57 protein-coding genes and 1 riboswitch (1 of these 58 cut by a window edge) are annotated in these 55,634 nt (G+C 57.5%); of the genes, 30 read left to right on the top strand and 27 right to left on the bottom strand.

Annotated elements, in window-relative coordinates; translation table 11 throughout:
• The first annotated feature begins 395 nt into the window (after positions 1 to 395).
• Positions 396 to 797, top strand: coding sequence for a cupin domain-containing protein (locus tag ACVINW_RS07290; RefSeq protein ID WP_456750670.1), 402 nt, complete (start codon positions 396 to 398; stop codon positions 795 to 797).
• A gap of 58 nt (positions 798 to 855) precedes the next feature.
• Positions 856 to 1,962 (top strand): flavin reductase family protein, encoded by a 1,107-nt coding sequence (locus ACVINW_RS07285; RefSeq protein ID WP_456750669.1) that lies wholly within the window; start codon positions 856 to 858, stop codon positions 1,960 to 1,962.
• 73 nt (positions 1,963 to 2,035) lie between these two features.
• On the opposite strand, the gene gcvA is transcribed toward ACVINW_RS07285, so the two are convergent.
• The 4 genes from gcvA to ACVINW_RS07265 all read right to left on the bottom strand — a co-directional run bounded on the left by gcvA (position 2,036) and on the right by ACVINW_RS07265 (position 6,303).
• Positions 2,036 to 3,049, bottom strand: a complete 1,014-nt coding sequence (gene gcvA / locus ACVINW_RS07280; RefSeq protein ID WP_456750668.1) for a transcriptional regulator GcvA — start codon at positions 3,047 to 3,049, stop codon at positions 2,036 to 2,038.
• A 225-nt stretch (positions 3,050 to 3,274) separates the two neighbouring features.
• On the bottom strand, positions 3,275 to 3,610 hold the full coding sequence (locus ACVINW_RS07275; RefSeq protein WP_456750667.1) for a carboxymuconolactone decarboxylase family protein: 336 nt from the start codon (positions 3,608 to 3,610) through the stop codon (positions 3,275 to 3,277).
• A gap of 17 nt (positions 3,611 to 3,627) precedes the next feature.
• A complete protein-coding gene (gene glyA, locus ACVINW_RS07270; RefSeq protein WP_456750666.1) occupies positions 3,628 to 4,914 on the bottom strand; it encodes a serine hydroxymethyltransferase in 1,287 nt (428 codons plus the stop codon).
• Between the two features lie 15 nt (positions 4,915 to 4,929).
• Positions 4,930 to 6,303: an L-serine ammonia-lyase gene (locus tag ACVINW_RS07265; protein ID WP_456756329.1), complete on the bottom strand. Its 1,374-nt coding sequence runs from the start codon at positions 6,301 to 6,303 to the stop codon at positions 4,930 to 4,932.
• 189 nt (positions 6,304 to 6,492) lie between these two features.
• Positions 6,493 to 6,579: riboswitch (glycine riboswitch) on the bottom strand.
• A gap of 689 nt (positions 6,580 to 7,268) precedes the next feature.
• On the opposite strand from ACVINW_RS07265, the gene ACVINW_RS07260 reads away from it, so the two are divergent.
• The 5 genes from ACVINW_RS07260 to ACVINW_RS07240 are packed head-to-tail and all read left to right on the top strand — an operon-like array spanning position 7,269 to position 11,855.
• Positions 7,269 to 8,003, top strand: a complete 735-nt coding sequence (locus ACVINW_RS07260; protein WP_456756328.1) for an ABC transporter ATP-binding protein — start codon at positions 7,269 to 7,271, stop codon at positions 8,001 to 8,003.
• Positions 8,000 to 8,713, top strand: a complete 714-nt coding sequence (locus ACVINW_RS07255; RefSeq protein ID WP_456750665.1) for an ABC transporter ATP-binding protein — start codon at positions 8,000 to 8,002, stop codon at positions 8,711 to 8,713. The genes ACVINW_RS07260 and ACVINW_RS07255 overlap by 4 nt, the downstream gene beginning before the upstream one ends.
• A gap of 13 nt (positions 8,714 to 8,726) precedes the next feature.
• The gene (locus ACVINW_RS07250) at positions 8,727 to 9,605 is read left to right on the top strand and encodes a branched-chain amino acid ABC transporter permease (protein ID WP_456750664.1); all 879 of its coding nucleotides are present in this window, start codon (positions 8,727 to 8,729) and stop codon (positions 9,603 to 9,605) included.
• Positions 9,606 to 9,607: 2 nt separating this feature from the next.
• A complete protein-coding gene (locus ACVINW_RS07245; protein ID WP_456750663.1) occupies positions 9,608 to 10,618 on the top strand; it encodes a branched-chain amino acid ABC transporter permease in 1,011 nt (336 codons plus the stop codon).
• A 16-nt stretch (positions 10,619 to 10,634) separates the two neighbouring features.
• Positions 10,635 to 11,855 (top strand): ABC transporter substrate-binding protein, encoded by a 1,221-nt coding sequence (locus ACVINW_RS07240; protein ID WP_456750662.1) that lies wholly within the window; start codon positions 10,635 to 10,637, stop codon positions 11,853 to 11,855.
• Between the two features lie 3 nt (positions 11,856 to 11,858).
• On the opposite strand, the gene ACVINW_RS07235 is transcribed toward ACVINW_RS07240, so the two are convergent.
• Positions 11,859 to 12,809 (bottom strand): GlxA family transcriptional regulator, encoded by a 951-nt coding sequence (locus tag ACVINW_RS07235; RefSeq protein ID WP_456750661.1) that lies wholly within the window; start codon positions 12,807 to 12,809, stop codon positions 11,859 to 11,861.
• 95 nt (positions 12,810 to 12,904) lie between these two features.
• On the opposite strand from ACVINW_RS07235, the gene ACVINW_RS07230 reads away from it, so the two are divergent.
• The 4 genes from ACVINW_RS07230 (at position 12,905) to ACVINW_RS07215 (ending at position 15,877) form a co-directional block, all read left to right on the top strand.
• The gene (locus ACVINW_RS07230; protein WP_456750660.1) at positions 12,905 to 13,363 is read left to right on the top strand and encodes a tautomerase family protein; all 459 of its coding nucleotides are present in this window, start codon (positions 12,905 to 12,907) and stop codon (positions 13,361 to 13,363) included.
• 2 nt (positions 13,364 to 13,365) lie between these two features.
• Positions 13,366 to 14,517 (top strand): DSD1 family PLP-dependent enzyme, encoded by a 1,152-nt coding sequence (locus tag ACVINW_RS07225; protein WP_456750659.1) that lies wholly within the window; start codon positions 13,366 to 13,368, stop codon positions 14,515 to 14,517.
• 73 nt (positions 14,518 to 14,590) lie between these two features.
• Positions 14,591 to 14,899, top strand: a complete 309-nt coding sequence (locus ACVINW_RS07220; RefSeq protein WP_456750658.1) for a DUF1330 domain-containing protein — start codon at positions 14,591 to 14,593, stop codon at positions 14,897 to 14,899.
• Between the two features lie 21 nt (positions 14,900 to 14,920).
• On the top strand, positions 14,921 to 15,877 hold the full coding sequence (locus tag ACVINW_RS07215; protein ID WP_456750657.1) for a glutathione S-transferase C-terminal domain-containing protein: 957 nt from the start codon (positions 14,921 to 14,923) through the stop codon (positions 15,875 to 15,877).
• An 82-nt stretch (positions 15,878 to 15,959) separates the two neighbouring features.
• Here the strand turns inward: ACVINW_RS07215 and ACVINW_RS07210 are convergent, their stop codons facing one another.
• Complete coding sequence (locus ACVINW_RS07210) at positions 15,960 to 16,817, bottom strand: LysR family transcriptional regulator (protein WP_456750656.1); 858 nt, start codon at positions 16,815 to 16,817, stop codon at positions 15,960 to 15,962.
• Between the two features lie 132 nt (positions 16,818 to 16,949).
• On the opposite strand from ACVINW_RS07210, the gene ACVINW_RS07205 reads away from it, so the two are divergent.
• Both ACVINW_RS07205 and ACVINW_RS07200 read left to right on the top strand, forming a co-directional pair.
• The gene (locus tag ACVINW_RS07205) at positions 16,950 to 18,491 is read left to right on the top strand and encodes an amidase (protein ID WP_456750655.1); all 1,542 of its coding nucleotides are present in this window, start codon (positions 16,950 to 16,952) and stop codon (positions 18,489 to 18,491) included.
• Positions 18,492 to 18,813: 322 nt separating this feature from the next.
• Positions 18,814 to 19,656, top strand: a complete 843-nt coding sequence (locus ACVINW_RS07200) for an IclR family transcriptional regulator (RefSeq protein WP_456750654.1) — start codon at positions 18,814 to 18,816, stop codon at positions 19,654 to 19,656.
• 231 nt (positions 19,657 to 19,887) lie between these two features.
• Here the strand turns inward: ACVINW_RS07200 and ACVINW_RS07195 are convergent, their stop codons facing one another.
• From ACVINW_RS07195 to ACVINW_RS07180, 4 genes are all read right to left on the bottom strand, one after another.
• The gene (locus ACVINW_RS07195; RefSeq protein WP_456750653.1) at positions 19,888 to 20,556 is read right to left on the bottom strand and encodes a metallophosphoesterase family protein; all 669 of its coding nucleotides are present in this window, start codon (positions 20,554 to 20,556) and stop codon (positions 19,888 to 19,890) included.
• Between the two features lie 70 nt (positions 20,557 to 20,626).
• Positions 20,627 to 21,214 (bottom strand): hypothetical protein, encoded by a 588-nt coding sequence (locus ACVINW_RS07190; protein ID WP_456750652.1) that lies wholly within the window; start codon positions 21,212 to 21,214, stop codon positions 20,627 to 20,629.
• 14 nt (positions 21,215 to 21,228) lie between these two features.
• Entirely contained in the window at positions 21,229 to 21,642 is a 414-nt protein-coding gene (locus ACVINW_RS07185; RefSeq protein ID WP_456750651.1) for a superinfection immunity protein, read from the bottom strand.
• A 1-nt stretch (position 21,643) separates the two neighbouring features.
• On the bottom strand, positions 21,644 to 22,216 hold the full coding sequence (locus tag ACVINW_RS07180; protein WP_456750650.1) for a DUF4339 domain-containing protein: 573 nt from the start codon (positions 22,214 to 22,216) through the stop codon (positions 21,644 to 21,646).
• A gap of 136 nt (positions 22,217 to 22,352) precedes the next feature.
• On the opposite strand from ACVINW_RS07180, the gene ACVINW_RS07175 reads away from it, so the two are divergent.
• Entirely contained in the window at positions 22,353 to 22,583 is a 231-nt protein-coding gene (locus tag ACVINW_RS07175) for a helix-turn-helix domain-containing protein (RefSeq protein ID WP_456750649.1), read from the top strand.
• A 285-nt stretch (positions 22,584 to 22,868) separates the two neighbouring features.
• Here ACVINW_RS07175 and ACVINW_RS07170 read toward each other — a convergent pair whose 3' ends face one another.
• Positions 22,869 to 23,951, bottom strand: coding sequence for a hypothetical protein (locus ACVINW_RS07170; protein ID WP_456750648.1), 1,083 nt, complete (start codon positions 23,949 to 23,951; stop codon positions 22,869 to 22,871).
• A 429-nt stretch (positions 23,952 to 24,380) separates the two neighbouring features.
• On the opposite strand from ACVINW_RS07170, the gene ACVINW_RS07165 reads away from it, so the two are divergent.
• From ACVINW_RS07165 to ACVINW_RS07155, 3 genes are read left to right on the top strand one after another with little or no spacing between them, the layout of a single operon-like run.
• Positions 24,381 to 25,064: a vWA domain-containing protein gene (locus ACVINW_RS07165; protein WP_456750647.1), complete on the top strand. Its 684-nt coding sequence runs from the start codon at positions 24,381 to 24,383 to the stop codon at positions 25,062 to 25,064.
• Positions 25,061 to 25,861 carry a PP2C family serine/threonine-protein phosphatase gene (locus ACVINW_RS07160; RefSeq protein WP_456750646.1) on the top strand — a complete coding sequence of 267 codons (801 nt, stop codon included), beginning with the start codon at positions 25,061 to 25,063 and terminating at the stop codon, positions 25,859 to 25,861. Before ACVINW_RS07165 ends, ACVINW_RS07160 begins: the two co-directional genes overlap by 4 nt.
• Positions 25,836 to 28,640: a protein kinase domain-containing protein gene (locus tag ACVINW_RS07155; protein ID WP_456750645.1), complete on the top strand. Its 2,805-nt coding sequence runs from the start codon at positions 25,836 to 25,838 to the stop codon at positions 28,638 to 28,640. The genes ACVINW_RS07160 and ACVINW_RS07155 overlap by 26 nt, the downstream gene beginning before the upstream one ends.
• Before the next feature lie 469 nt (positions 28,641 to 29,109).
• On the opposite strand, the gene ACVINW_RS07150 is transcribed toward ACVINW_RS07155, so the two are convergent.
• On the bottom strand, positions 29,110 to 30,015 hold the full coding sequence (locus ACVINW_RS07150; RefSeq protein ID WP_456750644.1) for a LysR substrate-binding domain-containing protein: 906 nt from the start codon (positions 30,013 to 30,015) through the stop codon (positions 29,110 to 29,112).
• Positions 30,016 to 30,140: 125 nt separating this feature from the next.
• On the opposite strand from ACVINW_RS07150, the gene ACVINW_RS07145 reads away from it, so the two are divergent.
• From ACVINW_RS07145 to ACVINW_RS07135, 3 genes are read left to right on the top strand one after another with little or no spacing between them, the layout of a single operon-like run.
• Positions 30,141 to 30,584 (top strand): nuclear transport factor 2 family protein, encoded by a 444-nt coding sequence (locus ACVINW_RS07145; RefSeq protein ID WP_456750643.1) that lies wholly within the window; start codon positions 30,141 to 30,143, stop codon positions 30,582 to 30,584.
• A gap of 31 nt (positions 30,585 to 30,615) precedes the next feature.
• The gene (locus ACVINW_RS07140) at positions 30,616 to 30,975 is read left to right on the top strand and encodes a DUF4865 family protein (RefSeq protein WP_456750642.1); all 360 of its coding nucleotides are present in this window, start codon (positions 30,616 to 30,618) and stop codon (positions 30,973 to 30,975) included.
• Entirely contained in the window at positions 30,972 to 31,193 is a 222-nt protein-coding gene (locus ACVINW_RS07135; RefSeq protein WP_456756327.1) for a DUF4865 family protein, read from the top strand. Before ACVINW_RS07140 ends, ACVINW_RS07135 begins: the two co-directional genes overlap by 4 nt.
• A 367-nt stretch (positions 31,194 to 31,560) precedes the next feature.
• Here ACVINW_RS07135 and ACVINW_RS07130 read toward each other — a convergent pair whose 3' ends face one another.
• Positions 31,561 to 31,800 (bottom strand): hypothetical protein, encoded by a 240-nt coding sequence (locus ACVINW_RS07130; RefSeq protein WP_456750641.1) that lies wholly within the window; start codon positions 31,798 to 31,800, stop codon positions 31,561 to 31,563.
• Positions 31,801 to 32,359: 559 nt separating this feature from the next.
• Here ACVINW_RS07130 and ACVINW_RS07125 point away from each other — a divergent pair.
• The 6 genes from ACVINW_RS07125 (at position 32,360) to ACVINW_RS07100 (ending at position 38,515) form a co-directional block, all read left to right on the top strand.
• Positions 32,360 to 32,983, top strand: a complete 624-nt coding sequence (locus tag ACVINW_RS07125; RefSeq protein WP_456750640.1) for a hypothetical protein — start codon at positions 32,360 to 32,362, stop codon at positions 32,981 to 32,983.
• A 107-nt stretch (positions 32,984 to 33,090) separates the two neighbouring features.
• Positions 33,091 to 33,414 (top strand): hypothetical protein, encoded by a 324-nt coding sequence (locus tag ACVINW_RS07120; RefSeq protein WP_456750639.1) that lies wholly within the window; start codon positions 33,091 to 33,093, stop codon positions 33,412 to 33,414.
• Positions 33,411 to 34,022 (top strand): hypothetical protein, encoded by a 612-nt coding sequence (locus ACVINW_RS07115; protein WP_456750638.1) that lies wholly within the window; start codon positions 33,411 to 33,413, stop codon positions 34,020 to 34,022. The genes ACVINW_RS07120 and ACVINW_RS07115 overlap by 4 nt, the downstream gene beginning before the upstream one ends.
• Positions 34,023 to 34,101: 79 nt before the next feature.
• On the top strand, positions 34,102 to 36,252 hold the full coding sequence (locus ACVINW_RS07110) for a DNA polymerase III subunit (protein ID WP_456750637.1): 2,151 nt from the start codon (positions 34,102 to 34,104) through the stop codon (positions 36,250 to 36,252).
• 158 nt (positions 36,253 to 36,410) lie between these two features.
• Positions 36,411 to 37,406, top strand: a complete 996-nt coding sequence (locus tag ACVINW_RS07105) for a hypothetical protein (RefSeq protein ID WP_456750636.1) — start codon at positions 36,411 to 36,413, stop codon at positions 37,404 to 37,406.
• Between the two features lie 50 nt (positions 37,407 to 37,456).
• On the top strand, positions 37,457 to 38,515 hold the full coding sequence (locus ACVINW_RS07100; RefSeq protein ID WP_456750635.1) for a hypothetical protein: 1,059 nt from the start codon (positions 37,457 to 37,459) through the stop codon (positions 38,513 to 38,515).
• Between the two features lie 1,476 nt (positions 38,516 to 39,991).
• Here ACVINW_RS07100 and ACVINW_RS07095 read toward each other — a convergent pair.
• The 4 genes from ACVINW_RS07095 to ACVINW_RS07080 form a co-directional block, all read right to left on the bottom strand.
• A complete protein-coding gene (locus tag ACVINW_RS07095; protein ID WP_456750634.1) occupies positions 39,992 to 40,564 on the bottom strand; it encodes a hypothetical protein in 573 nt (190 codons plus the stop codon).
• 556 nt (positions 40,565 to 41,120) lie between these two features.
• Positions 41,121 to 41,462 (bottom strand): DUF2958 domain-containing protein, encoded by a 342-nt coding sequence (locus tag ACVINW_RS07090; protein WP_456750633.1) that lies wholly within the window; start codon positions 41,460 to 41,462, stop codon positions 41,121 to 41,123.
• Positions 41,449 to 42,636: a PGN_0703 family putative restriction endonuclease gene (locus ACVINW_RS07085; protein ID WP_456750632.1), complete on the bottom strand. Its 1,188-nt coding sequence runs from the start codon at positions 42,634 to 42,636 to the stop codon at positions 41,449 to 41,451. The genes ACVINW_RS07090 and ACVINW_RS07085 overlap by 14 nt, the downstream gene beginning before the upstream one ends.
• Positions 42,637 to 42,878: 242 nt before the next feature.
• Positions 42,879 to 43,268, bottom strand: coding sequence for a PRC-barrel domain-containing protein (locus ACVINW_RS07080; protein WP_456750631.1), 390 nt, complete (start codon positions 43,266 to 43,268; stop codon positions 42,879 to 42,881).
• A 688-nt stretch (positions 43,269 to 43,956) separates the two neighbouring features.
• Between ACVINW_RS07080 and ACVINW_RS07075 the strand changes: the two genes are divergently transcribed.
• Entirely contained in the window at positions 43,957 to 44,538 is a 582-nt protein-coding gene (locus ACVINW_RS07075; protein ID WP_456750630.1) for a bifunctional transcriptional activator/DNA repair enzyme AdaA, read from the top strand.
• Between the two features lie 277 nt (positions 44,539 to 44,815).
• Here ACVINW_RS07075 and ACVINW_RS07070 read toward each other — a convergent pair whose 3' ends face one another.
• Positions 44,816 to 45,160, bottom strand: coding sequence for a DUF1236 domain-containing protein (locus ACVINW_RS07070; RefSeq protein WP_456750629.1), 345 nt, complete (start codon positions 45,158 to 45,160; stop codon positions 44,816 to 44,818).
• A gap of 864 nt (positions 45,161 to 46,024) precedes the next feature.
• Here ACVINW_RS07070 and ACVINW_RS07065 point away from each other — a divergent pair.
• A complete protein-coding gene (locus tag ACVINW_RS07065) occupies positions 46,025 to 46,177 on the top strand; it encodes a hypothetical protein (protein ID WP_456750628.1) in 153 nt (50 codons plus the stop codon).
• Positions 46,178 to 46,287: 110 nt separating this feature from the next.
• On the opposite strand, the gene ACVINW_RS07060 is transcribed toward ACVINW_RS07065, so the two are convergent.
• The 3 genes from ACVINW_RS07060 to ACVINW_RS07050 form a co-directional block, all read right to left on the bottom strand.
• Positions 46,288 to 46,500, bottom strand: coding sequence for a nuclear transport factor 2 family protein (locus ACVINW_RS07060; RefSeq protein WP_456750627.1), 213 nt, complete (start codon positions 46,498 to 46,500; stop codon positions 46,288 to 46,290).
• 112 nt (positions 46,501 to 46,612) lie between these two features.
• Positions 46,613 to 46,801 (bottom strand): DUF2934 domain-containing protein, encoded by a 189-nt coding sequence (locus tag ACVINW_RS07055; RefSeq protein ID WP_456750626.1) that lies wholly within the window; start codon positions 46,799 to 46,801, stop codon positions 46,613 to 46,615.
• Positions 46,802 to 47,260: 459 nt separating this feature from the next.
• On the bottom strand, positions 47,261 to 48,700 hold the full coding sequence (locus tag ACVINW_RS07050) for an MFS transporter (protein ID WP_456750625.1): 1,440 nt from the start codon (positions 48,698 to 48,700) through the stop codon (positions 47,261 to 47,263).
• Between the two features lie 504 nt (positions 48,701 to 49,204).
• Between ACVINW_RS07050 and ACVINW_RS07045 the strand changes: the two genes are divergently transcribed.
• Complete coding sequence (locus tag ACVINW_RS07045; protein ID WP_456756326.1) at positions 49,205 to 49,384, top strand: GFA family protein; 180 nt, start codon at positions 49,205 to 49,207, stop codon at positions 49,382 to 49,384.
• A gap of 533 nt (positions 49,385 to 49,917) precedes the next feature.
• On the opposite strand, the gene ACVINW_RS07040 is transcribed toward ACVINW_RS07045, so the two are convergent.
• From ACVINW_RS07040 to ACVINW_RS07020, 5 genes are all read right to left on the bottom strand, one after another.
• A complete protein-coding gene (locus ACVINW_RS07040) occupies positions 49,918 to 50,919 on the bottom strand; it encodes a carbon-nitrogen hydrolase family protein (RefSeq protein ID WP_456750624.1) in 1,002 nt (333 codons plus the stop codon).
• Positions 50,916 to 51,443, bottom strand: a complete 528-nt coding sequence (locus tag ACVINW_RS07035; protein WP_456750623.1) for a tautomerase family protein — start codon at positions 51,441 to 51,443, stop codon at positions 50,916 to 50,918. Before ACVINW_RS07035 ends, ACVINW_RS07040 begins: the two co-directional genes overlap by 4 nt.
• 102 nt (positions 51,444 to 51,545) lie before the next feature.
• Positions 51,546 to 52,553 carry a GlxA family transcriptional regulator gene (locus ACVINW_RS07030; protein ID WP_456750622.1) on the bottom strand — a complete coding sequence of 336 codons (1,008 nt, stop codon included), beginning with the start codon at positions 52,551 to 52,553 and terminating at the stop codon, positions 51,546 to 51,548.
• Between the two features lie 399 nt (positions 52,554 to 52,952).
• Positions 52,953 to 53,192, bottom strand: coding sequence for a helix-turn-helix domain-containing protein (locus ACVINW_RS07025; RefSeq protein ID WP_456756325.1), 240 nt, complete (start codon positions 53,190 to 53,192; stop codon positions 52,953 to 52,955).
• A gap of 245 nt (positions 53,193 to 53,437) precedes the next feature.
• A complete protein-coding gene (locus tag ACVINW_RS07020) occupies positions 53,438 to 53,953 on the bottom strand; it encodes a DJ-1/PfpI family protein (RefSeq protein WP_456750621.1) in 516 nt (171 codons plus the stop codon).
• A 137-nt stretch (positions 53,954 to 54,090) separates the two neighbouring features.
• Here ACVINW_RS07020 and ACVINW_RS07015 point away from each other — a divergent pair, with 137 nt between their 5' ends.
• On the top strand, positions 54,091 to 54,708 hold the full coding sequence (locus ACVINW_RS07015; protein WP_456750620.1) for an MSMEG_1061 family FMN-dependent PPOX-type flavoprotein: 618 nt from the start codon (positions 54,091 to 54,093) through the stop codon (positions 54,706 to 54,708).
• Between the two features lie 117 nt (positions 54,709 to 54,825).
• Here the strand turns inward: ACVINW_RS07015 and ACVINW_RS07010 are convergent, their stop codons facing one another.
• On the bottom strand, positions 54,826 to 55,634 hold the 3' portion of the coding sequence (locus ACVINW_RS07010; RefSeq protein ID WP_456750619.1) for an amidohydrolase. 487 nt of this gene lie beyond the right edge of the window; the window shows 809 of its 1,296 coding nt (coding positions 488-1,296); the start codon falls outside the window, past its right edge — the gene reads right to left on this strand; its stop codon occupies positions 54,826 to 54,828.

The following is a 55,634-nucleotide window of genomic DNA, read 5'->3' as shown; positions in this document are numbered from 1 at the left end:
CGTGGTCAGGCACTCAGCGCTCAAAGACGCTGTTGGGACGCCTTTGCTTGTAGCGGGAGTGTCGATCTGCAAGGATCTACGCTCTACGGATTCTAGGCGTGCACCACGACATGCCCCAGATCTCAAAGGTAACTCTGTCAGATAGACCACGGAGCGCTGAAGTCGGCCAATCGGTTGTTAGAGCGCGTTGGCTGAAGCAGCTTGGCGCTGACTTCAAACCATCATGACCTTGCGAGTTCTGCGCATACAAATGTGAAAATGCTTCATCGCAACGATCAGTATTGTTCGTTGGCAATACCGCGCGATGAGTTGTAGTTCGCAGTCAGGCTTCTGCGCGGCACGCCGCCGCTCTTCTCGCCAGCGACCGAAAATGGAAACAAGATAAGGAGAACTCAATGAACTCCCGATTCGAGACCAAAGAACCAACGATTGGCGGATCAGTGTATGTCAAGCCGGGAACGATCGATTGGAAGCCGTCTCAATTCGAGGGCATTCAGATCAAGGTGCTTTACGAGCGGCCCGAGGCTGGAGAGCTGACTTGTCTCCTCAAGTGGGAACCTGGCGCGCGGCTACCGTTTCACCAGCACCCGGAGCTCGAGCAAAGCTTTGTGCTCGAAGGGTCATTCTACGATCACGACGGCATTTGTCGCGCCGGAGAGTATGTATGGCGCCAGCCCGGCTCATACCACGAGACGCGAAGCGATGAGGGCTGCATTCTGCTTGCGGTGTACAGAAAGCCGAACGTGTTCGGTAACACAGCCGGGTTCGGTGTCGAAGCCAAGACTGAGGCGAAGTAGCGGCCTCACCGCTACCGGCTGAGTCAGGAACGATCAGTCTGGAGGGGGCTTTCGCTGCATGAGCAGCGAAGGTGCCTCTAAGGAAGCCGCAGAAAGTCTTCGCCGGAAAGCCTCACGTTGGCGCATGACCAAACGCAACTACAAAATCATTCGTAAGGTCGAGGAAACTCCGAACATTCTTTCGATTTACTTCGCCGCCGAGGATGACACGGCGCTCGCGCCGTTTCGCAGCGGCCAGCAGCTTGTCGTTGACGTCCCCGGAATCGGGGAGCGAGAATACCTTTTGTCAGCTTTCTCGGCCAAGCCGAAGAGCTATCGAATTACGATCGCTCATGATGGCCGGCCGACCGTGCCAGATACATACGCGCCGGACTACTGGTACCACCAAGTGGATCGTGGGGGCGTGGTGCGGGCTGACGGACCTACAGGAAGCTTCCAGGTACCTGAGCGTCTGGATCGTCCCATCGTCGTTGTCGCTTCGGGTATAGGTGAATCGTTCATTGCGGCAGTTGCGGAAGAGCTCGCCGTCCGGGCGCCGCGTCACCGCGCCAGCTTTTTCTACTCCACCATCAATTCGAATACGTTCGGCCTGAAGACCAAAGTTGAGTCGCTCAGGTCGGAGCTTAGCAATAGCCATTGGCGGAGCTGCTTCCTTGAACCGCTCGCAGACGATCGGCAAGGACGGGATTTCGATCTTTGCGGACCTATGAGTGCTTCCCTCATAGCGGACGCGCTTTCTGATCAAGGGAGTGATGTTTTTGTCTGCGGGCCGACGGAGTTCGCCAATTGGGCGGAAACCGAGCTAGCCTCGAATATGCGTGGCGTAAACTCGATACAGATTCAACGGCTCGGAGAGGCCTGTATTCCGCGGCCGATTGTGCCGGAAGGAAATGCTATTGACGCACCGACAGCTTGCTACGTTCGGTTCACGCGCTCCGGGATAACCGCAATCTGGACGAAGGAGCAGGGCACTTTGCTCGACTTGGCGGAAACGGTCGGCCTGGACGTGCCGTACTCGTGTCGAACGGGTGCGTGCGGTACATGTGCCCAGAAAGTCGCTGCTGGTGAGGTGATGCCTATCCGCAAGACCCACGCAGAAACGTCGAGCAAAGAGCAACTTCTGTGCTCATGCATTCCTCTTACCGACCTCGAAATTGAGCTCTAATTCATCTCGGGGTGCTGACGAAGCGTGTAAAGGCGCGCGACGAAATGCTTACAGTGGCGAAGTGAGCCGATTTCTAGCGGTGAGAAGTCGCCGTCTGCGAGATATTAGCTCTCTTGGCTGTGCGCGCGCGATGCTTTGGCCGCCGCGATACATCACGGGAAGATTCATTGCTGAAGGCGACTCTGGTCTTGCTTTCATCTTCGTCACTGGGCCTGAGCTGTCCCAACATCCAGTCTCGGAAGATCGCGATACTCTTCAATTTTCGGCTTTCCGCACGCCATACCATAAAATAAGAGTACTCATCCGATATCGCGCAATCGAAGAGGCGGACCAGGCGTCCCGAGCGAAGATCGTCGGCAACCAAGGTGCCCCTGGCAAGCGCGATGCCATGCCCTTCCGCTGCAGCCTCGAGCAGAAGAGCGGCGTCGGTGTACGATGTACCATGATGAGGTTCCCGTATATCCGCGCCAGCGGCGTTGAACCACGCTTCCCAGGGTTGGTGTGGATTGAGCAAGAGGTCTGCCTGCGCTAGCTCGGGCAGGGATCTGGGGTAGTCTCCGTCCCGGTAATTCGGGCTGCAGACAGGAAAAACGAGCTCGCCGATCAATCTCTCTTGTTGCACGCCCGGCCAGCCTCCTGGACCATAGCGGATCGCCAGATCGACGCCGTCTGACGCGAGGTTGGCAAGTTCGGTTGTTGTCCGAAGTGCCAATTGAATGCCAGGGTGATGAGTGTGGAACGAACCAATTCGGGGGATCAGCCATCGCGATGCAAATGCCGGCAGCAGGCTGATGGTCAGAACATCCGATCGGGCACGTTGCGCGCTTCCTTCGAACGCGCGTTCTAGTAATCGGAGTCCTTGGCGGATTTGGGTAACAAGTACCTGCCCGCGCTCGGTCAGCACCATCTGCCTACCTTGTCGCTGAAACAGCTTCGTGCGCAGTTGCGCTTCAAGCGCCCTGATCTGATGGCTGATCGCTCCATGGGTAATGTGAAGCTCCGCCGCAGCGCGGGTAAAGCTGAGATGACGAGCCGCAGCTTCGAACCCGCGCAGCAACTGCAGTGGCGGTATGTGCGAAGATGTCATGCTGGCTCCGGTCGTCTTGTCAATGACTTCAGATCATACGGTATGCCCTTACTCCCGCTGAAGATTACGCAGGCATCCCGGCCCCGGCAATTGGTATTTTACGGTAAGCGATCATGATCTGCCCGAGGGTCGAACGGCCGGTCGGCGCCGCCGCTCATTTTCCGCGGTCTTCCCGCTGACCAGGCAAAGCGTAGTTGCTCGTGTCCCGCTTTTGCAGCCGAGACGCTATGACTTCAGTTCATCGAAAGCTGCAAGCGCCTTGCCCGCATAAACCGTAGCGGGGCCGCCGCCCATTTCGACCGAGACGGCGATTGCTTCGACAAGCTCTTCCCTAGTCGCGCCGTGCTTGATTGCGCTCTGCACGTGGAAGACGATGCAACCCTCGCATTTCACACTGATCGAAATGGCGACGGCCATGAGCTCCTTGATTTTGGCAGGCAGAACGCCGTTCTTGTTGGCGGCAAGCATGACACTCTGGAAAGCCTGCATGACCTGCGGCGCAGCCTTGTAAAGAGTTGTCGCCTGGTCGCGGAGCTCTTCTGATAACTTTTTCGCGTCCATTGTACCGTTCTCCTTCATCAGACCGGCGGTTGAGCTGCATGCGGATAAATTGGAAATGCCTGACTGAGTTCGCGCACACGTTTGGCAATCGACGTCTCTCCGACCAAGCCCAGCGGATCTCTCGCGGCAATCTTTAGGGTTTTCAGGATCAATGATCCGATTTCCCGGAACTCCCTTTCCTTGAAACCCCGCGTGGTGACGGCGGGCGAGCCCAATCGGATACCCGAGGTGATAGCCGGCTTTTGTGGATCAAAAGGGATTCCATTTTTGTTGCAAGTCAAGCCGACATGGCCAAGCGCCAGTTCGGCGGCCTTGCCCGTCACTCCAAGCGGGCGCAGGTCGACCAGAACGACATGGCTGTCGGTGCCGCCGGAAACGATCGCGAGACCGCCCTCGGCGAGCGAGGCGGCAAGGACCCGCGCGTTGGCAATCGTTTGCTTCGCATACGCCGTGAACGACGGCTGAAGCGCCTCTCCGAACGCCACGGCTTTTGCGGCTATGACGTGCATCAGTGGACCGCCTTGGGATCCTGGAAAGACTGCCGAATTCAGCTTCTTCGCGAGGTCCTCGTCGTTGGTCAGAATGAGCCCGCCGCGTGGTCCGCGCAATGTCTTATGCGTCGTCGAAGTCACGACATGCGCATGGGGAACCGGGCTCGGATAGGAATTGGCAGCAACAAGTCCAGCAACGTGAGCCATATCGACCATCAGTTTCGCGCCAATTTCGTCGGCGATCGTCCGAAACTGTGCGAAGTCAATCTCACGAGGATAGGCCGAACCGCCCGCAACAATTAGCTTTGGCCGATGTTGATGCGCCAGGCTGCGGACTTCATCCATATCGATCAGGTGGTCCGTCTCGCGTACCCCGTAGGGGATCGCCCGAAACCACTTGCCTGAGATCGTGACGGCGGCACCGTGCGTAAGATGACCTCCATGCGCTAGAGAAAGGCCCATGAAGGTGTCCCCGGGCTCCAGAAGCGCCAGGAATGCAGCAAGGTTTGCTTGTGCTCCGGAGTGAGGTTGCACGTTGGCAAATCCTGCGCCGAAAAGTGCCTTCGCCCGTTCAATCGCAAGGAGCTCGACTTCGTCAACAAACTCGCAGCCTCCATAGTACCGGCGTGCGGGATATCCTTCAGCATACTTGTTGGTTAGCACGGATCCCTGAGCTGCGAGGACCGCTTCTGACACGATATTTTCGGATGCAATCAGCTCGATTTGACTCTGCTGACGATGCAGCTCTCGATCGATGGACGCGAACACGGGATCACCGAAACCCCGTCGCGTCATTTCCAAGACATTATCCATGGCTTCTTCCTTTGTTCAGCACTCGGGGACGTTAACGGCGAGGCCGCCTCGAGATGTCTCTCTGTACTTGTCGTGCATGTCGGCTCCGGTCTGGCGCATCGTCTCGATGACATGATCAAGCGACACCTTGTGGGTGCCATCGCCGGCGAGAGCCAGCAATGCTGCATTGATCGACTTGATTGCGCCGAATGCGTTGCGTTCGATGCACGGGATCTGAACGAGCCCCGCGACCGGGTCGCAGGTCATGCCGAGATGATGCTCCATTGCAATTTCAGCGGCATTTTCGATCTGTTCGTTGGTGCCACCGAGGGCGGCGGCGAGTCCTGCAGCCGCCATCGCGGCGGCGGAGCCGACCTCGCCCTGACAACCAACCTCCGCACCTGAGATGGAAGCGTTGTGCTTGATGATGCTGCCGATCGCGGTCGCAGTGAGAAGGAATGTGCGCATGCCATCCACATCGGATCCGTCGCAGAAGTCACGGTAGTATCTGAGAACGGCGGGTAACACGCCGGCGGCGCCATTCGTCGGTGCCGTGACGACCCGACCACCGGAAGCGTTCTCCTCATTCACGGCAATGGCAAAGGCGGACACGTACTCGAACGCTTCGCTTGGGGAGTGTTGGTTAGCCAGCGCAGCAGAGCGAAGTCTCTGAAAGAGCTTCTTTGCGCGCCGCGGGACCTTCAAACTGCCGGGCAGCTCGCCATCCCGATCGAGGCCTCGGTCGACACACGCCATCATCACCTGGATTAGGGTGTCGAGCAGCTGAACGGTGGAAGGCTCGTCCCGGCGTGCCAATTCGTTGATGAACGCAACGTCAGCTATGGCGCAGACATTGGCGCGGCATATCGCCAGGAGCTCATCCGCCGACCGATAATCGAAGCCGAATGCAAAGGTCTGCACCTTTGATGCGCCGCTGTCTCCGTCGCGCTCGATAAATCCCCCTCCGACGGAGTACCAGACCTCTGACGCGATGATTTCGCGGCCTTTATCGAAGGCTTGCAGCAACAGCGCATTGGGATGACGGTCGTAGACCGTTTGCTTGTCAAAGACGAGGTCGCGTGCTTCGACGAATTCGATTGCGGTATCATTGGGAAGAACAATGCTGCCACTCGATCGTATCTCAGCCAAGATCGAGTCGGTCTCATCCGGCTCCAACTGGTCCGGCAAGTGTCCGGAGAGCCCCAGCAAGACCGCAACGTCCGTTCGATGGCCTTTGCCAGTCCAGGCAAGCGATCCGAAGGCGGTAACGGCTATTCTGCTGGTCCTTTGTTGCCGCTCTGCGCCTAGGCCTCTCACGAAAGAGGACGCGATCTTCATCGGTCCGATTGTATGTGAGGAAGACGGACCGATCCCAACTTTGAACAAGTCGCCCAACCCAATGGGCAACATGGTTTGCTTGCCGCGTTGCGCAGCCCGCTCGAGTAGGGTGGTTATTGATGTTTTTAACGCAGACATCGACATGGAGCACCTCTAGCCATCGATTCAAATCGATTGAGCTGTTTGAAGCGCCCCATCTGTCTTTTTGGCCTGAGAGTGTTATCCCTTCGGCGGATGCTGACCGCATCACTTTCCAGATGTAGATCCGACACGGTCCTTTTGCCTGAGAGTTTCCGGGGCGGTTGCTCCTTCGGCGCCGGGTACCCGGCCTCTCCCGTGGTCAGATAAACTTAGTTACTACCGTATAGCTCCAAACACTGATGATGGGAAAATAGCTGCCAAGTGGGCTGTATCGCAGTCGCCTGGATCGAGCAAGGGCGGGCCGTTCTGTCGTGCGTGAAAACGGTTCACCGCTTGGTCGAATACTGTTCGTTTGCGTTCCCCGTAGGCAAATACTTAGTTTGCCGAGCCTCTCATCGGTGAAGCAACACGTCAAGCGGGCGGCGATGTTGCGCACGATGGTTTTCGTCCGGACTTCGATGCGAGTCCCGGTCCTCGTTGGCAATCAGATAGACCCGAAGAATTGAACTAGCAGGCTGCTCAATGACCTGCAGATCTGAAAAGCGTTGAAACGTCGTGTGCGGCTGCCAATGATCATGATTTGCGATGTCTGCCCCGCGTGCTCCGTGACGCTGCTTCGATTTGGCAGTCGCGGAAGTCCGGTTCGTTTGCTCCGGGCAATGCGGCGCATGGCTGCAGAGCGTTTGGTTCAGTTCGGCAAACGCTTTCCAAGCTGACGCGACCCTTCGCCGCCGCTTCACGAAACTACTGATGATATGTCGCATCAAGATCGATAGGGGAGTCGTGTGTTCGAGTTGAATAGTCGAGATGGCATCGCCGAAGTCGGGAAAGAAGAAGTGTCCCGATCAGCAGACCAATCACGCTCCTCATTTCTCGTGATCCAGGACGTCAGCGTCATGTTCGGCGGCGTTATTGCGCTCAATGGCGTGTCGTTCGACATGCGTCATGGACAGATCCTCGGTCTGATCGGGCCGAACGGCGCCGGCAAGACGACGCTGTTCAATTGCCTGTCGCGGCTCTACCAGCCGTCGTCCGGCGACATCCTGATGGAAGGCAAGAGCATCCTGTCGCGGCCGCCGCACCGGATCGCCGAGATCGGCATCGGCCGCACCTTCCAGAACGTCGCATTGTTTCCCAACCTGTCCGTGATCGACAACGTCCGCGTCGGCGCGCATGCCCGCACCTCGAGCGACATCGTCAGCGACTCGCTGCGTCTCGCCTGGGTCCGCCGCGGCGAGAACGACATGAACAAGAAGGTGCACGACATCCTCGGCTATCTCGATCTCGAGGACGTCGCCCACACCGTCGTCTCGGGACTTCCGTTCGGCACCCAGAAGCGCGTCGAGCTGGCGCGGGCCCTGGCGGCGGATCCGAAGATCCTGCTGCTCGACGAGCCGGCCGGCGGCCTCAATCACGAGGAAGTCTATGTGCTCGGCGATTTGATCCGCAAAATCCGCGACGACCGTAAAATTACGGTGCTGCTGGTCGAGCATCACATGGGTCTCGTGATGTCGATCGCCGACCACGTCGTCGCGCTCAATTTCGGCCGCAAGCTGGCCGAAGGCACGCCGGCCCAGGTCCAGGCCGACCCCGACGTCATCAAGGCCTATCTGGGGAGCAAGGACCAATGACCGCGATGCTCAACGTCAAGGACCTGCGCGCCTATTACGGCCAGGTCCAGGCCCTGCACGGCCTCAGCTTCTCGCTCAACGAGGGCTCGCTGACCACCCTGCTCGGCGCCAACGGCGCCGGCAAGACCACCACGCTGCGGGCGATCTGCAACATGGTGCGCTCGACCGGCGCGATCGAGTTCGAGGGCAAGCCGATCGGCACGCGCTCGACCGAGAACGTGGTCCGGCTCGGCATCGCCCATGTGCCGCAGGGCCGCGGCACCTTCACCAACATGACGGTGGAGGAGAATTTGCAGCTCGGCGCCATCAGCCGCTCCGACACCAAGGCGATCGGCTCCGACATCGAGCGGATGTACGACCATTTCCCGGTGCTGAAGCAGCGCTACACCCAGCAGGCCGGCACGCTGTCCGGCGGCGAGCAGCAGATGCTGGCGGTGGCGCGCGCGCTGATGCTGCGGCCGCGCCTGATGCTGCTCGACGAGCCGTCGTTCGGCCTCGCGCCGCTGATCGTGCGCGACCTGTTCCGCATCCTCGGCAAGATCAATCGCGAGGAAAAGGTGACCATCCTGGTGGTCGAGCAGAACGCGCAGCTCGCGCTCGAGCTCGCCGACCAGGCCTATGTGATCGAAACCGGACGGATCGTGATGTCGGGCAATGCCAAGGACATCGCGAACAACGAAGACGTCCGCAAATCCTATCTCGGCTACTGAGGGAGCTGGCACAATGGAGCTTTTTGCCAACCAGGTCCTGGCCGGCATCGCCACCGGCGCGATCTATGCCTGCATGGCGCTCGCCGTGGTGATGATCTACCAGGCCATCGACCATCTGAATTTCGCCCAGGGCGAAATGGCGATGTTCTCGACCTTCGTGTCCTGGCAGCTGATGCAGTGGGGCGTGCCGTATTGGGGCGCCTTCGTACTCACCGTCGCCTTCTCGTTCGTCGCCGGCATCGTCATCGAGCGGCTGCTGTTCAAGCCGCTCGCCAAGGCTCCGATCCTGACCAACGTCGCCGGTTTCATCGCGCTCTATGCGATCATCAACTCGGTCGCCGGCCTGATCTGGGACTTCACCATCAAGCAGTATCCGACGCCGTTCGGCTCCTCGCCGTTCCTCGGCAGCCAGCTGATCTCGACCCACCAGGCCGGGATGATCGGCATCACGCTGCTGATGCTGCTCCTGCTGTTCTTCTTCTTCCGCTTCACCCGGGTCGGTCTTGCGATGCGCGCCGCCGCCTCGCTGCCGGAATCGGCCCGCCTGGTCGGCATCAACACCTCGTGGATGATCGCGCTGGGCTGGGGCATGGCATCGGCGATCGGCTCGATCGCCGGCATGATGATCGCCCCGGTCGTGTTCCTCGAGCCCAACATGATGCTCGGCGTGCTGATCTACGGATTTGCCGCGGCCGTGCTCGGCGGCCTGTCGAGCCCGTTCGGCGCCGTGATGGGCGGCTTCCTGGTCGGCATCTTCGAGAACCTGGTCGGCACCTACATCCCCGGCGTCGGCAATGAGCTGAAACTTCCGATCGCGCTTGCGCTGATCATCGTCGTCCTGGTCGTCAAACCGGCAGGCCTGTTCGGCCGCGCCATCGTGAAGCGAGTTTGATCATGAGCGCCGCTGAAGAAATCGTCACAGAAGCCCCTGCCGTCGAGGCCGTGCCCAAGCGCGCCATGACGCTCGGCTATGGCACCTCGCTCGTCGTGCTTGCCGCGCTGGTCCTGATCCCGCTGTTCGTGAAGAACTTCATCATCTTCCAGATGACGATGCTTCTGATCTACGCGCTGGCGGTGATGGCGCTCAACATCCTGACCGGCGGAAGCGGCCAGTTCTCGCTCGGCCAGAGCGCGTTCTACGCCGTCGGCGCCTATACCTCGGCGATCCTGATGGAGCATGCGGGCATGAACTATGCCCTCACGCTGCCGATCGCCGGCATCGTCTGCTTCGGCTTCGGCTTCCTGTTCGGCCAGCCGGCGCTGCGGCTCAGCGGCGTCTATCTGGCGCTCGCGACCTTCGCGCTCGCCACCGCAATGCCGCAGCTGCTCAAGCTTGGCTATTTCGAGCATTGGACCGGCGGCGTGCAGGGCCTCGTCGTCACCAAGCCGGATGCGCCGTTCGGCCTGCCGCTGTCGCAGGATATGTGGCTCTACTACTTCACCCTGGCGGTCTCGATCGCGATCTACATCGCCTCGGTCAACCTGCTGCGCTCGCGTTCGGGGCGCGCCTTCATGGCGATCCGCGACAACGAGATCGCGGCCTCCGCGTTGGGCGTCGACGTCGCGCTGTACAAGACGCTGGCGTTCGGCGTCTCGGCCGGCATCACCGGCGTCGCCGGCGGTCTCGGCGCCATCGCGGTGCAGTTCGTGGCACCCGACGGCTACACGATCCAGCTCGCGATCTCGCTGTTCCTCGGCATGGTGGTCGGCGGCGTCGGCTGGCTGCCCGGCTCGATCGTAGGCTCCGCCTTCATCATCTTCGTGCCCAACATCGCGGAGGGCATCTCGAAGGGCCTTTCCGGCGCGGTGTTCGGCGTGCTGCTGTTCCTGTTCGTATTCCTGGCGCCGAACGGCACACGCGACTTGCTCAATATGATCCGAAGATCTGTCGGGAAAAAATGGTGAGAATGGAGGAGAAAACATGCATTTGAAGTTTCAACGGAGCATTTGGATCGGGCTTGTCATCGCTCTAGGCATATCTAACGCGTCAGCTCAAAAAAGCTACGATGCCGGCGCAACCGATACAGAGATCAAGGTCGGCAACATCATGCCGTATTCGGGGCCCGCATCGGCCTTTGGCGTGATCGGCAAAACTGAAGAGGCTTATTTCAACAAGATCAATGCAGAGGGGGGAATCAATGGTCGCAAGATCAATTTCATCTCCTATGACGATGGTTACAGCCCGCCCAAAGCTGTGGAGCAGGCAAGGAAGCTCGTCGAGAACGATGAGGTGCTCCTGATCTTCAATCCCCTAGGTACGGCATCGAACTCGGCGATCCAGAAGTTCATGAACGCCAAGAAAGTTCCGCAGCTGTTCGTCGCCACCGGCGCAACCAAGTGGAACGACCCTGCGGGCTTTCCCTGGACCATGGGCTGGCATCCCTCCTATCAGAGCGAAGCCCGCGTTTACGCGAAGTATTTGCTGAAGAACAAGCCCGACGCCAAAATCGGCGTACTGTATCAGAACGATGATTTCGGCAAGGACCTCCTAAGGTGGCTGAAGGATGGACTCGGAGCGAAGTCATCGATGATTATCGCTGAATCAAGCTACGAAATTACAGAGCCTACGATCGACAGCCATATCGTCAAACTGAAGGCATCCGGTGCCGATGTGCTCTTGTCATTCACCACACCCAAGTTTGCAGCGCAGGCGATCAAGAAGCTTGCCGAGATCAATTGGAAACCAGTTCATATCGTCGCGAACGTTTCGAATTCGGTCGGAGGTGTTATTCACCCCGCAGGTGTTGAGAATGCGCAAGGGGTTCTCTCTGCCGCCTATCTTAAGGATGGCAGCGATCCGCAATGGCGTGACGATCCGGGCATGAGCAGATTCGTTGCCTTCTTGAAGGATTACTATCCGTCGGGAGACAAGCTCGACAACAATGTCGGGTATGGCTACGCCGTAGCGCAGACGCTCGTTAAAGTATTGCAGATGTGTGGAAACAATCTTACTCGGGAAAATGTAATGAAGCAGGCGGCAAGCCTCCGAGACTTCATCCCGGACGCACTGTTGCCGGGCATCAAGATCAACACGTCACCAACCGATTTCGCCCCGATCAAGCAACTGCAGATGATGCGGTTCGAGGGCGACAGATGGGTCCTGTTCGGCGATACCCTGAGCGGCAGTGCTGACGAAAAATAGCGGTTATGCTCGAAACAGGCTCGGCGATCTTCCCGTGTGACGGCGGATCAGGCGATAGAGCGCCGAGCTATCCTCGAACCCAACTCGCTCAGCAACGCTTTCCAGCGATAAGCGCGTCGTCTGCAGCAAGTGAAGCGCCGCATCGACGCGGATTTTCTGCGCGAACTTCATCGGCGACATTCCCGTTGCAAGGGCTAGCCGGCGGTTCAGCGTGCGGGTTGTGGTTCCGGTCTGCAGGGCCAGGTCCTGGAGTGTGAAAGGCATCGCCAAGCGGCGACGCACAAAGGCTTCCACCTTGCGCGCAATTGGATCCTGAGCGGCTAGAAAGGCCGGGATGACGTAGCGCGCCTGTGATGCGCGTTGATCGACGACGATATGCCGCGCCGTGTCCTCCGCAAGAGCGGGGCCGGCAAAACGCGAGACGAGACCAAACATCAGGTCGATGTGGGCGAAAGCTGCGCCGGACGTCCACACCCGGGTATCTTCCGTCAGCATAGAGTCGGAATCAGCAAGGCTTTTCGGAAAGAGTGATTTCAACTTTGGTGTCAGCCACCAGGTCGTCGTGCAACGCCTGCCGTCGAGCAGTCCTGCCTGGCCCAGCAGAAAAACCCCGGTACAAGATGCTGCAACCGTCGTGCCGCCTCGCCACGCAGCGCGCAGCCAATTTGCTGCATGAGTGGCATCCGGCGCTGCAATCCTCTCATCCACTGCGGCATCGGTTCCGGCGCCGATGCCCAGCACGATAACGAGGTCTCTGGGTTTTGACCTGCGTAGGGATTGCGCGGGCAAGCTCACGCCACCCCGTAGCTTGGCAACCGAGCCATCGCTGACAACCGCACGCCACTCAAAGACCGGCTCGTCAGCTAGCCGATTGACCGTATCCAGTACGTCGAGCGTGACCCCGAGTGCCGCTGGACTGGAGCCTTCCAGGATCAGGATATCAATTCTGACCATTTGGCAAAACCTGCATGATTAATGTCAGGTTTGCCACTGTAAAACGAACGCCGCGTTTTGCAAGATCAACCATCAGCTACCAATGGGAGATCCATATGCCTCTACTGTATGTCACGCTTACGCCAGGTGTTTTCAACGCCGCTGCTAAGCAGAAACTGGTCAAGGCCCTGACCGAGGCGGCTTTCATCGCCGAGTCGGTGCCCGACCTACCTGCTTCTCGTGCCAGGGGCATGATCCTGTTGCAGGAGCTGCCAGCAGGACAGTTCTACTCAAACAGCGAGCCGGCCGATGGAAAGCTTGGAGGCGTCTTCATCAACTACCAGCTTCCTGCCGGCGTGCTCGACGGGGCACGGAAGACGAAATTTGCTCAAGCTCTCAACGACGCGGTGGATATCGCTTTGGGCAAGGACAGGCCTTACCCCGTCTTCACCTCGGCGGTTATTCACGAGGTGACGGAAGGGCAGTGGGCGCAGAACGGCAAGATCCTGCGCTTGCCTGACAACGTATCGATCACCAAATTCGAACATCTGGTCAGCATGATCGAGGGAGCTTAGTCATGACGAACGGCTCGACGGCCATGAATCAGGCGAAAGCCCTAATTGGTCGCGTTGGCTCGCGCTATCAATTGCCGACGCCCGCTCTCATCGTTGACGTCGAGGCGCTCGAACATAACATTGAGCGCATGGCACAGCGGGCCAAGAAAGCGGGGCTGGCACTCAGGCCGCATTCGAAAACCCATAAGTCGGCAACGATCGCGCGACATCAAATCGCTGCCGGTGCGATAGGTGTCTGCTGTGCAAAGCTCGGTGAGGCCGAGGCATTGGCGGCTGCGGGTCTTCGCAGTTTACTCGTTACATCGCCGGTGGTCGGTGCGGATACGACCGATCGTGCCATCGCGCTCGCGGGGACAGATGCGGACATCATGCTTGTGGTCGATCACGAGCAGCAGGTTGAAGCTCTGGGGTCGGCCGCAGCCAAGGCCGACCGGGCCTTGTCGGTGCTGATCGATGTCGACGTTGCGATGGCGCGCACAGGGGTCGCGACGCCCCCTGCGGCTATAGCGCTCGCGGGGAAGATCGCTAGCTACCCATCGCTTCGGTTGGTGGGGGTGCAAGGATACGGCGGCATCTGGCAGCATATCGTTGGCGAAGGCGAGCGGCGAAAAGCCGTGGCGACCGGTATGGATCGTCTCAGTGCAATTGTCTACGAGCTGAGGGAATCGGGGTATCGCGTCCCGCTCGTGACTGGCGGTGGCACGGGGACATTTGCGGCCGACGCGGCGTTAAAAGTGCTGAACGATGTCCAGCCAGGATCATATATCTTTATGGACAATCAGTATCGCGACGCGCTCGGCCAGGATGATGATGGTGGATTCAAACAGAGCCTGTTCGTACAGGGGCGTGTCGTCAGCATTAATGCGGAAAAGTGGGTCACCGTCGATGCCGGCCTCAAGGCCTTTGCGACCGATGGCCCGGTCCCCCGCGTAGCTAATCAGCGTTTCGCGAATGATGGCTATTTCTACTACGGAGACGAGCACGGTGGAGTGATGCGTCCGGTCGGCGGAAATGGGATCGGGCTCGGAGAGCGGATCGAGCTCACCCCACCCCATTGCGATCCGACGGTCGACCGGTACTCAGTCTATCACTTCGTCCGTGGCGATACGCTTGTCGATATCGTTGACATTGAGGCTGCGCGCCGATCGCAGTAGTCGGCGCGCTTTCAGTTGGTCGTGAGTATTGGACCTCCGGATTCGCTCGACCAAAGTTTACAAGGAGAAGGCGATGCCTAAGGGTTATTGGATTGCGCAGCTTCAGGTGAAGAATGAAACTGCCTACGGTGAGTATCGCCAGCGGAATCTCGCGGCATTCGCTAAGTTCGGCGCCAAATTTGTTGTCAGGGGTGGGTCGTTCGAGCGCGTGATGGGCGAGGGGCGCCAGCACAACGTAGTCATAGAATTTGCTAGTCACGAAGCCGCGCTCGCCTGCTATCGATCGCCCGAATATCAGGACGCTCTGCCATATTTGAAGAGCGGGTGCGACGCCGATTTCATCATCATTGCTGGTTATGACGGACCTCAGCCGGGTCCTTGATACGAGCCCAAGGCTACTTCGATGAAGTTGATGATAGATGGCGAGTGGAAAGGCGATATAGCGGCTCCGCCGAAGACGGTAAGTGCGAGCATGGTACACGATGGAAGGTTTCGCCGGTCACTTTCTAAAGGACCGTCGTTAGATTATCCGGTGGAGCCTGGGAGATACCATCTGTATGTCTCTTACGCATGTCCTTTTGCTCATCGCGCATTGGTGGTGCATGCCGTAAAAAAGCTCCATGGTATTGTGTCACTTTCGTTAGTACACCCGATTTGGGATCGACCCGAAGGTTGGACGTTTGACGCCACCTTAGTTGGAGGCGATGCGGTCGCCAGCGATCTCCAATTCCTGCACGAAGCCTACAGTGCGACTGATCCGGGCTACACCGGCAAAGTGACCGTCCCGGTGCTATGGGATACGAGGACGCGAACTATAGTCAACAACGAGTCGATCGAAATTGCGAAGATGCTGTGCGAGGCGTTCGACCCTCTCGGTGCCGACTGTCAGTTCGACCTGTATCCTCGGTCACTGAGGCCGCAAATTGATGAACTGAATGGGAGAATAGACAGCAATCTCTCAAAAGGAGTGTACGCCGTCGGACAGGCGGAGAGCCAAGCCGCCTATGAGTCTGCAATGGATCGGCTATTCGGATTTCTTGATGAGATGGAAGAGCTCGCCACCGGTAGTCGGCCGTTTCTGCTTGCAGATCAGCCGACGCTGTCTGATGTCTTGATCTTTACTCCTTTGGTTCGCTTTGACTGCGTATACAATCCACTTTTCCGCGCTAGTCGTCGGCGGCTCGTAGACTATCGTGCCCTCGCCGCGCTAACTAAGCGGATCTATCAACTCCCCGGTGTCGAAAAGACGGTGCGGTTCGATCATATTCTGACCCACTATTATGACGGTGACTGGGGAGTCGCTAGTCGACGGGGTATCACGCCGGAAGCGCCGATAGTTGATTTTCGGTCAGCGCTTTAATCTATGTTCGAGTTAAGCGAGCGGCGTACTCGTTAGGTCGATTACTCCGTGTGCTTCTGGGCGGCGCTTGGGGCGACCGAGCTCAGTGCGTTGGCGCTCGATGCTCGCGGAACGTTGCCGTAATCGTTCGCAAAGCTCCCCGTGATTGCGGATCTGTCAAAGCCGAATGTAAGACAATTGCGGTGGGTGGAAGCGACGGTAGTTGCAACTTTTCACCGACATCGACGAGGCCGATCGGCACGACCCGGTGGGCCAACGCGGCGACTGCTAATCCGGCGGAGGCTGCCGCTGTGACTGCAGCTGTGCCGCCCCCTAGAAATACTTCAACCCAACTCACGCCAGCGGCATCCAATGCTCGCGTGGCAATATTTCGAACACCGCACGATGCTGCCAATGAGGCCAAGCGAAGCGCGTCCCCCTCCTTGTGTGCAAAGGTAGGTGTGGCAAACCAACCAAAGCGCTCCTGAGACAGGACTTCTCCATCGCGTCGCTCGTTCTCACGACGGACGATTGCGGCATCGAGAGTACCGCGCTCGAACGCATCCAGGAGATTTCGTGATGCATCGATCTGTACCTCGATGAGCAGTGCGGGATCATAGGCGTGAAGCCGTGCCAAAAGCACTGGCAGCTCTGGCCCAGCGACCTGATCGGCGATACCCAGCGTGAAGCGGCGAGACATCGTCGTGAGCCCAGCGACCGCTCGCTGATGAGCGGCTAGGAAATCGCGTGCAACCCCGAGAAATGCGGCGCCGCGAGCAGAGAGACGGACAAGCCGAGGTGTCCGCTCGATCAGCTTTTCTCCCAAACGATTCTCGAGCCGTTTGAGCTTTACGCTGATGGCCGCCTGCGACGTGTCAAGCGCCTCTGCAGCCCGAGTAAAGCTTTGCAAGTCCGCGACCAGAACGAACGCGTGCACCGCGTCGACATCAAGTGTCATCATGGCATGCATATCATTGTGTTATGTCTGATATATTTAGGCATACCATTTTCATATAGTCAATCGGGAGCTAGGTTTCCAAGCAAGCGGCACAGCCCAAGTTCGGCACCCGATGCCCGCGCCAAGGCTCTTTGAATGAGCCAATTTCGCATCAGCAGCATTCAACAAGGGGATGAAACGATGGAGCTTACTCGGGCAGAACTACTTCGTGGCTTGGCCGCGACCGCGGTTGCCGGCATAGCCATGCCGAAGGTATTTGCGAAGGCCGGAGCGACTGATCTGCCATACGCAACTTTGACCGATGCAGCCGCAGCCATTAAGGCGCGGAAGGTTTCACCTCTGGAGCTCACCAGCGCGATGCTTGATCGTATCGCGCGGCTCCAACCGTCACTCTTCGCTTATGCGACGGTGACGCCTGAAGTCGCGCTATCCCAAGCCCAGCGAGCCGAAGAAGAAATTGCGGCAGGCAAATATCGCGGCCCTCTGCACGGAATGCCGATAGCGATCAAAGATATCTACAACACAGCTGGCATCGTCACCGCATCCGGTATGCCGATGTATGCGAACTACAAGCCAGACTTCGATGCGACCGTAGTGAAGCGCTTGACCGATGCAGGCGCCGTGATCCTCGGCAAGCTCCAACTCACCGAAGGTGCCTTCGCAAAGCACCATCCGAAAATTACTCCGCCGCGAAATCCATGGAATGCAGATTATTATGCGGGAGCTTCTTCGAGCGGCTCCGGAGTAGCAACCGCGGCCGGTCTATGTTTCGGATCTCTCGGTAGCGATACTGGCGGGTCCATCCGCTTTCCTGCATCGGCCAACGGCATTACCGGGCTGAAGCCGACCTGGGGACGGGTTAGCCGCTATGGCGTGTTCGCGCTTGCACCAAGCCTCGATCACGTTGGGCCGATGACGCGGTCTGCCGCCGATGCCGCCGTCATGCTCGGTATCATCGCTGGTCGTGACGAAAACGATCCCACGAGCCTTGTGAATCCTGTGCCAGACTACCTGGCCGATTTGAACAAGGGCGTTCGGGGACTGCGAATTGGCATCGATTCTTCCTATAATGAAACCAGCGTTGATGCGGAAATCGTTCGTGCCCTTCGGGAGGCACGCGGGGTCATGCAACAGCTGGGCGCGACAATCGTTGAGGTCAAACTACCCGATTATGCTGCCGTATCTGCGGGCTGGGCGACTTTTGCTGGCGTTGAGGCGGCTATTAATCACGCGGCCACTTATCCGTCTCGCGCTTCGGAATATGGTCCTGCCGCTAGCGGCACGTTGGCGGGGTTAATCGATTATGGCCGTACGGTTAGCGCTAGCGACTTGATGAAGGCAAATTACGCCCGTCTGGCTTATTCTGGCGCACTGACGGCTCTGCTGGCGGACATCGATTTGCTCCTTATTCCGACCCAGCCGGCTGCTGACTTCACGATTAAGCAGGAAGCTGAGCTCTTTACAAAGCCCGACGATCTCAGTGCTTTCCTGCGTTTCGCTACTCCCTTTGATATGTCGGGTAATCCGACGCTTACGATGCCAAACGGCATGACGGCAAAGGGGATGCCTCTTTCATTTCAACTCGTCAGCCGTCGCCTCGAAGAAGCGCTGCTCCTTCGCGCAGGCCATGCTTATCAACAAGCAACAGATTGGCATCGGAAGCATCCCGCTGTTTAGAAAGGACAACAATGAATCGTACCGGCGAGGGTAGACGTTTCCTCGGCGTCAGAATGGCCGGAGCGATCAGTATTGAACCAATTACAGATCTCTGCCTCGTGACGAGGCAGAGATCGCACTGCCTGCTCAAGGGCACGCGCCGTTGCACGTGCTCCAGCGAACGGCATTTCTCAGCGCGAGCAACCGGTTGAGAGCGACTTCGTCTTCCGCCTCCTTTGAATATCGTTGATGCAGAAGCGGATCGAAGAGAACTTGTCTCGCTGACCCTGCGACCGTCCGACAGCATTCTTGTGAACTGTAACCGGTTAGGGACATGCGAGTGATGAAAAGGGATCCGATCCGCCGTAGGCTGTCCGATCCCGATTCTCGAGGACTGCCGGATCAGGATGCACGAGAAGGTGGCGTCCAGTCCGTCGATCGCGCGCTTCAAATCGTCGAAGCGCTTGCGGAGGATGACGAAGGCTATCGGCTGACCGATCTTGCGATCCGCATCGGATTGCCACCGTCGACGGCACATCGGCTACTGACGACGCTGGAGAATCGCAGGTTCGTGCAGTTCGACCGCGAAGAGTCCAAGTGGCACATCGGCGCGCAAAGCTTCGTGGTCGGCTCGACCTTCACGCGCCGGCGGAATTTCTCTGCCCGGGCACTCCCCTATCTGCGCAAGCTGCGCGACCAGACCAGAGAAACGGCCAATCTGGCGGTGGTCGATGATGATTCCATCATTATCGTATCCCGCATCGAAAGCCGGGAGATCATGCGCTCGCTGACCAAGGTGGGCGGACGTGTCGCGTTGATCGCTTCGGGCGTGGGGAAGGCGGTGCTGGCCGCGTATTCCGATGCCGACGTCAATGCGATCATCCGCCGTCGCGGCATGCCGCGTCTGACCGAAAAGTCGATCGTGCGGCCGGGCGAGCTGTTCAGGGAATTGGAGACCGTGCGGCGCCAAGGCTATGCGGTGGACGATGAAGAGGCGCGGCCTGGCCTGCGCTGCGTGGCCGCGGTCGTCTTCAACAACTGCAACGAGCCAGATGCAGCGGTCTCGGTCTCGGGCATGGCGGATCGGCTGACTGATGATCGCTTGTCGGAGATCGGCGCCACCGTGCACCGGATCGCAGCGGAACTCTCGGCAGAGCTTTGCGGAAACACCCGTACGCGACCTTAACAGCGCTTCGAGGAAGCTTGCCTTTTGGCATTCTCAAAGCCGCGCTCAACCGCCTTACTCGCCGCGCACCGCAGTACGGCAAGCGACACTCGGGCGTCCAGCTAAGATAGGGCGGCAAAGGATAAAGCCTCTCAAAGCCGATCGAACAAGTCGGGCAGCTATCGCCGGCTTCCTACGCGAGTGACGCACTGAGGCAGAGCCTCAGCAGAAAGATCTATGCCGGCACTGGCGTCAGTCCAAATCGGGTTCGACGGACAGGAACCGATTCGGCGCGCCGGCTTCGAATACCGCCGACGTCAACGCGCGCCCGTACACTGCGCCCGTATCGATATTGACCCGGTTGGTCCGGACGTCGGGCTTGCCGTCTTTGAGCGGTGTATGTCCGTGGACGACGATGCGGCCGAAATCCTTGTCGCTTGAGAGGAACGGCTCTCTAATCCACAGCAGATCGCGCGTTCGCTGTCTGTCCAAGGGACGCTCGGGATTCACGCCGGCATGAACAAAGAACCGTTTGCCGTCATCGTGAAAGAGGGCGAGCGAGCGTAGCCAGTCGACGTGCGAGATTGGGAGGTCAGCGGCACCAGGGACTCGGTAGCTGCGCAGCGTTGCATCCCCTCCATTCAGCAGCCATCTCTGTTCCGCATCCTCGCTGCCTTCGAGGGCGGCCAGGAGCATGTCTTCATGATTGCCGCGAAGACAAATGACCTCATCCGGTGACCATTTCTGAAGGTCGATCAGAAACTCGATAACACCACGGCTATCATGTCCTCGATCGATGTAATCGCCCAGGAACACTAGCTTAGACCTAACTTGTCCTGCGTCGCTTTCACAGAGTTCAACGAGACGCCGCAACTGGTCGAGACATCCGTGGACGTCACCAATGGAATAGGTCGTTCTCAAGAGCTACTCCGACGCGCGAACAATCAAGTATGAGCGGGCCGGTTCGGTCGAGTGCCCTAGCCGCGCGCCCTTAGAGCCGCTCCTTCACCGAGTCCGGAACTTTATCAAGGGACGGCTTGAAGTTCTTATAGTTCGATTCGTTCTCTTTGACGCACTCTGCTATCGCGGAAAGCATTGAAGCGCCTTTGCTTCCAAAACTGACCGACATGTTCGGTACGTTTCCGGGCATCACAAGGGTGAAGTACCGTGCATTCCATAAAGCCTGCGAGAAGTTCTCGGGGGCGATTTGCAGGATCAGGATCGTGTTCTTGTCCTTGAGGACGTAATCGAAGTCTGCGCCTCCGATGAGGCCATTCTTGAGGCCGTTGAAGAAGTTCCAGCGAAGCAAACCTCGTTCCGGTCCTTGAATTTCCCATGCGGTATCGTGGACCATGGCCCAGACCTCTCGATCGACGAGGGAGCGATGGATCTGAACGAACGACCCGTCCTTCTTGTGTGCGCTACCGTAGCAAGTGGCTTGCCCAGTCTCCGCGTTGGCTCCGCCGAAAACGGTCCACCAATCATCCGTCTCCTTCCTATAGAAGGGGAGTTCCTCGGCACCGAGACTTCCGATCGGAACAGCGAACAGCAGAAGTGCAATGATCAGTCGCAGTTTCATGGTTCTTCTCAACGTTAGGGAATAGCGCCAAGCAGCTTGGCTTTCAGGCCGTTGAATTCGACCTCGGTAATCGCCCCCCGTACGAAAAGATCGTGAAGGCGCTCCAACTCCTGCGCGGGCGACGTCCCGGGCAGAGGTGGAGGATCGACGACTTGGACCTTTCTGACGTCGTTGACGAACAGGTTGAGACCCGACTCTCCGCCGCTGCTCATAGCGCCTACTCGGTGAGCCGCCCGCATTGCCCACACCATCGCAATGCCCCATCCGATGATCGTGCCGCCGAAGGCGATGTTTATGACGAGGATTACCCAACGGTTTGGATGGTTGCGCTGAAAGGCCACGATAGTGGGCGCGATGTAGATGATGCCGATAACGAGGAAAAGTACGGCCAGGAAGACTAGGTCGCCGGTATGGGAATCTGTTTGCACGTCACGCCGCCCGCAAAATAATCGATACGATGAACGTCGCGATCCAAACGAACCCGTAGGTCGGCGTCTGACGTAGGCGTTGCGCACGCAGGAAAAGGTAGACCGGCGCCAACAGAAGCGCGAAGAGCGTCAACCAACCGGAACTGTACCCGGCGCGCTTCAGCTGTTCGGTGTCGACCAGGCACAGTGCTGCGTTCGTCAACACCGGAACGAGCCAACTGAGTGGTGACAGAAAGGCCTCGAAGAATTCGTCACCTTCTGAATGGCTGGTTTGGTAGCTGAGTAGAGCGACATCGACGAACAGGTAAGCGAGCGGGGCGAAAGCGAGAGCCCACACTAGACCGTTGTTTATTTGGCTCGCGGCGATAGGCGGTGGACTGTCCTTGAGTTGTGTCCCGATTTCAGTGGTGCGGAGTGGCTGCCAGTCGGCCAGGCCTTTGCGCCACACTGGCGTCTCTCCGTCGATTGTCGCAGTCACTAAGAGTTCGCATAACTTGTCCGCGGGGAGAGGGCCTTTGCGCTGGCCGCCCTGTGCGTAGAACCATTCTTCGTCGCTTGCCGCTGAATTGGTCAAGTTAAACCCCGGTGTTGATGTCCCGCCACCTGTCAAGGTTCGGTTGTTGGTTTGTAATGTTTCCCCCAGAGCAAAGTCCAGAATTTTGTCGGTTTAAAGCGGTGGGTTAATAAGCGGTGCCTTGATTGGCTGAGGCATGGACCTCCGCCAAGTCTTTGCAGCGAACTTGCGCCGCTTCCGGCATGCTAAAGGGCTGTCTCAAGAGACGTTGGCTTATGAGGCCGGCGTGAATCGGACCTACATGAGCAAGCTGGAAAAGGGCGGGACGTTCGTAGGCTTGGAAATAATCGGAAAGCTATCAAAGGTGCTCGACGTTGAACCCGCTGAATTTCTAAAGCCGCTGCCCAAGCGGTCCCGGAAAAGGTAGCTGCTATTGGCAGAGGCTTAGACGCGTCTCTTTGACTTTCACGTCTTGCGCTGTATCACGCTGGTAACGCTGATGGCTCAGGACCGTCTTTGGCTGGACCAATCGACGGCTTTGGCGAGTGCTCGAAGATCTGTAAGGGTGATCGAGGCAACGGATTACGATCGGCGCTCCAAACGGTCAAAATGAATGGCGATCACCGTTCCACTATGAATATTAACCTCGGCTGAGGCACCGGGCGCGCTGCCGTCATGTGGCTAAGCTCGGCTGCAGATCCGATCTAGGGCTTCATTTTATACGCGGATCCGCAGCGACGGCCTCCACGTTTACTCGCACAGTCTGGTCGGTGTCACTTAGCGATTGTGTTCGGAGCACCTTACCTCGGAGCCAGTCTGGTCCCTCAAACGTCCAGTCAATGGAAGAACCGCCTGCAACAGGCTTAGCCGACATCTTCCCCGAGGCGATATCTCTAAATTGATCGTATGAGACGAAGAAGTTGCCGTTATAGCCGACGTCTAAGCGAGGGTCCGGTGGAATGGGTGGCACGAAACGAACCTCGAGATAGTGGTCGCCATCTCGGTGAATATACGTTTCGAGATCACCTATATTGTCTAAAGTAAGCTCGATTGTTGTGTGATCGGCCCGTGCGCCGACCCAATTGGCACCTTTCTGGTGAAACTGTAAGACGGCGGAGTTAGCGTTCAAGGGACCGTCAAACGTCGTTTTCCGATCGCCGAGCGGGAAGCCACCGACCATTATGTTGCTACTGTAGGCAGCAGTGAATGGAGCGCTATAATCCGCGTCGGGTCTGGGTCGAGAAACCTCTTCGTCGCCGACTGTGACCCTCGCCTGCTTCGCTAGCGCGCCCTCTGCGCGAAAGAACAGCAGCAGAAACCGCGAACCACTGTGCCCAATCTGGTTCGTAAGGCCGCCGCGCTCATGGGAAAGATGAACCCCAGGATCGCGATCAATCTCGATCACGACCGGTCGATCCTGAAGGTCTCGGAGGGAGACAGACAGACCCAGCGGCTCATCCTGCGCCCCGGACGTTGAGAATCCGATATCTCGGAACTCCCAGCCTGTAACGGAAGCAATGCTCTTGTCGTTAACGTAGTGGGTTTGCCGCTTTGGCGGTGCTCGTTCAGTGAAGAACACCCAGACCAGCGGCGGCGCATTCAGCCCACGGCCCCGGCTCATAACTTCAACGGCCTCGAAGGTCGGGTCACCTCGCAGCCAAACATACCAATGATGATCCCAGTGATTGAAGAACGAGACGAGCGGCACCGGTGGATGACCAAAGGCATAAAGGGAACCGATTGGTATTCCCCAAACCAGCAGGGAAAAAACCAAAGCAGCAAAACGATGAAGCATGAGCGGCATCCTGACTGCAGGGCAGGTTGGGTAGGGTTGTCGCCGAATGCGCGATTGTCGATCCAGCTGCGCGCGCTTGCCGCGCCGAATGGCCGCCTCCGGAATTTGCTCCGCGAGCCTCCGAACCTACGTTCGGCGTAAGGCAGCTCCGATACACTAAGGGGTATACTTGGCCGCGGCTGTCCTGGCGGCCCGCTGGGCAGGCAGAAATGATGAGAGATTGTCTGAATTTTGAGTATCAACAGGGATAGTCAGACCCCATCGACACACCGCATTGCCAGACGGGCTTCGGCGGAACGCCGAGAATACCAAGTGAAAGCGCCGACCTCCTCATTTAGTAGAAGGCCTGACCTTTTGCTCCTCTTTGGGTTGTAAAGGCGCCCGCATAGTATAGATAAGTCGGCAATTACACGACAATAGGGGGCGAACATGTCGGAATCCGACTTTGCACAACAGCCATTCAACGCCGCGGAATTCGTAGAGAATCCCGAAAATCGGTGCCCGGTTATCCTCGTTCTCGACAATTCCGGGTCGATGAGCGGTGCGCCTATCGAGCAACTCAACGCCGGCCTTCAGGCATTTCGCGAAGAACTGTCGGCGGATAGTTTGGCTGCCAAGCGGGTTGAAGTGGCTGTTATTACCTTCGGGCCCGTTCAAGTTCTTTCAGACTTTGCGACGGTGCATAACTTCTATCCGTCGCGCATCGAAAGTGCCGGCGCTACCCCGATGGGAGAGGCGATCGAGCGCGCTCTCGACATGCTGAAGGAGAGGAAGGCGACTTACCGCGCTGCTGGTGTTAAGCACTACCGCCCTTGGGTGTTCTTGATCACCGACGGCTCGCCAACCGACTCCGTAAGCCGTGCTTCGCAGCTTGTTCACGAGGGCGAGGCAGCAAGATCCTTCATGTTTTATGCGGTCGGCGTTGAAGGGGCCGACTTGGGTACGCTACGTACGATTGCGACGCGAGAGCCTCTGAAACTGAAGGGGCTTCAGTTCAAAGAATTTTTCCAGTGGCTCTCGGCCTCCCTTTCATCTGTCTCCAAGTCAAACCCCGGCGATCAAGTCCCGCTGCAAAATCCCACGGCTCCTGATGGCTGGGCCACGGCGGGATGACCGAACCCAGTTGGCAATGGGTTTCTGCGAGCGCGACCGGGACATCGCATCTTCGAATTAATCGAGGCTGCGACGACTCAGGCTCTTGCATGCTCGTTGCAGGCAAGAATGAATCTGCGCTTGTCGCGGTCTGCTCAGATGGGGCTGGATCCGCGCAGCGATCGTCCGTTGGCTCTCGCATCATAGTTCGGGCCTTTTGCCGAAGCGTGTCGAACTACCTCAAAAGCGGTGGGACCTTGGCCGGCCTTTCCCGCGAGGTTGCGAGCGATTGGCTAGATGATATGCGCGGACGGATTGAGATTGCATCAAGATCTGCTGAGCTCACACCGCGCGACTTTGCGGCGACACTGGTCGGCTGCATTGTCGGCGAAGGGACGACGAAAGTCCTGCATGTCGGCGATGGAGCCGCAGTCTATCGCACGACGAGCTCCGAAGAGTGGCTTGTTGGTAGTTGGCCATCGCACGGAGAATATGCGTCGACTACTTACTTTGTAACGGACGATCCCGAGCCGTCGTTTCAGTTGACCGAGATAGAGGGCTCTGTCTCCGAGCTCGCTGTCTTTACGGATGGCATTGAGCATCTCGTTCTGAATTTTTCGACACGCGGTGCATTCCCCCCGTTCTTCAATCAGATGTTTTCCGGCTTCAGATCGGAGGAAGCTGGAAAGAACCGGAAGCTGTCGCGGCACCTATGTAATTATCTGAACAGTCCATCGGTGTGCGACAGGACTGATGACGACAAAACCCTTTTGCTTGCACGTCGAATTCCCAATGTCGCGCCTCAAGAGCATATTTGACCAGCATAGAAAGGCGATCCCACTCGGGAAGCTGCTAGGACGCGGCGGCGAAGGGGCTGTCTTTGAGATAGTCGGCGAACCGAACCTGGCGGCAAAGATCTATCATCCCGACAAGGCGCGGGAGCGGCAGCAAAAGATCGTCGCTATGTCCGCTAGCGGGATCCAGGCTCAGGTGCCCAACGCGGCATTCCCTCTGACCCCGCTATATGAGGGCTCCGGCACGTTCGCCGGTTTCACGATGCGGCGCGTCGGGAAGCAAAAGCCGGTTCACGAGCTGTACTCACCCGCGAGCCGGCGGAATGAGTTTCCGAATGCTGACTACAGGCTTCTGGTTCGGACCGCCAAGAACATCGCAAGAGCGGTCGCCGCGGTGCATTCGAGCGGCTGCGTCATCGGAGATCTAAATCACTCCGGCATCCTCGTTGGCGTCGACGCCACCGCAACTCTCATCGACTGCGATTCTTTTCAGTTCTCGAAGGATGGGAAGACGTTCAATTGCGAAGTGGGTGTGCCCGACTACACGCCTCCGGAATTGCAGGGGAAATCTCTCAACACAAGTCGGACGCCTAATCACGATGCATTCGGCTTGGGCGTAGCTATATTCAGTTTGCTGTTTCTCGGCCGGCACCCGTTCTCTGGTCGATATCTTGGTCGCGGGGATATGCCAGAAGAGCGGGCGATCGCTGAGTTCCGCTTTGCGTATTCCGCGGATAAGTCCCGTACCCAAACAGAGCCCCCGCCGTTCGCGCCGACCCTCTCCTATGTACCGCGAGAGCTAGCAACTGCATTTGAGGCTTGTTTCGGGCCCGGTGGCGTGAACGGCGCGCGTCCCAAGTCTGCCGACTGGATCTCGCTTCTAGATCGAGCTGAGATGCAGCTCATCAAATGCACCGCGACAGCGGGACACTTCTATTTCTCTGCTGCACCAAAGTGCCCCTGGTGCGCGCTCGAAAAGGCCATCCCTGGCTTTATTGCATTTCCATCCCCGCTCATCATCAATACGACTGCTCCATTGGATCTCGGGCAGCTCATTGCTGCCATCCGTGGGGTGGCTGATCCGGGAAGCGCGCCGTCGCTTGACTCCGCAATGCCGGCCGTGCAGCTCGCGCCAACCGTCCAGAATAAGGGAGTGCTCGATAGTTCCTCAGGACAATTCATCCTGGCAACGCTTGGCGGCGTTGCCGCGGCCGCTCTGTTGAGGTTAGGCTTTGTTCCGCCCTTGATTAGCTTAGTGGCTCTCGGAACGTCCGCATACTTCGCACTTAGGAATCCAAAGCAGCTTCACGCCAGCGGTCCACGCTCGCATCAACTCAAGCAGACTTGGGATCAGGTCGATCAGCGCTATCGGACAGAAGGAGACGCATCCCGCTTCAACGATGCGAGGCGCCAATCCGAGCTGAGAATTCGCGAGTACAACGAGTTGCCAAACGAAGAAGCGCGGCGCTTGGCAGACTTGTCGCGACGGCAGCGAGAGATGCAACTGAAGTACCATCTTGAGCGGTTTAGCCTCGTAAATGCGAAAATCAAGAGCGTCGGAAGCGCGAGGAAAGCGACGTTGCGGTCGCACGGGATTAATACGGCGGCCGATATCTCTCAGCACCGGATCGAGCAAATTTCTGGATTCGGGCCTGCGACGGCCGCGCTTCTGCTGGCGTGGCGCTCGGATCTTGAACGACGCTTCGTCTTCAATCCAAGCCAACCAGTGAACCCCGGCGACATCGCTCAAGTGAAGTCAGACATCGCCCACAGGCGAGCTGCTCTCGAGACAGCCTTGAAGGCTGATTTGATCAATATCCGGACCGTGGGCGCCGAGATTCAACGCTCTCGGACCGACCTTACGAACCGAGCGCGGGCGATCTGGGTCGAGTACAAGCAGGCTGAAGTCGACGAGAAGGTGCGAGTATTCGGCGATGTCGTAGCTCGACGCTGGGTGTATGGCGTAGCCTGTTTTGCAGCGTTCCTTGCTGCGGGCGCAACGGGCGGCGGCCCGAGTGCGGCCTCGGTGCCTCCAACGCCTCCTACGTCCCGATCTACAATGAACGTGCCTTTGGCCGGTTCGAATATCTCGATTGTAGCGAGCAATAGTCAACCTAACGGCAATTCTGCCGGTAGGTTTCCCGTGCAACCCACGCCGAGCCAGGTTGGGAATTCCGCGCGACAAGCCCCGTCACCGTTCGACCGCCTTCCTCAGGAGCCGCAAAAGGGTGCAGCCGGGGTTGGTACTACTCCATCAGTGCTGCCGCCGCTCGATCCGGTACGTGAGGTTAAGTTGGCACCTCAGCCGCCAACTGATCCCACTTTAGACGTTGCTCAAGCTTCTCCAAACGCTGGCACGCCCGATCCTGCAATGGGTCGCCTGAAGGACCTGGGGTTTACTGCGTCTATCGAGTCTTCCTGGACCGCAACTTCGCTTAATGGATTGCGGGAATTCAAGATCGTCAATCACTTGCCGCCGGACAGCCGCTTGGACCCAACAACAACCCAAGCATTGCAGTCACCTCGGGCTATCGCTCGCAATCGTTCATTTTTGGGCGGCTGGGCCAGCGACCCGACGTGCACGCAAGGCACTGAGCTCACGATTTCCGCCCAAGAGGCTCGGACCGAAGGCGGCGTCTGCTCATTTGAATCGTTCCTGCCCAGTCGGACGGGCTGGGCGGTACGAGGTCATTGTCAGGTTGGAGCAGATAGATGGCCAGCAACAATTAAGTTCGCTGTTTCCGGAAAGGCCCTTTCTTGGTCCAGCGCAAAAGGAAATTCGAAATACTATCGATGTGGGTAGCGAGGTTCAGAAATGGCGAGCTGCTATCATTGTGGGACCGGCCTGGCAAAGGGACAAGGTATACGCAGGAATGTCAGGACAGGGACGAGCGTCGCGGGACTATTTAGCATACCGCCGTCAATTATATTGATCGCATTAGCCGCTCTTGCAGGGGTCAAAGCACCTTCGATCCGGAGCTATTTCGGTCTTCGGACGCTGTGTCCATCGTGCACACAGCGGCTGGATGCTCAACGGTCTTTGAGACGGAAGATCGCTTTCCTGGTGATTGGCTCTATGATTCTTGTCGTGATTAGCGTGATTGCATCGGGGCAACGGTGAGAGCTCGCGCTTACAGAAACAGGACGGTTCAAATGGTGGACCAAAAGCCGGATGTGATTTAATTGGCTCAGGCGCGTTGAAGGTCGCAAGCCATGGACGAAGCTCTGGGTCAAACGAAATTGACGATCTGGGTTGGCAAGTGTGTCCGACTTCAGTTGAGGGCCCTTATCCACGTCGAGAAGGCTTCAATGGCGGACGCCCGCGGACTATGCGCTATCCAGAGCAGATAAAACCCGTACCCGGGCAAGGAGAGCGGATGCGCCTTCACGAGCAGCCCACTTTTTAGTTCATTGCTGACGACCACGTTGCTGCAGATCGCGACTCCCTGTCCCCCAACGACGGCGTCGATCGCGTGCAACTCCTCGCTGAAGCTCAGATCCCAGGCTTTCTCGGGGAGGTCGAAATCGGGATCGACCGACCGCGCGACTGCCAGCCATTGCCGCCAGGTCGGCGCTTCTGGATCACGGTTGATCCAATCATAGTGGATCAAGGGAAAACGCAGGATATCCGCGGCCCGTTCGATCGGGCCATAGCGCTCCAACAGGCGCGGACTGCAAACTGGAACGTACGCGTCTCGAAACACCTCTTGCGCCACGAAGTCGAACGGCGGCTTTCGCGCATAGCGGATCGCGACGTCCGCGGCGCCCGCCCTCATATCGAGCACAGCATCCGTGCCGATGATTTCCAGTGGGGCAGTGGGGTTTCCGTTACGCCATTTCGGTAGTTGCGGGACCAGCCATTTGCTGGCGAATGCGCTCGGGCTCGTCACCCGAAGCGGCACCGTCACATCCTCTTCTTCTAATAACGCCACCGCTGAAGCCAGCGCATCGAAGCCATTGCGCAAAGCAGGATAGAGCCGAGCGCCTGCGTTTGTCAGGAGCAAAGGCCGCGGTCGCCTCTGGAACAGCTTTACTCCGGAGGCCTCTTCCAATTGTCGTATCTGATGGCTGATGGCCGTTGGCGTAACGCCGAGCTCGTTTGCGGCAGCGGCGAAGCTATGATGCCGGGCAGCTGCCTCAAAGGCATAGAGCGCCCGAAGGGGTGGAAGCTTCCTCATACCATAAGTGTAGATGAGGTTTTCTCACCTAGCACCTGAATTCTTCGATTTTGCAATGGTTTGACGTGCCGTGGGATTATTGCACTTCCTCGTGCACAAGTCGCGGCAAGATTTAGGAGGTCTCAATGACTGCTACGCTTCGACATCCGGTTTCGGCCGACCATGATGTCCCGGTCGCTCATCGGATCGACCTCGCCCAAATGGCGAGCCTCATGGCAGCCCTGCAGATATATCTCGACATGATGTACGACTGCGACACGGCGCGCTTTGACGACGTCTTTTGCGCAACGGCGCAGCTACACGGGTATCGTGACGGAAAAATGGTCTGCTGGTCGAACAAGGTGTACCGGGACATCCTGGACAAGCGTCAATCGCCGAAGTCGGTCAACGCGCCGCGCGAGGACGAAATCCTGATGGTCGACTTTGCTTCGACGACCCAAGCCTTGGTGAAGGTTAGGGTTCGCGTCATCGAGAAAGTGTTCATTGACCACCTGACTTGGCATCACATCGACGGCAGGTGGCTGATCACGTCGAAAGGTTTCCATATCGAATCGGACGCCGGTCGGTAGCCACACGGTCTTCAGCCAGGGAAACCGCGACATGATTGTCGTCCATTACGCTAGTCGCCTGCCAGCAGATCAGGATTTGGGAGCTCTCCGACGATGGTTGCAAGAACGCGGGACCGTTTGGGACAAAGTTCCTGAGCTTTACTTCAAGGCTTTTCTCTTGCGGGAAGCTGGACGCTTCGGCGCCATCGCGAACAACTTTTCCTCTCTCTATCTCTGGCAACAGGACGCGGCTTTCCGCGACTGGTTGGTGCGCGGCGGTTATAAGACCGTCACAGATGTTATTGGACGAGCGGAGATCGAGACGTTCTTCGCGCTCGACGCATTCCGCGGCAAAGCCCGCGAACCTCGCTTCCTCTACAGAGATGACATCGCCATTCCGCTCGACTCCTGACAGCCGCCTTCGCAACAGAGATAGAGCTTGTGAGGGAACGAGCAACACGGCCGGACGTCATCTCAGCTATCGCAGGTCTCGATCCACGCAACTGGAAATTCGTGCGCGTGCACATATCCGAGACAGAACCCGATGCAAGCACGCGCGGCGTCGCCTACCAGGTCGCCCATCTGTCGGGTCCGCTGCTCGCTACATTACCACAAGCGACTTTGCAATGAGCTGTCGTGTCGGACCGGTATGGGTGCACACTCGTCGTGTGGGATTCTCGCGCCCGAAATGATTCGCTAGTGCCCATCCTCAAAGCGCTAAGAAAAGAGCCCCTCACGGGGCTCTTTGAGCTTCGTACATTGCAAGTCATTAGGTTCCGAGACACGCTTCCGAGTCCCTCACGTGCCGGTACCCCTCGTCGCTGCCCTGGGAAGGATCGCACAAAGCCTTAAAGCATTCTTCGGCGACGTGCGTTCGATATTAACTTCGTGTCATCAAAGGCACCCTCGAAAAACGGGACGCTCTGAGTTGGAGGGAAGTCACCTGCGACGCTTGCCATCACTCATAGCGTCTTGGCAGCGAGCTCCTGCACCCCAATTAGTTGATTGGCTTCTTGAGCCACGAAAGAAGGCTATCCATCGTGTCTTCGACGTCGCGAGGTCGATGGCCCGTTTCATTCACGAAAGCATCGAATACGTCATCAAACAGAGCCTTCCCAAGCGTCTCGGGAGATCGTTGCATTTCATCCAACATTAGCTCCTTAAGCTCGGCTGGGCTCGCGTTCGGATGCAGCTCTTGAAGCTTTTTAAGGAGGTCATGGGGTGAATAGTTGGACATCTGAACCTTGAACTTTCTAAACTAAAGTAGGGCCTGGATCGCTTACCAGCGAAACCAAGCGACGTAGCGTGTAGTTGTGAAGAGAGGAGACTGTGTCGTAAGCGACCTTGGCGATGTTACGAAGCAGCACTGGCTCGTCTCGATCCAAGATTGTCAAGATGAGTCGAATGGCCGGTGGCGATCAACGTTGCGTTTGCATCGCTTCGCGGGTTCAGGACGCTACGTCAGGCGTACAGCATTTTCGATATACCAAGGGGTGTACTAAGGTGGCCTGAGCACTTGACTTCCCGATGCGGCATCCACTTGCTTTGTTGAATGGCGCATCACAGAAACAAATAGTTAGGAGATCGATTCGCTGAGCTCCAGTGTTGGCCATCGAAGGATTCCTCCCTTGCGGCCGTGGCAGCAAATCGTCGAAATATTGTCGATACGACAAAGTTGGATGGGTAATCGAATATCCGAACCGAAACGAAGAGGTTGAACGGTCAAGTGCAAAGAGAATTGACAGAGGGGGCGGCGCTGAAGCGGTCTGCTATTCAGAAATGAGCCGGCGCGACTTATGCAAAAGCAGGTGAAGAAATCCGATGAGCCATTTGGCTCTTCAACAGAGAACGTCTTATTTGAGCTTCCTCCAACGGATGATCTTGTCAGAGAGGCTTGGAATGAATTCGCCGAAGTTGTCGACGAAGTGGTTAAAGCGGCTTCTAGGTCTACAGATTTTGAAGTCGTCCACGCCTTGATGGTGCATTTTTATAATCGTAAGTCAGTTGGACGAGAGCTGGAGCCAAAAAATGCGAAGATTCCAACGGTGGCCGCTCGTCACATTGAGCGACGCATGAGTTCCGCGCTGGGCACGGCTCCAAGTTACAAGACAATCTATGACAACTTTGCGGTGGCGCCGGAGGACGCCGACCGCGTCGCTCGCCGTTTGCAACGACGACAATTCATGATGGCATTCTTCGCGCAATCCTGCCGGGCTGTGGACCCCGCACGCAAACCTGCCGTGTCCCAACAGGAGTTAGACAGAGCACGACAGTCTTTGGAAAACTGGGGGATCATTCTGTCCACCGAGGAAGTGGAGCAGCATCTTGCGCGCGCATGTAAGGTACTCAGGGATGAGGTGCTCGCTAATGCGAGCTCGCGGCGGCACCAGAAATTGGAAGTTAGCCCCATATCTCGCTAATTTCCTGCGGCACTCGCTATTCCTTTGAGGCAATAACACGGGTTGGGACGTCGGGTGCAAGAACTTAGGCCCACCAATGCCGACGCCGCCTTCGAAGGAAAAACCAAATGCCCGATCATTCTTCGTGTGACCTCGATCTGAGGTCCTGGCTGTTAACGATCGACGACCGCGATGAACGCGCATGGCATATTATCGATTTCGGCTTGATGCACGATCCGGCTTATGCGGATGTCGTTGCTTCGGCCGCTACTGGGCCTGGCATGCATTCCAGGCGACTCAGCGCGATGATTGTGCCGGCTGACGAGCTGCTGCACGAGCAGAATCCGTGGAGATCGGTACTTCCTTCTTTGCCTGCCGAACCATATCGCTCTCGATCGATCAGTCCCCAGGTGCAGATGAAGACCAATCCATTCTATCGGAGCGAGCGGTGAGCGATTTGGGTCGTAAGAGCAGCCTTCCAGTCGAGGTCTCCTCGGTAGAGATGCCGAGCGGCGAATATCCTTGCGACGGCGCTACTACCGTGGCTCCGACTCCAGCGCTTAACGAGATCAATTACGCCGATCCGATCGCCGTCCGAGATCTGATTCGTCAAGTGCACCCTTTTGGAGAGCTTCTGAGATATGAAGGCATCGCCGAGGCTTGTTATCTCGGCCACGGCCGCGAGCTGGTTGGCCTCTCGACGCCGCCGGTCATCCCCGAACCGGACGAGATAGCCCTGGCGGAGGTGATTAACCCGTCAGTTGAGTGGATCATGAGCATCGAGAACGATGAGCGCAGGGCCTATGTCATTCTGGCAACGCGCTTTTACGGCATTGATGAGTCCCACAAGGAGGCAATCTTGTCGGTGCAAGACGCCGGCGTTGTCGGACTGTTGGCCCAAGCCAACCTGCGTCCGCCCGAGAAAGCGAAGCGCCGCAGAGCGGTCCGTCGATCCAGATCGACATTAAAGGTGTCCGGTCTGAAATGGCACAGCCATCAGAAAAGGGTCTGTACGGGAAACGCCTCGGCGGGCGACTTGTTCGCGGCCTTTAAGGATTGAACATAAGGTGGTCGGCTGCAGCGAGCCGACCACTTTACATTTTTAGGCGCGTCCAAGCGTAAGGTCGCCAGGACAGGTTATGTCGACGAATCGCAATGAATTATCCGCTGTTACCGACAGCCCTCGTCAAGGGTCGCGTACAAATGGGTCACTGGTCCATCGTTATCGGCCAAAGAATTTCGACGATGTGAAAGGGCAAGAAACTGCTGTTTCTTATCTCTCCGGCTTGATATTGCGGGGCCCTGTTTGCCGCAACGTGCTGCTCCACGGCAGCATCGGTTCGGGAAAAACGACCCTCGCTCGCATCTACGCGAAGGCCCTAAATTGCGAGCTACGCTCCCCGCAAAATGCCTCGCCGTGCCATGACTGCGAATCGTGTCGTGCAATCGAGGCCGGCGACGAAACCAGGTTCGCCGAGATCGATTCACCTTGCCTTCGAAGCCTCGAGCAATTGCAGACCGAAATTGCGCGGCTGCTCGGCTTGGAAAGAAGGCCAGGAACTCGCCGAGTAATCTTCATCGACGAGGCGCACAGTCTTGGTAATCCGACCTACCGCGGCAGCTCCGATTTCTTGCTTAAGCAGGTCGAGGAGCCTCCACATCAAACTTCATTTTGCTTTGCTACGACCGTTCCTGCGGAGCTTTCGGATGCGCTGAAGTCTCGTCTCGTGCCATTGCGCCTCCGACCTCTCCCGATCGAACAGAGCATCCGGTTCCTTGCCGAGATCGGGCAGCAAGAAGGTATTCCATTTGAAACGGAGGCCCTCGCACTAATTGCCAGCTTTGGTGAGGGGCAGCCGCGGAACATGCTGCAAGCTTTGGATCAGGTCAGTGATGGCGGTCTCGGCGGGAGGTTGGAAGTTACCCGCGACCGCGTCATCGACATGTTCGGTGTGAGCCGCATGGAGCACCTCTGCAAATACTTCTTGGCTCTGGGAGAGGGAAATTTTGCTCGCCAAACGGGGGCATTCTTCGAATGGAATGAACCGGTTCAGCTGAAAACACGCCTGATACAGAGTTTCCTTCTGAGCCTTTACTATAACGAGCTTTGTGCATTGAAAGTCACGATCGACCCGCTGATTGCATCAATCCGAACGGCGGAGCGCACTCCCATTGTCGCTGCATTTCGGCAGCGATTGCCGTCGGTCGACCTAAGCCAATTCTGGGAAGACATGATGGCAGCCTTGCCGATCGTGACGTCAGCAATCAGCGACGAGGCCCTCAATGCTCACATTATCGCATTCCAACGCGTCGCAGGGCGTTCGGAAGCCGCACCTAGGCGATCAGTAGCGCCTGACCGAATTCCGCAAAATGGCGCACGGTACGTCAATCGGAGCAGACGCGCATCGTCGGGGGGGCAGGAAACGCGTCTCGTGCGGATTCCCAAGCTTAAGCGGGATCCAAAGTACCTCAGCATGGAGAACGTCGCGCAGCTGATCCGGGCGTCTTCCTTTGTGGTGCAAGAGTACGGCATCCGGTTCAATGCGCGCATCAGCATCCGTCATGCGGCTTTCGGATGTAAGACGCAGGACGAAGCGGCCGAGCACTTTGCGACTTTCAGCAAGTCTCTGGATAGCCGCCTGAAGGCCTGGACCGGCAGCGGCCATCGTATCTGCGTCCAAGAGGCAAACGAGGTGGAAGGATTCTGTGGGCGCTTGGTCGCTCACGTGCCGAACGACGCCCGCTTCGCTCGTTGGTCGGAGAGATGGGCGCGCGGTACCTCAGGTGGGACGCCGGAGAGCGCCGCTATTCGGGTTGAGTTCATCTCGCCAGGCTCCAAACTAGAGGGACATTGGGGCTGTGTGCGTTGGCTGTGCGGCGGTCTTAATCCGCGCGAGCCCTGGGCGGAGCGCCTCGGCATTGAATCCGAATTTCAGCGCGTAGCAGGTGACATCGGACAGCGGACCCGGATGCCAATCTCGGATTCCTTGAAAGCGGCTGGCATTAGGAAAGCCGAGAACGAGCTGAGGCTTGAGGCCCTCTCGGCATTTGACGATGAAGCCTGGGATAGGCTGTACGATGGCTGGGAGTTGGATGAGCATCTGAGCCGTCAAGGGCATAAAGAACTTCGAGAAAAGGCCGTAGCTGAGGTGGTGGGCCGATACGAACCTACGGACGATGCTCCTGATAAACGGGCAGCTTTGGACGTTGAGCTGAGCGAGTTGAAGAGCACTTGGCCGGACAAATACACGCGGGATCGGCCTTGGCGCCTCTGGGAGCACGGATCGTGATTGCAAACTATGTTAGCGATATCGAATTCTTGGAGCGAGAAATCGCTCCAAGGGGGCATTCTCTATACGTGTACAGGAAGAATTCCGGTTTGCTCCGGCCGGCCGTCGCAGCCCACTTCGCGGCATTTGCCATGCGGGCGGGTTGGGAACCTACGCGAGTGTCCACCGGCGCCACTTTGTGGGGACAGTTGCAGGCTCCGTCTTGGCTGGGCGAGATGTTCTTCATATGCGATGCGTCGGACTTTAGTCACGGGGACCTCAAGCAAAGCCTCATCGATATCGCTCACGGCGGCTGCAGCAATCATGTGCTGCTCACAGTCTCTGATGGAAGCGGCTTGCTCGGAACAGAGGAGTGGGCTCACGCCAAAGAGCAGCTAGGCTTAATTGAAGAGCCGCGAATCACGACCAGCAATTATCGGTCGACGACCCGGTCGCTATTGAGACGAAGCGACTTGGCTGGCGTTGAGCATTTCGGAGAAGACGACCAGTTTTTGGCTCGCGTGAAGTCATTCGTCCAAACCAGGAGATGGACGTCGCCGCGTGCGCTCGCGATGGAGATCGAGCGAATTATTCTGATTGAAGTGCAGAGCGGCGCGCCTTTGCGGGACCGGCGCGACATTGAGCATCGCGAACGACAGGTGCTCTCTGAGATGTTGAATCAATTCTTGGATCATTGCTGCGCGGGTACGTTGCAGCCGCTTATCCAGTTCGCCGACCGCGCGCTCCAGTCGGGCAGCAGCCCTTCTGAATTGCTTGCGCGCTTATGTCGTGCGTCAGCAGGCATCGTGGTGGGACGAGACCAACGATATAAGCGCAACAGGGAGGGCAATTTGGCTGTCTTGCCTTACCTGGCTTGGAGCATCCTGTTGCTCGAAGCCGAGGAGACGCTTTTAGGAAGTAACTTTATGGTTGCCTTTGAAAATCTCTGCCAAATGTATCATAGCGCTGCTCGTGAGAGTGCGAATTGGTTCGGCAACGAAGCGAGCTGGCAAACTGTTGCGCGTTGGCTGCTGGCTGAACGAGACGCCGCGACCAGCTCGCTCGATCAAACCAGAGCGAAGCTGCAGTCCGCGCTGAAGGAACGAATGTCCGGGCTGCCCGCGGACCTGGCCGCGCGCTTCGGCTGGGTCAATCGAAATGTTGCGGTCGCGTGAAATCGGCAATGTGCGGTGAAACGGAAGCGGTATTGGGATTCGGCCGCCCGATGGATTTTTCCGCCGTGGTTGGACAGGATCCGCTGGTTGAGGCGTTGAGAAAGCGCCTGTTGGCGAGGACGAGCCATGGTCGCCACTTAACCCTTATTGGTCCAACTAGCAGTGGTAAGAAGACGATCGCCGAACTCTATGCACAAGCCATAATCTGCGAGGGGCCTGGTCCGGATGGATCCCCTTGCCAGGCTTGTAATGAATGCAAGGGCGTCCGGCGGGGTAGCAGCTGGGCTTACGTGCAAATTGATGCCGCAAACCAGGGTGACGAGGAAACCATCCGGACCTTGGTTGAACGCGATAGCACGTTGAACACCGCCGCCGTCCGTATCGTGTTGATTGAGCGTGCGGAGCTGCTGATGGCCTCGGCAGCCGACGCCGCTTTGAAGACGCTCGAGAGGGAGACCAGGACGGTCTTCATCTTTCTGGTTGACGATGATCACTCATTCTCGGGCGCGCTGCGGTCACGTTGCGACGTCTTCCGGTTGCGAAGGATGGATCTAGCGGACATAGCCGAGCATTTAGCTGATAGTTGCAGGCGACATCAGCTTGCATATGAACCCGACGCGCTGGACATCATCGCAAGGTCTTCCGGAGGTGCCTACGGAAGGGCGGCGATGGTCTTGGCGAGGCTAGGCGGCGTGTCTGTCGTTACGCTCTCCGCAGTGGTGACAGAACTCGAGTTGGATTGGGGGCCACCGATCTTGCGCTGCTGGCGAGGAGTGGTGAGGAGGCAGTACGGCGAGGCCATGAAGGGCTTCGAAGGCTCGGGGTGCAATGGACCGATTCGCGTCCAACGCATGCAGGCCTTGCTTCTGGAACTCGAGCTGCGGGACGCATTCGGCCAGGAGAGGACCGCGACCAACCCGGCACTGGCGGTGGTGCCCGAGCGTGATTGGGCCCAAGCTCGAAAGGATATGGAGCAGGCCGCTTTGACGCGGTCCGTTACTATCGCGGACCTCCTCGAGACGGCGGGCGAGTTCTGGCGCAGCGTTCGTCCGGACACGCCGTGGGAAGTTGCGTTCCGGCGGGCCTACGAACGCCTCGAACAGTCCTAAGCCCGTTGTCTTTCTGGATCCTGTCCGCGGTCAAGCGCGAGGGAGGCCGGGAGGCTGAGCAAGTATACTCCAAAGGTAATTGGAATTTCAGCTCCAGGTGAATATCCGCCTCCTTTCAAGCAAAGGATATCGGAGAAATTAATGTCCAAGGTGCCTGCATATCACACCGATTCGCCGGAATATCCGCCGTCTCACCGCAACGTCTATCATGACCATGACAACTGCCAGACCGGAAAGCAGATTAAGCCTCAGCACCGAAAGTCAGGCACGGGTAATAGGCCGCGTTGTGAGGATTGCCGCAAGCTCGGCTAATTACAATCTCCCTTGGCCTTCTTCTCGATGTAAGCGTTGCCTCGCTCTCTCGTCCTCGCGTTACAGCAAAAGGTCATCGACCAAATAGGCCTTCGATCACAACGTCCGCGATGTGCCATGTGCCGGGCAGTCCAGAAACAGGGTGATCGAAGGCCAATGTTGCGGCCAGCGCATATAGCCGATCAGCCTGGTCTCAAGAAATACAGCGCGGCCAGGTAAGAGCGTCCTGGCTCCATCTCCACATGATTGATGCTATCGACAAATCGGGACGAGGGACGGCGACCCGGTGGTCAGTGCCGCAATCAAGGCCGTCGCCATTGATGAAGCTGTCGAGGCCGTCAAAGCGGGCCAGCAGGTAGCCGATTGGCAGAGCGCGTCTTTGGGCTTGGACAGCAACGGCTTCTTCGCTCATTCCGCTCTAGGATTGCATGAAGTCGGAAGAACTAGCGACATACGCCGAAAAACTAGCGACCTGGCATCTCGATGCGGGAGTGTTTCGGTGAGGTCTGGTGCTCCAGCACGACTTGAGATGAACTGATTTGGGGACATCGCGGGCGCGCTCTCAATCCCGCGGGTCGCGATGGAATCAGGGGCTGTTAGGTATCTTGCTCGCCCTTGCACTCCGGCAACTGCTCGAATGGAGGGGTATGGCCGGCCTCGCGATATTTATCCTCAGGAACCTCCAGCTTGGTCCCGTCGCCATATCGCACCCAAGCGCTGTCTTGGTTGCCCCAGCCGTTCGTGATCTTGCAAATTCCATGTGCCATGGTGGCAAGATAACTCCGCCAAACGGGAATCGCCACTGAGTAGGCCGGCAATTTTGAATTAAGCATTACCCTCCGTTGGCCGAGCGGCAATCTGATGGAACTGGAGGGTGAAGGAGGAGAAGGCAGGGAAGGCAGGGAAGGCAGGGAAGGTGGGGTAGGCCAGCGGCGTAGGGGGGTAAATAATATGGTCAGTAAAGCTGCAGATTTTGTCATTGATTTTTGCGCAATGGTCGTAGCGATTTGTTGTTGTCAGCTTTACGCCGAGCGTTGAGCTCGGCACCCATTTCCTAGTACGCCCGCCACTGACTTTAGCTGATGCAACGTACCAAAACGATTGCGGGCGGAATCCTCAGCGAGCTTGGGTAGGTCTTGCAATTGACGCGGTAGATCGAACCTTTCAAGGTGCCAGCCTGTCGGGGCGCATGCGGACAAAGAAGGGGTGGCGAAACTGGCCGTTCGGCGTAAACTGCATAGCCCTCACCTCAATAACTTGTCCGACCAATCGTTCAGCTTTAGCTTCAGCCCACAAGCATTCGCGCTCGGCATCACTAAAGCCGGCGCCCACGGTACCTTTGGCGGTGGTGACGAAACCAAGACGCCCGAGATGCTTGCCGCGCCCTTCACCGTACCCAGTAATAGCCACGTCGTGTGTTTCTTCCGGCTTGACCTTAATCCAGCGATCGCGCTGACGCAGCACCAGGCCCTCATAGCCAAGCTCGTTAGCGCGTCCGCGCTGAGCGAGGATTTCGGTGGGAGTGGGGTCACTCAGCATGCCCCAATCCAGACGCGGGTCTAGCGGTTCAAGGCCGTACAGGTGCTGAGGACAAACAGGAGGGGTGCCTAACTTGAGAAATTTAGTCCGGGTGGCTTTGATCGTGTCTTGGAAGGTGCCGACGAAAACTTCGCAGTCACGGGGGTGACCTTCTCGCCATGGTGGAATATTGTAGAGCGGCTTGTTGGCTCGGCTCAACCATCCATGCTCCTGGTGCCAAACTGCGCGGACGCCATCAATCTTTACGGTCACCAACCAATCACCGGTGAGTGCGTTGCCATTCCACGTTCGGGGTCTATTGATTTCGGTGTTATCCAATGGAATGCCCGTTTCTATTGTTCCAGCTGTACTTTGATCATTCCTAGCCGCGGCGGCCGACGACCTAGGCTGCCGTGTCGCTGCGAACGTTCGAAAGACCTTTGAATTGTGTTTCGATTCGCGCCTCGAGCTATTGATGGGCTCGCCAGGTCCTATTTGCCGAGATAGACACAGGCACAGGGAGCGATCCTCGCGGAGGTGATTGGGCTTATGTCAGCGTGGCAGCGAGGGCATTCATCGTCGCACCCACAGGACCATTGATCCTGCCAAACCTCGCCACAGTGCTCGCATTCGTATTGGTTGACAAATGCTGGCTGACAGGCCGCTTCATCGTCCCATTGGTGTGTGCAGCCCGGCTTTTTCATGTCTCAGTTCCAAGGGATAGAGGAGCCCAGAAAGAGCTCCTCTAGCGCTTTGTATGAAGGTTTCTGATGGATTAGGTGACGATGCGTCCGTTGGCGCGCGCCTCTTCCGCATACGCGGACATTGGCTTGTCCGCGGCGAAGTGCAGATCCCGCTCGACCGAAAGACCAAGCCGGCCCTTAACCGAAGAGATTTCGGCCAACGAAACGTAGCCTAGCTCAGGAAAGCCGAGACCAAGATCACAGAGCCCGAAAAGACGGTCTGGGTCGTCCGGGTCAACCTCGCTGATCAGCCACGTAGCCGCGCCATCAGGTGAAAATAGCTTCACGACCGGTGGATGATCCCGTTGTTCCGTGAGCGCATTGACTAGGAGCCGAACTCGATCTTCGACCGTTAGAAGTTCATGCTTGGGCATTAGACGGCCTCCCGTCGCGTCGCACTAGAACGTCGCGCGATGCTTGGAGAAGCTCTGCTTGACCGCGCACTCGTCGAGGCCGGCGTCCGGCGATTGGGAGGAAGCGCCGGTATTCCGACCGAGGTCGCCGTTGTCTCCGTCTGGAGAATTCCTGTAGAGACAGTTGATAGACACGGTCGAAGTCACAGTAGCGCGCCCAAAGAGCGCGTGCGTGGTCGACATCGCCGGCCGCCGCGATCGCCTCAATGACGCTCTCCAATGTCAGAGCAACAAAGGTTACGCGATCGGAGTCAAGGTAGTCGACATGAAGCAGTTCCGATTGATAGACCCGGAAAGCCGCCTGGACGCGGCGATTGAGACGCGGGCCGATTGCCATGAAGACAGCGCGGGGCGTGACCCTGTTCTCGACAGCCAATTGTGCAAGCATGTGTTCCCTCCACAATTGCTCAAGTGCCAAGGAGCGTAGAATGGGAGCGTCGGAGTCACGATAGAGCCGGACCTGCTGGGAAGCATCGTTGTAGCGGTCACGCATCCTTGCGGCTGGTCCCTCCATGCTCTCGGAAAATTTCGTTTCAACGTAGATAATCGCCGGATCGCCGTCCGTTGTTGTAACGTGAATCGCGAGATCGAAGGCGGTTCTGTCGGACAAGAAACGGTCCTTTCGGCGTCCGGGCGAATGCTCGTACATGATGCCGTCGACGTCCTGAACGAAGTCAGGGAGCAATGCACGGAAGACCGCCGTTGCCAGTTCTCGATTCAGCGATAGCGGTCCAAAGAGATTGAACACCAGCGGCATCGAGCTTAGCCCGTTACCGAAAAGGCGCTCGTCGTCGATCGCTGCGTCGTCTTCGCAGAGGAGCCATTCTTGAAGCGCCAGGCGATGAATGTCTTCATTGAGGAAGTTCTTACCCGCATGAGCAGCTTCGGCGCTGAGGATTGAGCCGAAGGAATCGAAAGGGCTCGTACTGTCGGTGGACAATGCCGTCGGGATGCTATTGTCCCTTAACCAGAGGCATTGAAGTAAGCGAGCGGCCGCACGAAACCGAGTGTCGATTGCGCAATAAGCGCCATAGCTTTTAAGCACCCGTTCCGGGACGAGTGGGGTTCTGGCCAATTGGACAAACTTGATGTCCGCGGGGAGTGGTGGGGGATTGGATGTTGCTAATGTATTCAAGGTCGTCTCTCTGTTGTTAGCGCGGTAGAGCGCTCAAGAGATTCGACGAGCCTAAGAGGAAATTGATCGGACCAGCGTGAGCCGACCGAGGGGGCATTTTGGACGACCGCGAAGACAGTCGTCGATCACGATTGGCCAGAGTTTAGCTTGAGCGACGTAAAAAAGCTCCAGGCGTCGCCTGGAGCTTTCCTCCCTTTAGGCAGCCGATGATCCGAAACGATATAGCTTCGTATTGTCGGTTGTTACTTCTCGGGTACCCAAGTTGTGCTGGCCTTATCGTACTTGAAACCTGGAGCTTCTTTCAAACCGTCCTTCGTTGCGTCTAGCGTGAGCCACCACTTGTCGTCCTTCTTCTGGGTTTTGACCGCAGTGAACGGGACAATGACATCCTTCTCGCCAGCACCCAGAAATCCACCGACTCCAACGACGAGCCCGGTCACCTTACCTGCCTTATCCACCAGCACGTCATCGATCGTGCCAATCTTCGCTTCCTTGGGATCGTAAACATTCTGCTTATAATAGTTTGTCACCGTCCAGCTTTCAGATGGCGCGGCAGTCATCGTTTCCGCGGCAAAGGCCGCCGAGCTGGATACGATAATCGCGGACGCCATTAGAATAGTCGTGAGCTTCATTTCTCTTCTCTCCAACAAACCCCTTTTGAACGGGCTCAAAGAACGGCCAGCTACGCTAGTTGTTCCTAAAAAGGATCGTCGCTTCAGCAAAGCCCGCTTTCCGTCGTGCCAGGATGGAAGCTTCGGTTCGACTTCGCGGCGACACAAGCTGTTAAAAGTATCCGGACCGGTGAGTTTAGTATGCGCGTGGCGATCGCTGATGGTCTGGTCCCAGAACGGATAGATTTCCAATCTAGGCACGTAAGGTATCGCTGGTAGATGCTTCGGTCGTGGTCGAAGCATCCCACGTCGAGTTGGGCGTAGCTTACCCGCGATCTATCCAGCGACAATCCGCTGCTCCGTGTATCACTATTATCGACAGGCACCGCGATGGCGTACCCTTAGTGCAGCTGACAGGATTTTAGCAAACCGATGTTTGGCCACTTTCATTGCATGTGCAGCGCGCAGCAAGCGCTCTCGAGTCGGCAGGAAGGCTCGACAAAGCCGTCGGACAAAACGTCGTCGGCGAGAAGCCGTTCGGTTCGATGCTCGCTCACGCAACCAGTATTTCTCGTACCAGGATGGGTCGACCTGAAAGGGGACGAACATAAGGTTCTTCTGCTGAGTTGGCTGCGTTTTCGCGCTTCACAAGTACGCCTGTTGAATCGAACGCGCTCGCCAGAAACGGACTCCGTCCTCCGGGCTTGATATGTTGGATCCAGTTGAGTGTGAGCAGGCTCGCGTCAGCCGAAACAGGGCCTATGACGGTCATTTCTTCACGTGCGTGCGCACGACGGGCGTGTACTGCCGGCCGGTATGCCCCGTGCGGCTTGCACGCGAATGCAACGTCGAGTTCTTTCCTTCGGCCGCGGCTGCAGAGGTCGCCGGCTATCGGCCCTGCCTTAGATGCCGACCGGAAACAGTGCCATTCTCCCCTGCATGGAGAGGATCACGGACGACGGTCGACCGCGCAATGAGGCTGATCCATGAGGGCGCGATTGATAAGGACAGCGTGGGGAAGCTCGCTGCGCGGCTGGGGGTCGGCTCCCGGCATCTGAGCCGACTGTTTCAGAAGCATGTTGGAGCGCGCCCGACTGAGGTTGCCAAGACCGTACGCGTGCAACGGGCTAAGCGGCTCATTGACGAGACGGACCTGCCGCTGTCTGAAATCGCATTTCGCGCCGGCTTCGGCAGCCTCAGACGATTTAATGCCGTATTCGCCGAAGTCTATAAGCGACAACCGAGTAAGATTAGGAGGGGGAAGCGAAGGTCGACGCCCAAATGGAAGTAAGTCAAACGCTTAGCCCTAGTCATGCGAACCGCCGTTTTCCGCGAGACAAAGCCTCGATAATTATGCGGTTCTTTTTCAACTCTGAACTACGAACTTAGTGTCTGGAATCAATCAGGTCATCCCCATCGCGGCAAATGCTATGCAGATTGCATAAATCGTCGCGATGCTAAGGCCAACGATACGCGCCTCTTTGCGTGAGTCCACCATCCGCCGCTTCTTTCGATGTTAGACAATGTGGATGGCGGGCCGCCGATAGGGCGGCCCGCCATCAGCGGCGTCACTCGACTTCTTGGACGACCGTGCGGGTGCTTGGATCAACCAGCATCACGCGCTCACCTGAATAGACATAGCGATACTTCGTGAGAGACGGTCCCCACTCGGTCGGCACTGCCTCAAGCTCCACATCGCGCGGAACGGTTGCGCCCACAATGATCTTCTCGCGGGTTTCTACGGGACGGATCTTGTGTTCGGTGACGTAGCCATGGATGCGCGTGCGGTATTCTGGTTCAATTTGAACGGCTGCGGTGTGACCGGTGCCTGTTGCCGTGGTGGTGACGGTCGTCTGGGCAAACGCGCCTGTCGACGACAACAGGATCGCAGATGTCAGCAGCAGCTTTTTCATAAAGGTTCTCCTCGTCAGCTCAATGCGAGCCCCTCGAGAACTGTCTGGTGAGCGCAACGTTCCTGAGAAGGCGCTTCGTCGTGGAGCGACATGGAAATCGCAGGCCCTTCCCAGCGTCGGGAAAAAGTGGCAACCATGGCCGAGCGCCACTCAAACTCCTACGGGCGCGGCCATGTTAGTCTCGAAGAGGGATTCGATGATATTTCAGCCCTATCGCATCTATGTAATAGACGTGGATGATCGAATTCAGTCCCGGATCGATCTTATTTGCGAAAGTGAAGATGAGGTCATCGGCCGGGCAGAACTGCTATCTAAAGGATCGGTCGTAGAGCTTTGGAAAGACAGTTCGTTGGTTCGCAGATTTGAGCCGAACCCTGTCGCTATCTGAGGCAAGTCAAGGATGCGGCTCATTCGAGGGTTCCATGGCCTGCGGTTATGGCTTTGAACAAGCCCAAGGCCGAGTTCGCTTCGAAGATCGGGCAGAAGTGGCAAGTAAGGGTTAGTGATTCACGTAGGTAAATGTGGGGCCCGATCGCGGATGGAATGATCCGGCTACTGGGCAGGTGGCTCTTTCATTAAGGAAATGTTTTAGACCCAGGGTCCGCCTGTTAGTGGCAAGCGGCGGATGGACAGCATAGGAAGCGCGGCCCCAGCATGCTTCCCCACGCTGGGGCCGTCGTTCTGCAGGCTTCATCATCAGGCAACCCGCCCAAGTCGCAGGGTTGCCATTCTATGAGCACCAATCCTTCCGAGCGTTTTGTCAGAGTCGTGTAGTGCTACGCGATTAGCGCTGATTAGAACGGATGTAGCTGAACAATCTCGCTGCTGCAGCGTCTAAGAATAATGGACGTGGATCGAAATAAAATGGCGATTGAACGGAAGCTTGCGCGCTGCCGTGAACTCGCGAAGGATTATGTGGATGGCCAGACGGCCAAGCACATTCGCGAATTAGAAGCTGAGCTACTGGATACCCTTCGCTCGATGGATCCCCCTCCTGCCGATGAGAAAATCAGCTAGGCGATAGGTTCACAATTGAGCGTTATTATTTGTCCCAACGCGTTGAACGACAAAGCTGCATGTACTAGGCCGTCGCTCGTAAAGTACGAGATTGTGACCTCTTGCCGAATTTACTCGAGATTGTCGAGTTCGAACGCTCTGCATCGCTTGAGCCGGTCGATCCAATAGGCGCGGAGCGCCTCCCGACCGGCTATCGTCTTCGACCCGCCACAGTGACAATTAATAACGGCATCATCCGCATACATGCGGAGGATGGTTTCAACGTCGCACGCGCGGTAAGCGTCGAGCCAATCAACCGCCGCAGCCATCGGGTCAAAGGACATATTCCTTACCTACTTGCCGTTTTCAGCTGCGGTATGGGGCCCGCGACATGAACACAGCATGAAGGCTTATCGACAGGTGCTTGGGCCAGCTCAACGCGGCTCCAGCCGGGCCTTACTCGATGAAAGTGTCCGATTTCTCGTCGGCGTTGATCGAGGGGTCTCTTGACGATGAGGTCTTGCTTTTTAGCTCGCGCTCAGCCTCGTACCAAAACTCCTGCTCGCGACCTTCGGGCCGACCTGCCAATTCCCAAAGCTCATGTGCGCGTTGGCGGACATCATCGTCTGTAGGATTTGTCATCATGCTCTTCCTCGTTGAACATGATCGGAAACGCGATGACTAACAATGGGTTCCAATGCAACGCCAAACGCGATGTCTTTGCAAAAAGTCGTGCTGCAACGAACCACGATGCGAAGCCGTGCAGGTAGATTTGCTAAATCCGACGGTGCCTTTGGCTCGATCGACAGCTTCGCATGATGCGATCGCGAGCAGTGCTTCCAAGGGTTCAGGACGTGTTGTATTTCCTCTGGCGTGGAGGGCTGCTGCCTGGTGAACTGGAAAGGCGTCGCCAAAGCCAGGGGTTTCGTGGCACGGCGAGCCGGAATAGTGGGTAATCGCGAACTCCAGAAGTTCGCCGCCATCTGCCGGAAATTAACACATGTTAGCGGTCAAACGAGCCGGCCATGCTCAAGGCGTGACACCGTGCGCGCTCGGCGGTGTTGGCTCCCAAACGTAGCGTTACATGGCGATGGCGCCACTGTTTCAGCTCGAGGACAGTGGATCCGCGATGCTTTCGAGAGACTTCCCTTCGGCATCGACGCCGTATTTCAGCTCGGCAAGGGCGGCGAGCAGCAGCAGCAGCGCGGCCATCGTGTAGCCGGCGGAGACACGCCAGCTGGATCCCGATTCAATCAGCCATCCGAAAAGGGCCGGAGCGACGCTTCCGCCGATCGCTGTACCCAGAGCATAGAAACACGCAATCGCCAGGGCGCGGGTCTCGAGCGGAAAGATCTCGCTCGCCGTCAGATAGGCCGAGCTCGCGGCAGCCGACGCAAAGAAGAAGATGGCGACCCAGGCTACGGTTTGAGTAATAGGCGTCAGGACGCCATATCCAAATAGGGCTGCAGTGACACCCAGGAGTATACCGCTCAAAGCGAACGTGCCAGCGATCATCTTCTTTCGACCTATCGTGTCGAACCACGTTCCAAGAAGCAGTGGTCCGCAGAAGTTGCCGACGGCTAGCGGCAATACGTAATAGCCGATCTGCTGGTCCGGCACGTGATAGAAGTGGGCTAGGATGAGGCCGAATGTGAAGAAGACCGCGTTGTAAAGGAAGGACTGAGCCACCATCAGCGCTAAGGCGAGCAAGCTTCGTTCTCGGTACTTGCCAAGCATCGCTGCGAACACGAGACCGAGCCCATAGGAGCGTCGTGGGTGGACCCTTATTCGCTGATCCACCAGCGAAAGCGTGACGCCGTCTTCCTTTGCGACCCTGGCCTCGATGTCCTTGACGATCCTCTCCGCCTCCCCGCCCCGACAATGGGTCACAAGCCAGCGCGGGCTCTCGGGGACAAAGCGCCGAAGCAGCAGGATCGCGGTTCCGAGCGCGGCGCCGATGCCGAAGCCAAGCCGCCAACCGATGTTCGGCGGGAAAACGTCTGTATCCAATAGTCTAGGCGCCGCGAGCGCGCCGAAGGCGGCGCCGAGCCAAAAGCTGCCATTGACGATAAGGTCGACGCGACCGCGATACTTGGCTGGAATGAGCTCGTCGATAGCCGAGTTAACGGCGGCGTATTCGCCTCCAATACCGAGCCCAGTAATCATCCTGAAGAACGCGAAGCTCCAGAAATCCCAAGCGAAGGCGCTAAGCAGTACACCGCCGAGGTAGATGAGCAATGTCACGTAAAACACCAATCGTCGGCCGAAGCGATCGGTGATCCAGCCAAAGACCAGGGCGCCGGCGACGGCACCGATAACATAGAAGGAGGCTATCGATCCGAGGTCAGTGCTGGATAGGCTTAGAGTCTCTTTGCTTTGCAGCGCAGGGCCGAGAGAGCCGACGATCGTGACTTCGAGACCATCTAGAATCCAGGTGATTCCAAGACCGAAGACGACGAGCAGATGAAACCGGCTCCAGGGCAGCCGGTCGAGCCGAAATGGAATATCGCTCTGAATCTCCGCCTGACGCTGCGTGCCAATCATGGGAAGACATCCAGATGCGCAAGCCGTGGCTTGTCGAATAGATCAGCTCTCAATGATACCGGCCCAACTTAGTTCCGCGCACTCTCATGCGTCGGACGGGGGCACTGAAGTCGCTTATGGGATGGCTATCTGTTCTCGCGGGCTGGCGCCAACATTGGCGCTGATCTCATGCCTTTCCGATAGAAGGGCTTTGGTCGTCGAGATGAATCTCGACCGTACCCGGTACGGCGGGAGGCTTGTGATACAGCGATCGTAATGCTCCAGCCCTAGCGCTTGTCGAAGTTCCTGAGCCGGCCTCTGTATCTCGGCCTAATGGGAAGGGGGCAGGAAGTAGGAAGTGGTGGCCGGCGTAGGCGGGTTGGTGGCAATAAAATATAGTGAGCGATCAGCGGTAGCAGGCGGCAATGAGCAAGCTCATTTTTGCGCCGTTGGTAGATTAATGAAGCCTGCTCAACTCAAGCGCCTTATCGTGCTTTCCGCACGAGATCCCGAGTGGAGGAAATCATGCTAACCGGAAGTTGCCTGTGCCAAGCTGTGGCTTACGAAGTCGATTCAGCCCCTGGTTCGTTCGTTCATTGCCATTGTAGGACTTGCCGAAAGACCCACGGGTCAGCGTTTTCGAGCGTAATGCCTGTCGCGCGAGATGCATTTCGATGGATCCAGGGTCGGCTGTTAGACCAATGATCTCGTCGCCTGGAAAGAGAATAAAATCAGGTCGGGGATGTAGTCGTCGAACCACATCATTTATGGACGCAAACGTTCGCTCGTGTAGAGCACCGGCCACGCCAGAACACGCATCGGAATAGACCACGAACTGATGGCCCGACTTATTTGGCAGAAGCGCCGGTATGGGCGTGGTGGTCATGACAGATTACGAGGACCGCAAGGTTTTTGTGCTGCATCTTGCACGTCTACCAAAATGATTCAGCGCTTACCCATCGAACCGGACGTTAGGCTACAGATCGATACACTGTACGGTAAAGTTTGGTGCTCTAAAACGTGCCGCGGTTAGCAATCACAATAGAGGCTGTAGCTCTGAAGCGGCCTTATAGTTAGCTGCGCTTCGATCGACCGACACTAAGCGGTATACTTGGCATTCTGCGATCCAACCTAGCCGAGCTCATACCCGGCATTTATCTTGGCTTTTTTGTCGCCGCGAGACGAAAGCCAGAATACGGTCGGTAGCCCACGGTTCGTTACGAGAGGTTGTTTTAGGCTTACTCCCACATCTCGGGCTGAACGCGGCCAGCAATGCCGCAATCGACCACCCTTTCGGCTGGATTGCGATCGACGATCAAGCGCAAAAGGTCAGGCCGTGAGTAATGCCCTCCGATATCCGACAATGCCTTGGCTGCCAGCACCGCCTCCCTTGACCCTTCCGCGATCAAGATCGTCTCACCCTGTGCCGGCCCTGCAATGATCTCTCCGCGCGGATCAATGATAAAGCTGTCGCCGGGATACTCGACCGTCGACAGTTCGCGGAACTGCTCCGGTGTTTGCGCATGCGAGCGCATGCCACCCACCGCAATTACGTAACAGGCAGCTTGCGAGGCAAACGCTCGCGAAAGGAGGAGCTGCCGAGGCCATAACGGCATCGGCGACATGGGAGCCGCCGCCGGTTCGCGCCCGGGCCACGCCGCAATGTGGATCTGGGTGCCTTGGGCCGCCAGTGCGTAGCCAGGGAGCATCGCGTTATGCTCCCAACAGTTCAGCCCGCTGATCCGGCCATAAGGCCGTTCGTAGATCCGCAAGCCCGTCGCGTCGCCGTCAGCCCAGAGCGAACGTTCATTGAAGGTTGGCTTGATTTTACGGTGACGGCCAAGGATAGCCCCCTCCCGGCCGATGAAGAGTAACGTGCAGTAGACCGATGACTTGCTGATAGCATCGCGCTCGGCAATACCAATCACCACGTCGATACCCGCGCCTTCAGCTGCCTCGCAGAGGCGATTCGTGGTCCGGCTCGGTATCTCCACTGCCTGGTCGATATACTCAGCCATGGCGCGAAAGGTCAGCGGCGAGGTGGGCGCATGGCAGAAGAACGGATAGCCAGGCAGCCAGGTCTCGCCGAACGCGGCAATGGTCGCGCCTCTCTCACCGGCCTCGCGGATCAAGCGACAGGCCCTTTCCGTCGAGGCTTCGCGGTCAAACGGTACGGCAGCAGCTTGGATCGCCGCCAAGCGAAAGGTTACACCTCCAGTCATGATCGGCGCCCCGCTCATTCAACGCCATTCCGGGCGGCATCGAGCGCGCCTTGGAGCAGTTCGAGCGCCTTGACTCGACGCCGGCGCGCCAGCCGTTCCTCGCCAATTTTCCGCTCCTGCTCTCCGGCAATGAAGGCCTGTATATCCGGTAACGGTCGGATCACACCGCGACTGCCCCACTGACCGTCTGGCACCTCGGTCGGAAACACCCAGATCTGTCCGGCGACCTCTTCGAAGCTTCCGCCAGACGCGCGTACAACGGCATCAGTCACATCCTTCACCAATGCCTTTCGCGATGCCTCAGTATACTGTCCCTCCGGCACCGACGGCACGATGCGGTAGCGCGGGGCTGCCGATTTCTTGCCAGCAACGTAGATCGCAGCGGGTCGATGCAGGAACACCACCGTGACGCTCTGCGCGACCTGGTTGGCGGGATCAAATCCCTCGTGCCCGATCAAGATATCGCCGAGCTCTTTAATCAGCTGAGCCTCGGCTTCCGGCTTCAAAGCGCCCTCTGGAATAGTGACATCGATCATCGGCATGCTTTACCTCACGGTTTGGTTCATAGAGAGGTGTAACCATCGTGCGATCGCGCCGACCAGTGGCATTATCGCCATCTTACGAGGCATTTCGGACATCGAGGCTTAGGCTGCCGCGTCACGATCCGGCCGGCGTGCGAAGCGGCGCTGATAATCTCGCGGCGATATTCCGGTCTCGCGCTTGAACAGGCGTCGAAAAGTCGAAATGTCACCATAACCGACGCGCACGCCAACCGTGTCCACGTTGAGGCCCTTTTCAAGCAAGCCTTTTGCCACTTGAACCCGTAGCAACTGCAGGTAATGCAGCGGCGCCTCGCCAACCGCAAGCTTGAAGCGCCGATTTAATGTCCGTTCGCTCACCGACAAGTGCGCTGCCAAATCGGCGAGGCTAAAACCGTTGCGCAAGGATTTTTCCATGAAACGTTGAGCTCGCGCCACCAGCGCATCAGAGTGTTCAGCCGCGGTGAGGCTGGCATAAGACAGCTGGGATTCGCGCGTGTGGTCGATCAGCATCATTCTGGCGGTTTCCGATGCGACCTCCGCGCCGACAAATTTCTCCACCAGTCGTAGCGCGAGATTAAGTGAAGTGGTGACGGCGCCGGAGCAGATGACGCGGTTCTCTTCGGTTAAGATTTCGGAGATCCGCAGGTCGACTCCAGGATAGCGTTTCGCAAACGCGCCTGCTTTGGCCCAATGCGTGGTCGCGATCCCACCATCGAGCAGACCGGCCTCGGCGAGCACGAAGCTGCCGGTGCAATAGGAAGCGAGCAGGGCGCCACGTTGGTGTTGGCGGCGAAGTGCGGCAAATAACGGCTTGGCACGGTCCAGCCGCTCGAAAAAGCTGTCGATGTTGGCGATGAATGGACCGGGTACGATAATGGCATCCACGACCGCGCGGGGGTTAATCGGACCATCTACGCCAACCGACTGACCGGAGGCCGTCTGGACCGCTTTTCCATCGAGCGACTCGACACGCCACTGCAGTCGTGGCCCGCTGCTCTTAAAGGCATTTCGTTGGGTCGCTACCACGTTAGCTGCGGTGAAGACATCAATTGCGCCTGCTACACCAGAAGCCAGTATGTCGTCATAAACCCAGATGTGAATGCGCGGCATACGCGATGTCCGAAAACGTCCTCAGTGTGGCGATATTGCCATAGTACTGCGAAGCCATGCAAGGAGTCGTTGGCGCGATTGCTCGAACGGAGCAACAAGGCAGGCATTTGCAGTCGGGGAGAATCCCCAAAACTAAGGAAAGGCTGCGAACCTATAGCCGCGATAGGGGATACATCTGGCCCTGCAGCGCCAGATGTATCATCACTTCCGATCTAGGTCTGCGCTGGCCAGGCGGCGGAGGAAAGGTCGCGGCAAAGTTGATCGGCGATGTGCGTAATGTCTCGATGGCGCTTACTACCGCTAGACGCTTGCCACCTAATTCTCCTAAGCATTCCTGCCGATCCGCGCTGCGATATCGCCGTATTGTCCGCCCAGCGGTAGCCGTCCGCCCAGGTCTACTCACTTGGTTCTGCGAAATCCTATTCGGTAACGGATTGGAGTTGTATCTAGCCGGGCGCGAAAGTGGCGACGGAGGGTGTCCGCAGAGCCAAAACCGATGGAGGTTGCCACTTCTTCCACTGACTTCGTAGTGGCCTCCAATAGACTACAGGCACGCGCCATGCGCTCTTGCAGCACCCACTCGCCGGGAGAAGTATCTGAAGCCTTTTGGAACCTGCGAATGAAGGTGCGCCGGCTCATCCCGGTTCGAGCGGCCAGCTCGGTAATCGTTAATTCCCGATCGAGATTTTCTCGGATCCACGTGCGCAATCCGGTGAAGGGATTTCCTTCAATCCAAACCCGGGAGTTTATGAATTGCGATTGACCGCCTTCACGATGCGCAGCGATTATTAGCCGCCGGGCAGCTTCGTTAGCGATGTTCGCTCCGAAGTCCTTCCGAACAATATGAACGCAGAGATCCAATCCCGCTGCGCGTCCTGCTGAAGTCAGAATATCAGTATCATCGACATACAGTACATCTGTACTACGCGGAGCACCGGATACTTGCGCGCCAACATGTCGGCGTGTGCCCAATGTACTGCAACCCGCCGCCCGTCGAGCAATCCGGCTGCGGCCAGAATAAACACGCCAGAACAGATCGATACGATACGAGAGCCGCTTGCATGCGCACGACGGAGTTCTCTTAGTAAGCTGGGAGAGGGCGTAGCGTCGATGTTCTGCCATCCTGTAACTATGATGGTGCCAGCGTTTCGCAAGGACTGGAACCCAGCCTCAGCCACAAGCTTGATGCCACCCGTGGTGGCAAGCGGCCTTCCCGGTCGTTCGGCGCAGACCAGGAGGCGGTACCAGCCCTTTGCCATATCCGTAAGTCCGAAAACTTCGGTAGCAATACCAAGTTCGAACGCATTCACACCATCATAAGCCAGTACAGCGACGAGCTTGCTCGCTGGCCAAGCTCGGCGCGGTCTAGGCGTTTTGGATGAAGATGGCATGATCTGCATGATAATCGTCATCCGTGCCAATTGTAAATGTCATCGATTAGCTTGAGGCTTCACCTGGTTGACTCAGCTCCGCAAGCCTTGAGAGTTCGCGAGTCGGCGAGAAATTAATTAGAGAGAAAAACAGCATGATAGATGAGATGAGCTACTTGGCCGACGTTTCCGAGCTAAGGTCGTTCTATAGAAATCCATCTGCAATGGTGCTGCAAAAGCAAATCAATTGGATCGATGCGCATTCTAGGAAATTCATCGGTCTGTCGCCGCTAGTGTTCATTGGCTCCGCTCATCCTGTGCGCGGTATGGACGTGAGCCCGCGCGGCGATGCTCCTGGCTTCGTCAGGGTGCTTGACGAGCATCGTATCGCGATTCCAGATCGTCCTGGTAACAATCGGCTAGACACAATTGAGAATCTGCTTGCGAAGCCCGATATCGGTTTGCTTTTTCTCATCCCGGGAATTGGCGATATGCGGCGCATCAATGGAACGGCGCGCGTCACGCGGTCAGAAGGTCTGCTTCAGTCGATGTCGGTAAACGCTAGTGCTCCGAAGCTCGCCATCGTTGTGTCCGTAAACGAAGTTTTCCTTCACTGCACGCGAGCGGTTATGCGGTCGCGTCTTTGGTCGGACGAATATCGGATCCCGCGCGATCAGTTGCCAACACTCGGCCGAATGATCGCTGATCAAGCAGGCTCAACTGGCCTCACTGCTGAGGAGGCTGATTCCCGAATAGATGCGGCCTATCAAAACCTTTACCGATAGTGGCGTATTTCGGATTGTGTGCGGCAAAAGCTCGAGCGTCTCTGCGTAAAAAGGCAATCGCGTCAGTGTCTGTATCGCGTGCGCGCATTTCTATGTGGCATGGGGCTCACGAGCGATCTACTTGCTCGCAAGCACGCTGAGTAGCGCGATCGTTGTCGCCTCGACGCCCGTCTTGATCGCAGGTTCCGGTACCGGCGCAAAGAAGGGAGAGTGGTTAGCAGGAACGGGTTTGCCACCGGGCTTCAGCGAAGCGGCGATGACCTCCTTGGACGTAACACCGACATAGAACATCATGCCCGGCACGTCGCCGTTGATCATGAATTCGGAAAAGTCATCGCTGGCAGGGACAGCCGCCATTTCGGCCACCCGGTCGTCGCCAAACGCCCGTCTGAAGCCGGCAACCGTTTGATCGACCAGCTTTGCATCGTTGACGATGGCGACCCCACCAGGCGTCACTTCGACGATCGGCTCGGGAGCTCCGCTCATGGCCGCAGCGGCAGAAGCCATCCTGCGAACCCCAGCGATCAGCTTTTCGCGGACCCCTTGCTTGAACGAACGGATCGTTCCGCGGAGCACGACGGTGTCGGGAATAACGTTGCCCACAGTGCCTCCCTGAATGGCACCAATGGTGGCGACGCCGAATTCGGCTGGATCCTTCTCCCGGCTAACCACGGTTTGAACATCAGAGATGAAATGTGCAGCAATTGAGATCGGGTCGATCGTCTTATCGGGCCCCGCACCGTGACCGCCCCGCCCCTTGAAAGTAATTTCGAGAGCGTCCGAATTTGAGGTTATGGCTCCGGATCGGTACAGAACGAGCCCTTCGGCTGCGGGCGACGTGTGCATCGCGAACGCGAAATTAGGCTTTGGAAAGCGCTTGTAAACGTCGTCGGAGAGCATCTTCTTTGCTCCTGAAAGAACCTCTT

This window comes from Bradyrhizobium sp. USDA 4461, assembly GCF_054055655.1.
Note: the sequence above shows the minus strand (reverse complement) of the source record. Positions and strands in the feature narration are given on the sequence as shown.

Coding starts and splice junctions, on each gene's coding strand:
- glyA (WP_456750666.1), bottom strand. CDS start 4,914: ATGGATAATGTCTTGGAAATGACGCGACGGGGTTTCGGTGATCCCGTG.
- ACVINW_RS07130 (WP_456750641.1), bottom strand. CDS start 31,800: ATGTCCAACTATTCACCCCATGACCTCCTTAAAAAGCTTCAAGAGCTG.
- ACVINW_RS07065 (WP_456750628.1), top strand. CDS start 46,025: ATGGCGATTGAACGGAAGCTTGCGCGCTGCCGTGAACTCGCGAAGGAT.
- ACVINW_RS07290 (WP_456750670.1), top strand. CDS start 396: ATGAACTCCCGATTCGAGACCAAAGAACCAACGATTGGCGGATCAGTG.
- ACVINW_RS07170 (WP_456750648.1), bottom strand. CDS start 23,951: ATGCTTCATCGTTTTGCTGCTTTGGTTTTTTCCCTGCTGGTTTGGGGA.
- ACVINW_RS07205 (WP_456750655.1), top strand. CDS start 16,950: ATGAGCCAATTTCGCATCAGCAGCATTCAACAAGGGGATGAAACGATG.
- ACVINW_RS07160 (WP_456750646.1), top strand. CDS start 25,061: ATGACCGAACCCAGTTGGCAATGGGTTTCTGCGAGCGCGACCGGGACA.
- ACVINW_RS07110 (WP_456750637.1), top strand. CDS start 34,102: ATGTCGACGAATCGCAATGAATTATCCGCTGTTACCGACAGCCCTCGT.
- ACVINW_RS07165 (WP_456750647.1), top strand. CDS start 24,381: ATGTCGGAATCCGACTTTGCACAACAGCCATTCAACGCCGCGGAATTC.
- ACVINW_RS07265 (WP_456756329.1), bottom strand. CDS start 6,303: ATGTTGCCCATTGGGTTGGGCGACTTGTTCAAAGTTGGGATCGGTCCG.
- ACVINW_RS07245 (WP_456750663.1), top strand. CDS start 9,608: ATGAGCGCCGCTGAAGAAATCGTCACAGAAGCCCCTGCCGTCGAGGCC.
- ACVINW_RS07090 (WP_456750633.1), bottom strand. CDS start 41,462: ATGCCCAAGCATGAACTTCTAACGGTCGAAGATCGAGTTCGGCTCCTA.
- ACVINW_RS07100 (WP_456750635.1), top strand. CDS start 37,457: ATGGATTTTTCCGCCGTGGTTGGACAGGATCCGCTGGTTGAGGCGTTG.
- ACVINW_RS07075 (WP_456750630.1), top strand. CDS start 43,957: ATGTTGGATCCAGTTGAGTGTGAGCAGGCTCGCGTCAGCCGAAACAGG.
- ACVINW_RS07275 (WP_456750667.1), bottom strand. CDS start 3,610: ATGGACGCGAAAAAGTTATCAGAAGAGCTCCGCGACCAGGCGACAACT.
- ACVINW_RS07215 (WP_456750657.1), top strand. CDS start 14,921: ATGAAGTTGATGATAGATGGCGAGTGGAAAGGCGATATAGCGGCTCCG.
- ACVINW_RS07285 (WP_456750669.1), top strand. CDS start 856: ATGAGCAGCGAAGGTGCCTCTAAGGAAGCCGCAGAAAGTCTTCGCCGG.
- ACVINW_RS07025 (WP_456756325.1), bottom strand. CDS start 53,192: ATGAGCCGGCGCACCTTCATTCGCAGGTTCCAAAAGGCTTCAGATACT.
- ACVINW_RS07120 (WP_456750639.1), top strand. CDS start 33,091: ATGCCCGATCATTCTTCGTGTGACCTCGATCTGAGGTCCTGGCTGTTA.
- ACVINW_RS07140 (WP_456750642.1), top strand. CDS start 30,616: ATGATTGTCGTCCATTACGCTAGTCGCCTGCCAGCAGATCAGGATTTG.
- ACVINW_RS07060 (WP_456750627.1), bottom strand. CDS start 46,500: ATGTCCTTTGACCCGATGGCTGCGGCGGTTGATTGGCTCGACGCTTAC.
- ACVINW_RS07035 (WP_456750623.1), bottom strand. CDS start 51,443: ATGCCGATGATCGATGTCACTATTCCAGAGGGCGCTTTGAAGCCGGAA.
- ACVINW_RS07250 (WP_456750664.1), top strand. CDS start 8,727: ATGGAGCTTTTTGCCAACCAGGTCCTGGCCGGCATCGCCACCGGCGCG.
- ACVINW_RS07150 (WP_456750644.1), bottom strand. CDS start 30,015: ATGAGGAAGCTTCCACCCCTTCGGGCGCTCTATGCCTTTGAGGCAGCT.
- ACVINW_RS07015 (WP_456750620.1), top strand. CDS start 54,091: ATGAGCTACTTGGCCGACGTTTCCGAGCTAAGGTCGTTCTATAGAAAT.
- ACVINW_RS07040 (WP_456750624.1), bottom strand. CDS start 50,919: ATGAGCGGGGCGCCGATCATGACTGGAGGTGTAACCTTTCGCTTGGCG.
- ACVINW_RS07200 (WP_456750654.1), top strand. CDS start 18,814: ATGAAAAGGGATCCGATCCGCCGTAGGCTGTCCGATCCCGATTCTCGA.
- ACVINW_RS07030 (WP_456750622.1), bottom strand. CDS start 52,553: ATGCCGCGCATTCACATCTGGGTTTATGACGACATACTGGCTTCTGGT.
- ACVINW_RS07020 (WP_456750621.1), bottom strand. CDS start 53,953: ATGCAGATCATGCCATCTTCATCCAAAACGCCTAGACCGCGCCGAGCT.
- ACVINW_RS07045 (WP_456756326.1), top strand. CDS start 49,205: ATGCTAACCGGAAGTTGCCTGTGCCAAGCTGTGGCTTACGAAGTCGAT.
- ACVINW_RS07260 (WP_456756328.1), top strand. CDS start 7,269: ATGTTCGGCGGCGTTATTGCGCTCAATGGCGTGTCGTTCGACATGCGT.
- ACVINW_RS07050 (WP_456750625.1), bottom strand. CDS start 48,700: ATGATTGGCACGCAGCGTCAGGCGGAGATTCAGAGCGATATTCCATTT.
- gcvA (WP_456750668.1), bottom strand. CDS start 3,049: ATGACATCTTCGCACATACCGCCACTGCAGTTGCTGCGCGGGTTCGAA.
- ACVINW_RS07080 (WP_456750631.1), bottom strand. CDS start 43,268: ATGAAGCTCACGACTATTCTAATGGCGTCCGCGATTATCGTATCCAGC.
- ACVINW_RS07125 (WP_456750640.1), top strand. CDS start 32,360: ATGCAAAAGCAGGTGAAGAAATCCGATGAGCCATTTGGCTCTTCAACA.
- ACVINW_RS07230 (WP_456750660.1), top strand. CDS start 12,905: ATGCCTCTACTGTATGTCACGCTTACGCCAGGTGTTTTCAACGCCGCT.
- ACVINW_RS07155 (WP_456750645.1), top strand. CDS start 25,836: ATGTCGCGCCTCAAGAGCATATTTGACCAGCATAGAAAGGCGATCCCA.
- ACVINW_RS07175 (WP_456750649.1), top strand. CDS start 22,353: ATGGACCTCCGCCAAGTCTTTGCAGCGAACTTGCGCCGCTTCCGGCAT.
- ACVINW_RS07070 (WP_456750629.1), bottom strand. CDS start 45,160: ATGAAAAAGCTGCTGCTGACATCTGCGATCCTGTTGTCGTCGACAGGC.
- ACVINW_RS07220 (WP_456750658.1), top strand. CDS start 14,591: ATGCCTAAGGGTTATTGGATTGCGCAGCTTCAGGTGAAGAATGAAACT.
- ACVINW_RS07235 (WP_456750661.1), bottom strand. CDS start 12,809: ATGGTCAGAATTGATATCCTGATCCTGGAAGGCTCCAGTCCAGCGGCA.
- ACVINW_RS07190 (WP_456750652.1), bottom strand. CDS start 21,214: ATGAAACTGCGACTGATCATTGCACTTCTGCTGTTCGCTGTTCCGATC.
- ACVINW_RS07210 (WP_456750656.1), bottom strand. CDS start 16,817: ATGATGACACTTGATGTCGACGCGGTGCACGCGTTCGTTCTGGTCGCG.
- ACVINW_RS07255 (WP_456750665.1), top strand. CDS start 8,000: ATGACCGCGATGCTCAACGTCAAGGACCTGCGCGCCTATTACGGCCAG.
- ACVINW_RS07225 (WP_456750659.1), top strand. CDS start 13,366: ATGACGAACGGCTCGACGGCCATGAATCAGGCGAAAGCCCTAATTGGT.
- ACVINW_RS07240 (WP_456750662.1), top strand. CDS start 10,635: ATGCATTTGAAGTTTCAACGGAGCATTTGGATCGGGCTTGTCATCGCT.
- ACVINW_RS07055 (WP_456750626.1), bottom strand. CDS start 46,801: ATGATGACAAATCCTACAGACGATGATGTCCGCCAACGCGCACATGAG.
- ACVINW_RS07145 (WP_456750643.1), top strand. CDS start 30,141: ATGACTGCTACGCTTCGACATCCGGTTTCGGCCGACCATGATGTCCCG.